General features: G+C 67.4%; 51 protein-coding genes and 1 pseudogene (2 of these 52 cut by a window edge). 33 read left to right on the forward strand and 19 right to left on the reverse strand.

From position 1 onward, the window contains the following. The 3 genes from E2F46_RS04585 to fusA form a co-directional block, all read right to left on the reverse strand. Positions 1–168, reverse strand: the start of a protein-coding gene (locus E2F46_RS04585; RefSeq protein WP_133320891.1) for an HU family DNA-binding protein. 231 nt of this gene lie to the left of the window's left edge; the window shows 168 of its 399 coding nt (coding positions 1–168); it begins with the start codon at positions 166–168; the stop codon falls past the left edge of the window. 146 nt (positions 169–314) lie between these two features. Beyond that, positions 315–731 (reverse strand): DUF2784 domain-containing protein, encoded by a 417-nt coding sequence (locus E2F46_RS04590; protein ID WP_133320892.1) that lies wholly within the window; start codon positions 729–731, stop codon positions 315–317. A 13-nt stretch (positions 732–744) separates the two neighbouring features. Continuing rightward, positions 745–2,808 (reverse strand): elongation factor G, encoded by a 2,064-nt coding sequence (gene fusA, locus E2F46_RS04595; protein WP_133320893.1) that lies wholly within the window; start codon positions 2,806–2,808, stop codon positions 745–747. A gap of 287 nt (positions 2,809–3,095) precedes the next feature. Between fusA and E2F46_RS04600 the strand changes: the two genes are divergently transcribed. The 4 genes from E2F46_RS04600 (at position 3,096) to E2F46_RS04615 (ending at position 6,915) form a co-directional block, all read left to right on the forward strand. Continuing rightward, positions 3,096–3,530: an OsmC family protein gene (locus E2F46_RS04600; protein ID WP_133320894.1), complete on the forward strand. Its 435-nt coding sequence runs from the start codon at positions 3,096–3,098 to the stop codon at positions 3,528–3,530. Next, positions 3,523–4,209 carry an alpha/beta fold hydrolase gene (locus tag E2F46_RS04605; protein WP_133320895.1) on the forward strand — a complete coding sequence of 229 codons (687 nt, stop codon included), beginning with the start codon at positions 3,523–3,525 and terminating at the stop codon, positions 4,207–4,209. The genes E2F46_RS04600 and E2F46_RS04605 overlap by 8 nt, the downstream gene beginning before the upstream one ends. A gap of 108 nt (positions 4,210–4,317) precedes the next feature. Then, a complete protein-coding gene (locus tag E2F46_RS04610; RefSeq protein WP_133320896.1) occupies positions 4,318–5,163 on the forward strand; it encodes a glycine zipper 2TM domain-containing protein in 846 nt (281 codons plus the stop codon). A 69-nt stretch (positions 5,164–5,232) separates the two neighbouring features. Beyond that, a complete protein-coding gene (locus E2F46_RS04615) occupies positions 5,233–6,915 on the forward strand; it encodes an amidohydrolase (protein WP_133320897.1) in 1,683 nt (560 codons plus the stop codon). 103 nt (positions 6,916–7,018) lie between these two features. Here the strand turns inward: E2F46_RS04615 and E2F46_RS04620 are convergent, their stop codons facing one another. Continuing rightward, positions 7,019–7,909, reverse strand: coding sequence for a PhzF family phenazine biosynthesis protein (locus E2F46_RS04620; protein WP_133320898.1), 891 nt, complete (start codon positions 7,907–7,909; stop codon positions 7,019–7,021). Positions 7,910–7,938: 29 nt separating this feature from the next. Continuing rightward, the gene (locus E2F46_RS04625; protein WP_133320899.1) at positions 7,939–8,835 is read right to left on the reverse strand and encodes a PhzF family phenazine biosynthesis protein; all 897 of its coding nucleotides are present in this window, start codon (positions 8,833–8,835) and stop codon (positions 7,939–7,941) included. Between the two features lie 111 nt (positions 8,836–8,946). On the opposite strand from E2F46_RS04625, the gene E2F46_RS04630 reads away from it, so the two are divergent. From E2F46_RS04630 to murD, 3 genes are read left to right on the forward strand one after another with little or no spacing between them, the layout of a single operon-like run. Next, the gene (locus E2F46_RS04630; RefSeq protein WP_133320900.1) at positions 8,947–11,547 is read left to right on the forward strand and encodes a bifunctional aspartate kinase/diaminopimelate decarboxylase; all 2,601 of its coding nucleotides are present in this window, start codon (positions 8,947–8,949) and stop codon (positions 11,545–11,547) included. Further along, positions 11,544–12,983 carry a UDP-N-acetyl-alpha-D-muramoyl-L-alanyl-L-glutamate epimerase gene (gene murL, locus E2F46_RS17650; protein ID WP_243720297.1) on the forward strand — a complete coding sequence of 480 codons (1,440 nt, stop codon included), beginning with the start codon at positions 11,544–11,546 and terminating at the stop codon, positions 12,981–12,983. The genes E2F46_RS04630 and murL overlap by 4 nt, the downstream gene beginning before the upstream one ends. Then, a complete protein-coding gene (murD, locus tag E2F46_RS04635; RefSeq protein WP_243720298.1) occupies positions 12,964–14,361 on the forward strand; it encodes a UDP-N-acetylmuramoyl-L-alanine--D-glutamate ligase in 1,398 nt (465 codons plus the stop codon). The genes murL and murD overlap by 20 nt, the downstream gene beginning before the upstream one ends. Positions 14,362–14,380: 19 nt before the next feature. Here the strand turns inward: murD and E2F46_RS04640 are convergent, their stop codons facing one another. After that, a complete protein-coding gene (locus tag E2F46_RS04640) occupies positions 14,381–15,376 on the reverse strand; it encodes a polyprenyl synthetase family protein (protein WP_133320902.1) in 996 nt (331 codons plus the stop codon). A gap of 173 nt (positions 15,377–15,549) precedes the next feature. Between E2F46_RS04640 and ssb the strand changes: the two genes are divergently transcribed. The 12 genes from ssb (at position 15,550) to E2F46_RS04700 (ending at position 29,822) form a co-directional block, all read left to right on the forward strand. Beyond that, positions 15,550–16,038, forward strand: a complete 489-nt coding sequence (ssb, locus tag E2F46_RS04645; protein WP_133320903.1) for a single-stranded DNA-binding protein — start codon at positions 15,550–15,552, stop codon at positions 16,036–16,038. 50 nt (positions 16,039–16,088) lie between these two features. Then, entirely contained in the window at positions 16,089–17,144 is a 1,056-nt protein-coding gene (gene rfbB, locus E2F46_RS04650) for a dTDP-glucose 4,6-dehydratase (protein ID WP_133320904.1), read from the forward strand. Beyond that, complete coding sequence (gene rfbA / locus E2F46_RS04655; RefSeq protein ID WP_133320905.1) at positions 17,141–18,028, forward strand: glucose-1-phosphate thymidylyltransferase RfbA; 888 nt, start codon at positions 17,141–17,143, stop codon at positions 18,026–18,028. The genes rfbB and rfbA overlap by 4 nt, the downstream gene beginning before the upstream one ends. Continuing rightward, positions 18,025–18,582, forward strand: coding sequence for a dTDP-4-dehydrorhamnose 3,5-epimerase (gene rfbC / locus E2F46_RS04660; protein WP_133320906.1), 558 nt, complete (start codon positions 18,025–18,027; stop codon positions 18,580–18,582). The genes rfbA and rfbC overlap by 4 nt, the downstream gene beginning before the upstream one ends. Further along, on the forward strand, positions 18,579–19,475 hold the full coding sequence (rfbD, locus tag E2F46_RS04665) for a dTDP-4-dehydrorhamnose reductase (RefSeq protein ID WP_133320907.1): 897 nt from the start codon (positions 18,579–18,581) through the stop codon (positions 19,473–19,475). The genes rfbC and rfbD overlap by 4 nt, the downstream gene beginning before the upstream one ends. 49 nt (positions 19,476–19,524) lie before the next feature. Beyond that, entirely contained in the window at positions 19,525–21,513 is a 1,989-nt protein-coding gene (locus E2F46_RS04670; protein ID WP_341777550.1) for an alpha/beta hydrolase family protein, read from the forward strand. Between the two features lie 105 nt (positions 21,514–21,618). Further along, complete coding sequence (locus tag E2F46_RS04675) at positions 21,619–23,217, forward strand: AbgT family transporter (protein ID WP_133320908.1); 1,599 nt, start codon at positions 21,619–21,621, stop codon at positions 23,215–23,217. Positions 23,218–23,288: 71 nt separating this feature from the next. After that, positions 23,289–25,355: a S9 family peptidase gene (locus tag E2F46_RS04680; RefSeq protein WP_133320909.1), complete on the forward strand. Its 2,067-nt coding sequence runs from the start codon at positions 23,289–23,291 to the stop codon at positions 25,353–25,355. A gap of 104 nt (positions 25,356–25,459) precedes the next feature. After that, a complete protein-coding gene (locus E2F46_RS04685; RefSeq protein ID WP_133320910.1) occupies positions 25,460–26,716 on the forward strand; it encodes a DUF819 family protein in 1,257 nt (418 codons plus the stop codon). Between the two features lie 159 nt (positions 26,717–26,875). After that, on the forward strand, positions 26,876–28,552 hold the full coding sequence (locus E2F46_RS04690) for a carbon starvation CstA family protein (protein WP_133320911.1): 1,677 nt from the start codon (positions 26,876–26,878) through the stop codon (positions 28,550–28,552). Beyond that, entirely contained in the window at positions 28,549–28,830 is a 282-nt protein-coding gene (locus E2F46_RS04695) for a cory-CC-star protein (protein WP_133320912.1), read from the forward strand. The genes E2F46_RS04690 and E2F46_RS04695 overlap by 4 nt, the downstream gene beginning before the upstream one ends. Continuing rightward, positions 28,821–29,822: an ArsA family ATPase gene (locus E2F46_RS04700; RefSeq protein WP_133320913.1), complete on the forward strand. Its 1,002-nt coding sequence runs from the start codon at positions 28,821–28,823 to the stop codon at positions 29,820–29,822. Before E2F46_RS04695 ends, E2F46_RS04700 begins: the two co-directional genes overlap by 10 nt. Here E2F46_RS04700 and corA read toward each other — a convergent pair. From corA to miaB, 10 genes and pseudogenes are all read right to left on the reverse strand, one after another. Continuing rightward, the gene (corA, locus tag E2F46_RS04705; RefSeq protein WP_425599799.1) at positions 29,817–30,836 is read right to left on the reverse strand and encodes a magnesium/cobalt transporter CorA; all 1,020 of its coding nucleotides are present in this window, start codon (positions 30,834–30,836) and stop codon (positions 29,817–29,819) included. The genes E2F46_RS04700 and corA overlap by 6 nt on opposite strands. Before the next feature lie 115 nt (positions 30,837–30,951). After that, complete coding sequence (locus E2F46_RS04710; RefSeq protein WP_133320915.1) at positions 30,952–32,982, reverse strand: glycoside hydrolase family 97 protein; 2,031 nt, start codon at positions 32,980–32,982, stop codon at positions 30,952–30,954. A 110-nt stretch (positions 32,983–33,092) separates the two neighbouring features. Then, on the reverse strand, positions 33,093–34,262 hold the full coding sequence (locus E2F46_RS04715) for a lipoprotein N-acyltransferase Lnb domain-containing protein (protein ID WP_133320916.1): 1,170 nt from the start codon (positions 34,260–34,262) through the stop codon (positions 33,093–33,095). A 172-nt stretch (positions 34,263–34,434) separates the two neighbouring features. Next, positions 34,435–35,310, reverse strand: a complete 876-nt coding sequence (locus E2F46_RS04720; protein WP_133320917.1) for a CorC family transporter — start codon at positions 35,308–35,310, stop codon at positions 34,435–34,437. A 79-nt stretch (positions 35,311–35,389) separates the two neighbouring features. Continuing rightward, positions 35,390–36,541 carry a DUF418 domain-containing protein gene (locus E2F46_RS04725; RefSeq protein WP_133320918.1) on the reverse strand — a complete coding sequence of 384 codons (1,152 nt, stop codon included), beginning with the start codon at positions 36,539–36,541 and terminating at the stop codon, positions 35,390–35,392. A gap of 78 nt (positions 36,542–36,619) precedes the next feature. Then, on the reverse strand, positions 36,620–37,102 hold the full coding sequence (gene ybeY, locus E2F46_RS04730; protein WP_133320919.1) for an rRNA maturation RNase YbeY: 483 nt from the start codon (positions 37,100–37,102) through the stop codon (positions 36,620–36,622). Further along, on the reverse strand, positions 37,099–37,977 hold the full coding sequence (locus E2F46_RS04735) for a hypothetical protein (RefSeq protein WP_133320920.1): 879 nt from the start codon (positions 37,975–37,977) through the stop codon (positions 37,099–37,101). Before E2F46_RS04735 ends, ybeY begins: the two co-directional genes overlap by 4 nt. A gap of 60 nt (positions 37,978–38,037) precedes the next feature. Beyond that, positions 38,038–39,021 carry a PhoH family protein gene (locus E2F46_RS04740; RefSeq protein ID WP_133320921.1) on the reverse strand — a complete coding sequence of 328 codons (984 nt, stop codon included), beginning with the start codon at positions 39,019–39,021 and terminating at the stop codon, positions 38,038–38,040. A 19-nt stretch (positions 39,022–39,040) separates the two neighbouring features. Then, positions 39,041–39,358 (reverse strand): hypothetical protein, encoded by a 318-nt coding sequence (locus E2F46_RS04745; RefSeq protein ID WP_133320922.1) that lies wholly within the window; start codon positions 39,356–39,358, stop codon positions 39,041–39,043. A gap of 84 nt (positions 39,359–39,442) precedes the next feature. After that, positions 39,443–40,780 (reverse strand): annotated as a pseudogene (gene miaB / locus E2F46_RS04750) (tRNA (N6-isopentenyl adenosine(37)-C2)-methylthiotransferase MiaB); the annotation flags it as partial. 322 nt (positions 40,781–41,102) lie between these two features. Between miaB and E2F46_RS04755 the strand changes: the two are divergent. The 6 genes from E2F46_RS04755 to E2F46_RS04780 all read left to right on the forward strand — a co-directional run bounded on the left by E2F46_RS04755 (position 41,103) and on the right by E2F46_RS04780 (position 46,264). Then, on the forward strand, positions 41,103–42,056 hold the full coding sequence (locus tag E2F46_RS04755; protein ID WP_425599800.1) for a lytic transglycosylase domain-containing protein: 954 nt from the start codon (positions 41,103–41,105) through the stop codon (positions 42,054–42,056). Between the two features lie 170 nt (positions 42,057–42,226). Then, positions 42,227–42,880, forward strand: coding sequence for a ubiquinol-cytochrome c reductase iron-sulfur subunit (gene petA, locus E2F46_RS04760; protein ID WP_133320925.1), 654 nt, complete (start codon positions 42,227–42,229; stop codon positions 42,878–42,880). 3 nt (positions 42,881–42,883) lie between these two features. Beyond that, positions 42,884–44,143 (forward strand): cytochrome b, encoded by a 1,260-nt coding sequence (locus E2F46_RS04765; RefSeq protein WP_133320926.1) that lies wholly within the window; start codon positions 42,884–42,886, stop codon positions 44,141–44,143. Beyond that, positions 44,136–44,906: a cytochrome c1 gene (locus tag E2F46_RS04770; protein ID WP_165967345.1), complete on the forward strand. Its 771-nt coding sequence runs from the start codon at positions 44,136–44,138 to the stop codon at positions 44,904–44,906. The genes E2F46_RS04765 and E2F46_RS04770 overlap by 8 nt, the downstream gene beginning before the upstream one ends. A gap of 148 nt (positions 44,907–45,054) precedes the next feature. Next, positions 45,055–45,690, forward strand: coding sequence for a glutathione S-transferase N-terminal domain-containing protein (locus E2F46_RS04775; RefSeq protein ID WP_133320927.1), 636 nt, complete (start codon positions 45,055–45,057; stop codon positions 45,688–45,690). A gap of 124 nt (positions 45,691–45,814) precedes the next feature. After that, entirely contained in the window at positions 45,815–46,264 is a 450-nt protein-coding gene (locus tag E2F46_RS04780) for a ClpXP protease specificity-enhancing factor (protein WP_133320928.1), read from the forward strand. Positions 46,265–46,337: 73 nt separating this feature from the next. Here E2F46_RS04780 and E2F46_RS04785 read toward each other — a convergent pair whose 3' ends face one another. Continuing rightward, positions 46,338–46,655: a DUF3301 domain-containing protein gene (locus tag E2F46_RS04785; RefSeq protein WP_133320970.1), complete on the reverse strand. Its 318-nt coding sequence runs from the start codon at positions 46,653–46,655 to the stop codon at positions 46,338–46,340. A 126-nt stretch (positions 46,656–46,781) separates the two neighbouring features. On the opposite strand from E2F46_RS04785, the gene E2F46_RS04790 reads away from it, so the two are divergent. After that, positions 46,782–47,582: an FHA domain-containing protein gene (locus tag E2F46_RS04790; protein ID WP_165967346.1), complete on the forward strand. Its 801-nt coding sequence runs from the start codon at positions 46,782–46,784 to the stop codon at positions 47,580–47,582. A 62-nt stretch (positions 47,583–47,644) separates the two neighbouring features. Here the strand turns inward: E2F46_RS04790 and nadC are convergent, their stop codons facing one another. Then, complete coding sequence (nadC, locus tag E2F46_RS04795) at positions 47,645–48,529, reverse strand: carboxylating nicotinate-nucleotide diphosphorylase (protein ID WP_133320930.1); 885 nt, start codon at positions 48,527–48,529, stop codon at positions 47,645–47,647. Next, positions 48,526–48,795 (reverse strand): Trm112 family protein, encoded by a 270-nt coding sequence (locus E2F46_RS04800; RefSeq protein WP_133320931.1) that lies wholly within the window; start codon positions 48,793–48,795, stop codon positions 48,526–48,528. The genes nadC and E2F46_RS04800 overlap by 4 nt, the downstream gene beginning before the upstream one ends. 57 nt (positions 48,796–48,852) lie before the next feature. Here E2F46_RS04800 and purE point away from each other — a divergent pair, with 57 nt between their 5' ends. The 7 genes from purE to ppnN all read left to right on the forward strand — a co-directional run. Next, positions 48,853–49,356: a 5-(carboxyamino)imidazole ribonucleotide mutase gene (gene purE / locus E2F46_RS04805; RefSeq protein WP_133320932.1), complete on the forward strand. Its 504-nt coding sequence runs from the start codon at positions 48,853–48,855 to the stop codon at positions 49,354–49,356. A gap of 10 nt (positions 49,357–49,366) precedes the next feature. Further along, the gene (locus E2F46_RS04810; protein ID WP_133320933.1) at positions 49,367–50,512 is read left to right on the forward strand and encodes a 5-(carboxyamino)imidazole ribonucleotide synthase; all 1,146 of its coding nucleotides are present in this window, start codon (positions 49,367–49,369) and stop codon (positions 50,510–50,512) included. Between the two features lie 101 nt (positions 50,513–50,613). Next, positions 50,614–50,934 carry a Grx4 family monothiol glutaredoxin gene (grxD, locus tag E2F46_RS04815; RefSeq protein ID WP_133320934.1) on the forward strand — a complete coding sequence of 107 codons (321 nt, stop codon included), beginning with the start codon at positions 50,614–50,616 and terminating at the stop codon, positions 50,932–50,934. Further along, positions 50,931–51,671 (forward strand): SDR family NAD(P)-dependent oxidoreductase, encoded by a 741-nt coding sequence (locus tag E2F46_RS04820; RefSeq protein ID WP_243720299.1) that lies wholly within the window; start codon positions 50,931–50,933, stop codon positions 51,669–51,671. The genes grxD and E2F46_RS04820 overlap by 4 nt, the downstream gene beginning before the upstream one ends. Beyond that, a complete protein-coding gene (locus E2F46_RS04825; protein WP_133320935.1) occupies positions 51,668–52,255 on the forward strand; it encodes a YhgN family NAAT transporter in 588 nt (195 codons plus the stop codon). Before E2F46_RS04820 ends, E2F46_RS04825 begins: the two co-directional genes overlap by 4 nt. A 257-nt stretch (positions 52,256–52,512) precedes the next feature. After that, positions 52,513–55,809 (forward strand): TonB-dependent receptor, encoded by a 3,297-nt coding sequence (locus E2F46_RS04830; protein WP_133320936.1) that lies wholly within the window; start codon positions 52,513–52,515, stop codon positions 55,807–55,809. Between the two features lie 118 nt (positions 55,810–55,927). Further along, positions 55,928–57,192: the 5' portion of a nucleotide 5'-monophosphate nucleosidase PpnN gene (ppnN, locus tag E2F46_RS04835; protein ID WP_133320937.1), read on the forward strand. It continues 130 nt past the right edge of the window; the window shows 1,265 of its 1,395 coding nt (coding positions 1–1,265); it begins with the start codon at positions 55,928–55,930; its stop codon lies beyond the right edge, outside the window.

Raw genomic sequence — 57,192 nt, forward strand, 5'->3', positions numbered from 1 at the left:
GCGCACGTCCTTCGCGGCAACGCCGGTGGCGTCGGCGATGTGGGCGACCAGGCCCGACTTGCTCAGGGCTTCCTTGATCGCCTTCGGGGCTGCAGGCTTGGCGGCCTTCGCCGGCTTCGCGGCCTTCTTCGGGGCGGCCTTCTTGGTTGTCGCCTTCTTCTTTGCCATGGGTTTCGTGTTCCCTCGTCTGTCTGTGGTCTATGAATTTTTATGGCCGTACATGCCGGCCAGCGGAATGTAGGGCATTCGCGGGCGTGCGCCAATAGCAAAATGCAAAAAACAGCGGTTTTCTTGCAGGGTGGCGAATGCTTCGATCAAGCGGGTCGGCGTCTTCGCAGCGGCGGCCAGCGCCACCAGCAAGCGGCGATCAGCAGGGCCAGCAGCGTGTAGGCGGCCACGAAGGTCCACCAAGGCGCGTCGAAGAAGATCAATCGCGACAGCCAGTGCTGGATGAAGGATGCGTCGTAAGTGGCTTGTCCTGCACGGTTTCGCAGCGCCTGTTCCCAGACGGTCAGCGGGCACAACCGGCCCAGCCAGGCCTGCAGCGCGATGAACACCATCAGCACCAGGTGCGATACGCGGAAGCCGAAACCGCGTACCCAACGCCAGCGCAGCGGGCCGCCGACCAGGATCGCCATCGTGCCGAGCACCACGAAGGCGACCACGCCGACGTGGAGGGCGAGGAGGGCATCCGCCAGCAGGCCAGCGGATGCGGGTGTGAGCAACCTCATGCGTCCCGAAGCCTCAGTCGTCGTCGTGCCGTGGCCTGTAGGCCTCCACCAGCGCCTGCTGCACCTGCGGCGGCACTGGCTCGTAGTGGCTGAAATCCATCGCGTAGCGGCCACGCCCGGCCGTGACGGACTTGAGTTCAGCGGCATAGCCTTCCAGTTCAGACAGCGGCACCTGCGCCTTGACCACGATCTCGCCGCCCCGCGCGGCATCCGTGCCGTTGATCCGCGCACGTTTGCCGGCCAGGCCGCCACTGATGTCGCCCATGTGCGCCTCGGGCGCATTCACCTCGAGGTCGACGATGGGTTCCAGCACCTGCGGCCTGGCCTTGGCGACGGCATCGAGGAACGCCTTCTTGCCCGCGGCAACGAACGCGACCTCCTTGCTGTCGACCGCGTGGTGCTTGCCGTCGTACACGACGACCCGTACATCCTGCATCGGGTAGCCCGCGATGGCACCCGCCTTGAGCACCTCGCGGACGCCTTTTTCCACCGCGGGCAGGTATTGCCCCGGGATCACGCCGCCCTTGACCTCGTCGACGAACTCGAAACCGCCGCCGCGCGGCAGGGGTTCGACGCGCAGGAACACTTCGCCGAACTGACCGGCGCCGCCGGTCTGCTTCTTGTGGCGATGGTGGCCCTCGGCCTTCGCGGCGATGGTCTCGCGATAGGCGATGCGTGGCGGGCGCGTCTGCACTTCCACGCCGAAGCGGTCCTTCAGCCGTTCCAGGTTCACCCGCAGGTGCAGGTCGGACAGGCCGCGGACCACGGTTTCGTTGGTCTCGTCCTCGTGCTCGACGTGGAAACAGGGGTCTTCCTCGGCCAGCTTGTGCAAGGCATTGGCCAGCTTCTGCTCCTGGCCCTTGCTGCCGGCCTGGATGGCCAGGCCGAACATGGGCTTCGGGAAATCGATCGGCGCCAGGTGGATGTGGTCCTCGTCGTGGCTGTCGTGCAGCACCGCATCGACGTGCAGCTCGTCCACCTTCGCCACTGCGGCGATGTCGCCGGGGACCGCGCGGTCGATCTCGACATGGTCCTTGCCGCGCAGCTTGAACAGGTGGCCGACCTTGAACGGCTTGCGGCCGTCGTCGATGAACAGCTGGGTGTCCTTCTTCACCGTGCCCTGGTACACGCGGAACACGCCCAGCTTGCCGACGAAGGGATCGTTGACGATGCGGAAGACGTCGGCCACCACGTGCGCATCCGGATCGGGCGCGGTGGCATAGGGCGTGGCATCGTCGCCGCCGCCTTTCACGAACGGCGGCGGGTTGGCTTCGCCGGGATGCGGGAACAGCTTCGCGGCGACGTCCAGCAATTCCTTCACGCCGGCACCGGTGCGCGCGGAGGTGAAGCAGACCGGCACTAGGTGGCCTTCGCGCAGGCACTGCTCGAAGGCGTCGTGCAGCTCACGGCCCGAAAGCCCTTCCTCGCCCAGGTCGAGGTAGTGGTCCATCACCGTCTCGTTGATCTCGACCACCTGGTCGAGGATGCGCTGGTGCCAGTCGGCCACTGCACCAAGGTCGCTTTCGCCTCCGGACTGGCCGAAGCAATCGACCACGTGCGTGCCGCCCTCGGCCGGCAGGTTGAGCGGCAGCACTTCAGCGCCGAAGGCCTCACGCAGCTCCTCCAGCACGCGTGCGGGTTCGGCGCCGTCGGCGTCGATGCGGTTGACCGCGATGGCGCGGCACAGGCCACGCTCTCTTGCACGTTCCATCAGCCGGCGGGTGCCGTATTCGACGCCTGCGCTGGCATCGACGACGATTACCGCGGTATCCACGACGCTCAGCGCGGAGAGTGCCGGGCCGCGGAAGTCCGGGTAGCCGGGCAGGTCGATGAGGTTCACATGGACGCACTGTCCTGGCGCCGCTGTATGGTCAATGCTGGCGATGGCGGCATCGATCGAGTGGCCGCGCTGCTTTTCGATGGGATCGAAGTCGGACACGGTGTTGCCGCGTTCGATGGTGCCCGCCGCCTGGAGTGCGCCGCCGGCATGCAGCAGGGCTTCGAACAGGGTGGTCTTGCCGGCGCCGGGGTGGCCTGCGAGGGCCAGGTTGCGGATCTGCGCTGTCGAATGGGGCATGGGGCCGTTCCTCCCGTGGTGCAGGATGGGCGCTCGCTGGAGCGCGGCCGCCGGGGCTGTCCGCGGGAGGAACGCTGCCGTCCGAGCATTCGCTCGAGGGGCGGCCGTGGCGGGAAGACACCTTAGCGCCTGGGGACTGTCAGCGCTATTGGCGTGGCCCATGCCAATGGCCTGACAGGCCCGGGCCGCGGCCGGGCGCGTTGCGTCGCAGCATGCCGGTGCGCCACGCACGAAAAAGTAACGGCATCGTCCTTAGGCTTTGCGTTCCCCCCGAACGGAGCACACGCATGGGCATCACCCGCAAGGCCAGCGCACACTGGGAAGGCGACCTGAAATCCGGCAAGGGCACACTGGCCACGCCGCAGAGCGGCCTGCTGGACGGCACGCGCTACGGTTTCAACAGCCGCTTCGGCGACGAGAAGGGCACCAATCCCGAGGAACTGATCGCCGCCGCGCACGCCGGCTGCTTCACCATGGCGCTCTCGGCCAAGCTCACCGAGGCCGGGCATCCGCCGGAAAGCATCGACAGCACCGCCGAAGTCGACCTGTCGATGGAAGGCGGCCCGACGATGAGCGCGATCCGCCTGAAGACGAAGGCCAGGGTGCCGGGCATCGATGACGCCGGTTTCCGCGCCATCGCCGACGACGCCAAGAAGAACTGCCCCGTATCCAAGGCGTTGAGCGCCGTGCCGATCACGCTGGAGGCGGAATTGATTGGCTGAGCCCATCAAGTCCGCACTGCTGGTACACGGCGGTGGCGGTGGCGGCTGGGAGTGGAACGTCTGGAAAGGGGTATTCGAAGCGGCGCGTATCCGCGTCGATGCCCCCGACCTCGTTGCGTCCGCGCAGGGCCTGGCAGGCACCTCGTTCAATGACTATGCGCGGCAGGTGCGCGCGTCGCTGGCGGCGTTGCCACGGCCGCGCGCCGTGGTCGGCGCCAGCCTAGGCGGCTTGCTGGCCATGGTGTGCGCCGATGCGGCCGACGCGCTGGTCCTGGTGAACCCGCTGCCACCTTCGCCATGGCATGCGCAGTTGCCGGGCCGCGAGTGGCCCGACGTGGTCCCGTGGCAACGCGATGCGCGCCTGACAGGCACCCGCCGCGCGCTGCCCGATGCCGACGAGGCGACTGCGCTGTTTGCGTTCCGGCACTGGCGCGACGAAAGCGGACTGGCGATGCGCGAGGCCCATGCCGGCATCGAGGTGGCGCGGCCTGCCCGTCCGGTGCTGTGCATCGCCTCGATGGTGGATGACGACGTGCCGCCCGCCCTGACCGCGGCGCTGGCGACCGAATGGGATGCCTCGTTGCTGCAGGCCACGGCGGTGAGCCATGTCGGGCCGCTGCTGGGCCGCAATGCCGCGCAATGCGCGATGCAGGTGGTCGCCTGGCTGTCGGCGCGATGAACGGGGCGCGGATGCGCCGACTGCAAGCGTTTTCGATTCAGCCCGCCGTTACCGCACCCTGCTAGCGTGACGATTGCGCCGCCTGTCCACGGCGCCGGGCGACTGACCATGACGCATTTCCGCTGCACCTTGCTCGCCGTCGCATTGTCGGCTTCGGCCGGCGCTGCCGCCGCACAGGAGTACGCGCGCCCGTACGGCGACGCGCCTTACGGCGACTATTCCCATCGTGAGTACCGCGGCGATGATGGTTTTCGCGATGCGCGCGACGCCGGAGGCTACGAGGCGCAAGGCACGCATTCCGACTGGGCGCGCGTGCTGCGGGTCGATCCGGTGTTCGGCCACGGCGGTCGCGACGTGTCGACGACGGGCCGACACAACTGCGTGACGCGGCAGGATGGTTACGTGGTCACCGATCCGTACCGAGACGATCGCCATGCACGCGACCCGTACCGCAACGATCCCTACGGTCGTGACCCCTATCGCGACGACGGCTATCGCGACGGCACGTATCGCGACGCATACGGTGACCGTGGATACGGGCGTGATCCGTATCGCGACGATCCCTACCGCGACAGCCGCCGCGACGACAGCGGCCGCATGGTCGCCACCGTGCTCGGCGGCATCGCCGGTGCGGTGCTGGGCAGCAAGGTCGGCAACGGCAGCGGGCAATACGTGGGCACGGCCGTGGGCACGATGGTCGGCGGCATGGCCGGGCGCGGCATCTACGATGCCAACCGCCGCCAGCGCGAGGTGCGCGAAGGCTACGTCACCACGTGCGATCCGGAGCCGTATGACCGGTACGGTGGCGATGCGTACGGCGGACGCCATGCCTCCGATCATGCGATCACCGAATACGACGTCACCTACGCGTATGGCGGTCGCGAGTACGTGACCCGCACCGACTACCACCCCGGCGACCGCATCCGCGTGCGCGTGGACGTGCGCGCCGAATGAGTGTCGTGCGCCACCGGCACACACTGTCCGCGGTGTAGCATCGGCCGCTCCTGACTGCCGAAGCAAGCCATGTCGCGCACCCTGCTGTTGTCCTGTTGCCTGTTCGCGTTGCTGCCGCTGCAGGCGGCCGAGCACACCCTGCTGCGTGCGGCGCGCATCCACACCTCCGAACCAGCGATGCCCGTTGCCGATGCAATGGTCTGGGACAGTGCGGGCCGCGTGGTCGCGGTGGGACCGGCCGACGAATTGTCGGCACGGTATCCCGAAGCGACCGCGATCGACGTCGGCGACGCCACCGTCGTTCCCGGCCTGATCGATGCGCATGCGCATATCGTCGGGCTGGGCCTGGCCTTGACGCAGGCCGACCTGTCCGGTGCCCGGAGCAAGGCGGAGATCGTCGAGCGGCTACGCGAGTACGACCGCACCTTGCCGGAAGGCGCCTGGATGTTGGGGCGCGGCTGGGACCAGAACCTCTGGCCGGAGCGCGAATTCCCCACCGCGGCCGACCTCGATGCCGCGTTCCCCGAACGCCCGGTGTGGCTGCGGCGCGTCGATGGCCATGCCGGCTGGGTCAATTCCGTCGCATTGCGTGCCGTTGCCGCGGATCCTGCAAGCGCGGCCCTGCTGGCGTCCGGGCAGCCGGACGGCGGCCTGATCGTGCGCGACGACGATGGCCGGCCGACCGGCGTGTTCATCGACGAGGCCGAGAGGTTGGTGGAAGCGGTGTTGCCACCGATGCGCGACAGCGATCGCGACGACGCATTGCGCCGCGCGCTGGAGGCGGCGGTGCGCGTCGGCCTGACCGGCATGCACGACATGGGCACCAGCCTGCGCGATTTCGAGCAACTGCGGCGTTTCGCCGACGACGACCGCTTGCCACTGCGCATCAGCGCCTATGCCGACGGCGAGGGCGCGGCGCTGGACTGGCTGTGCACGCATGGTGCCTGGCGCCACGACGGTGGCCGGCTGCAGATGCGCGGGGTGAAGCTGATGGTCGACGGTGCGCTGGGCAGCCGCGGCGCCGCGCTGGAAGAGGACTACAGCGACGCGCCCGGCAGCCGTGGCCTCGTGTTGCTGGAGCCGGAGCGGCTGGAGGCACTGGCGGCGCGCTCGCGCGACTGCGGCCTGCAGGTCGCCACCCACGCCATCGGCGATCGCGGCAATCGACTGGTACTGGATGCGTACGCGCAGGTGCTGGGCGACGACGTGCAAGCTGACCATCGCTGGCGCATCGAACATGCGCAGATCATGGCGCTCGGCGACATCCCGCGTTTCACCGACCTGCGCCTGGTGGCATCGATGCAGCCCACGCACGCCACTTCGGACATGCCATGGGCGGAGGATCGCGTGGGGCCGCTGCGCATCGCCGGTGCGTACGCCTGGCGCCGCTTCGTCGAAGCCGGGGTGCCGCTGGCGTTGGGCTCGGATTTCCCTGTGGAATCGCCGGACCCGAGGCTGGGCCTGCACGCAGCGGTGACGCGGCAGGACGTGCATGGCGCGCCCGAGGGTGGCTGGCTGCCGGACCAGGTGCTGTCGCCATCGGAAGCGCTGCAGGGATTCACCGCGGGTGCTGCCTGGGCCAACCACGACGAGACGCGCGTTGGCCGGCTGGTGCCTGGCCTGCATGCCGATTTCGTGGTGCTGGCGCGCGACCCGATGGCCGTCGAAGGTCGCGACCTGGCGGATATTCCGATCCTGTCGACCTGGGTCGATGGCCGTCCGGTGTACGAGGCCGCCGCACACGTCGACTGAGCGACACACGCACCCTCGCCCGCAAGCGGGGATACGTGCTCCCTCCTTGCTTGCGCGGCATTGCGCCCTTCACGGGTGAAGGGTTGGGGGTGGGGCGGAGGGGTCAGGTGCCGTCGGTCGAGGGCCAGTCGATGACGCCCTCGATCACGGTCTGCACGCGGCCGCCGGACCAGACGTCGCCGGCATCGTCGACGCGCAGCTCGATGATCGCGTCGTGGCCGACTTCGCGTCCCTGGCTGATGCGATAGAAACCGCCGTCGCCCGGCAGCGCATCCTGCGAGGCCAGCCAGGCCGCGAGCGTGGCATTGGCCGCACCCGAGGCCGCATCCTCGAACTGCGCCGGCGCACCCACCCAGGCGCGCACGGCGAGGTAGTAGACGGGATCGTCGCTGCGCGCGAACACGCACAGGCCCATGCTGTCGGTTTCCAGCGCGAGGCGGCCGATGGCGTCCCAGTTGGGCGATGCCGCGCGCAGCGTTGCTTCGTCGGCGACTTCCGCCAGCCACCAGCGCCGTCCGCCGTCCACCAGCGCCGGCGGCAGTGCGCCCCGCGGCAGGCCTTCGACGGCATCGCGGATTTGCGGATGCGACGCGGCGGCGATCTCGACCACGCGCGCCCTCGGCGTGCGCACCGCGATCGTGCGCGCGCTGCCTTCGCCCTCGACCCGCAGCGGCAGCTCGCCCGCGATGCCGGCCTGGACCAGCAGGCCGTCGCGCGGCTGCACCAGGCCCGCCTGCAATACGGCATGCGCCGTGCCCACGCTGGGATGGCCGGCGAAGGGCACTTCGCGGCGCGGGCTGAACATGCGGATGCCGTAGCTCGCCGTCGGCGACGGCGACGGGAACACGAAGGTGGTTTCCGGCAACCGCGTCCAGCGGGCGATGGCCTGCATGGTGGCGTCGTCGAGGCCGTCGGCATCAAGTACGACCGCGAGGGGATTGCCTGCGCCGGGACGGTCGGCGAAGACGTCGAGCTGCACGAAGCGGCGTTGCATGGATGGGCCTTGGGGGAGGGCGGTGCAGCTTACCAATCCGTCGACCGATCCACTCCCCACGCCACCTCGCCGCGGATCACCGCCTGCACCCGGCCGCCGATCCACACCTCGCCGTCACCATCGACCTGCACATGCACGCGGCCATCGCGGCCGAGTTCGCGGCCCTGGCTGGCGATGTAACCGCCATCGCGGCCGGGCAGCGCGCCCGCGGCATGCAATGCCGCTGCGATGCAGGCGTTGACGCTGCCGGTCACCGGGTCCTCGGGGATGTTGTCGGCGGGGCAGAACGCGCGCACGGCGAGCGCATGGTCGTCGTCGCGACTGCGGCCGAACACCGCGAGTCCGACGGCATCCGTTGCAGTCGTCAGCGCGGCGATCGCGGCCAAGTCCGGCGTCAACGCACGCACGGTGGCTGCATCGGCCAGTTCCACCAGCCACCAGGACGGGCCGTTGTTCCAGAGAGCAGCGGGCAAGGTGCCCCGAGCAAGACCGGCGGTGACGGCGTGCAGCAAGGCCAGATGCCGGGATTCGACATCGATACGCCGCGCCTTGGGTGCGCGGACGTGCAACACGCGACCATCTGGCGGTCCTTCCACCCGTACGGGCAGCAGTCCAGCCGCGCATTGCTGCACCAGGTGCCTGGCGTCGGCTGGCGCAAGCCCGAGGTCCAATGCGGCCCACGCCGCGCCCACGCTGGGGTGGCCGGCGAATGGCAGTTCGCTGCGGGGGGTGAAGATGCGGATGCGATAGTCGGCGCCGGGCTCCGGTGGCAGGAAGAAGATCGTTTCCGACAGGTTGGTCCAGGCGGCAAAGGCCTGCATGGCCGAGGCATCCAGGCCGTCGGCATCCACCACCACGCCCAGCGGATTGCCGGCGCCCGCACGGTCGGCGAAGACATCGAGTTGCAGGTAGCGGCGCAGGGACATGTGGGCGGCCTTCGACCGGGCGGGCCGATTGGAGGGGCGATTGGATAGAATCGCGGGATGCGCCCGCATGCTGGGGCGCGCCGCCCGTTATACCGGAACCCCTACACGCCCATGTCCTCCCTTCCGACCGGCACGCCCTGGGTCGTGCTCAAGTTCGGCGGCACTTCGGTGTCGCAACGCCACCGCTGGGACACCATCGGCCGGCTGGCGTCGAAACGGATCGAAGGCGGCGACACGCGCGTGCTGGTGGTGGTGTCCGCGCTATCGGGCGTGACCAATGAACTGACCGCGATCGCCGATGGCGCGGCGGATGCCGCGGTACGCGTGGATGCGCTGGTCGCACGTCACCGCGCCTTCGCCGCGGACCTCGGGCTCGATGCCGACGCGGTGCTCGGCACGCACCTGTCCACGCTGCAGGGCCTGCTGGCCGATCCACGCGCAGCCACGCGCCCGCTCGACTGGCAGGCCGATGTACTGGCGCATGGCGAACTGCTGTCGTCCTCGCTCGGTGCCGCCTACCTGCAGACGCAGGGCGTCGACATCGGTTGGTGCGATGCGCGCGACTGGCTGGATGCGATTGAATTGCCCAACCAGAGCGCATGGGGCCGGCGGCTGTCGGTGTCGTGCAAGCGCGAGGCCGACGATGCGTGGCGCACGCGTTTCGCCGCACAACCGACGCCGGTGCTGATTACCCAGGGCTTCATCGCCCGCCATGGCGATGGCGGCACCGCGATCCTCGGGCGCGGCGGTTCGGACACGTCGGCGGCGCTGTTCGGCGGCCTGCTGCGCGCCAGTGGCGTTGAAATCTGGACCGACGTGCCGGGCATGTTCAGCGCCAACCCGCGCGACGTGCCCGATGCGCGCCTGCTGACGCGGCTGGATTACGCCGAGGCGCAGGAAATCTCCACCACCGGCGCCAAGGTGCTGCATCCCCGCTCGCTGGGGCCGTGCCGCGTCTCGGGCGTGCCGATGGCGATCCTCGATACCGAGCGGCCGGACCTGCCCGGCACGCGCATCGATGGCGAGGCCTCCACCGTGCCCGGGGTCAAGGCGATCAGCCGCCGCAATGGCATCGTGCTGGTGTCGATGGAAACCGTGGGCATGTGGCAGTCGGTCGGTTTCATGGCCGACATCTTCGAGCGCTTCAAGCGCCACGGGCTGTCGGTGGACCTGATCGGTTCGGCCGAAACCAACGTCACCGTCTCGCTCGACCCCAGCGACAACCTGGTCAGTACCGACGTACTGGCGCGGCTGTCCGAAGACCTGTCGCAGATCTGCCGGGTGAAGGTGATCGCGCCCTGCGCGGCGATCACCCTGGTCGGCCGGGGCATGCGCTCGTTGCTGCACAAGCTGTCGGACGTGTGGGCGACGTTCGGCAAGGAGCGCGTGCACCTGATCTCGCAGTCCTCGAACGACCTCAACCTCACCTTCGTCATCGACGAGGCCGACGCCGATGGCTTGTTGCCGCAACTGCACGCCGAGCTGATCGCCAGCGGCGCGATGCCGGTGGACGATGGCGCGGTGTTCGGCCCCAGCTGGAAGGAGATCCAGTTCGGCAAGCCGGCGCGTGTGGTGAAGTGGTGGGAAGACGCCACCGAGCGACAGCGCCTGCTGGCGCTGGCCTCGCGCGGCACGCCACGCTACGTCTACCACCTGCAGACAGTGCGTGAGCGGGCGCGCGCGCTGAATGCGGTGGGGGCCATCGACCGCCGCTTCTTCGCGATCAAGGCCAATTCGCATCCGTGGATCCTGCGCACGCTGGAAGCCGAGGGGTTCGGGCTGGAGTGCGTGTCGATCGGCGAGATCGAACACGTGTTCGCCACGTTGCCGGGCCTGGACCCGTCGCGCGTGCTGTTCACGCCCAGCTTCGCGCCGCGGCGCGAGTACGACGGCGCGTTCGAGCGGGGTGTCAACGTCACGCTGGACAATGTCGAGGCCTTGCGCAACTGGCCGGAGACCTTCCGCGGGCGCGACCTGTGGCTGCGCATCGACCTGGGTCGCGGCGATGGCCACCACGCCAAGGTGGTGACCGGCGGCGCGGCGTCGAAATTCGGACTGCCGATTGCGGCGGTCGACGACTTCGTCGCGGCGGCGCGTACGGTCGGCGTGCGCATCACCGGCATCCACGCACACCTGGGCAGCGGCATCGGCCATCCGAAGCACTGGCGAGAGGTGTACGCGGAACTGGCCGGCGTGGCGGATGGCATCGGTACCGTGGACAGCATCGACATCGGCGGCGGATTGACCATCCCGTACAAGCCGGACGACCAGCCGTTCGATCTGGCGCTGTGGGCCGAAGGCCTGGCCGAGATCAAGGCGGCATGGCCGCGCTACAGGCTTGCCATCGAACCCGGCCGCTTCATGGTGGCCGAATGCGGCGTGCTGCTGACGCACGTGACCCAGGTGGTCGGCAAGCAGGGTGTGCGCCGCGTGGGCCTCGATGCCGGGATGAACGCGCTGATGCGGCCGGCGATGTACGACGCCTTCCACGCGGTGCGTAACCTGACGCGCTTCGATGACGCCGATGACGCCGCGTTCGACATCGTCGGTCCCATTTGCGAATCCAGCGACGTGCTCGGCATCGACCGGCTGCTGCCCGTCGGCACCGCCGAAGGCGACGTGGTGCTGGTGTCGGATGCAGGCGCTTACGGTTTTGTGATGGCCAATACTTACAACCTGCGTGACTTGCCGCAGGAGGATGTCCTGGAATGACGTCTCTGGTTTTCGAGCGCGACACGATCCGCGCCTTCCGTTTCGTGCGCTGTGGCTTCGATGCCGAAACCGGCATTGCCCGACTGGCCTATGCCTTCGATGACGGCCCGGAACTGGTGGAAACGGTCACCTTGCCCGGTGCGCCGTTCGCGCTCGATGCCGCGCGTGCCGCGGCGGCGGAACATGCGCTGCGCCTGCTGCATCTGCTGGCGGGCGTGAGCTACTACAAGGCGGCAGTGCCGCCGGAGATCCGCATCGAGTCGTACGATATCGATGCGGCGACCGCGGCGCTGCTGGACGACGTTTACTTGCATGGCCTGGGCGAGTTCGCCTACCGAAACGGCCTGGACCTTCGCGGCAGGATCAATTTCCCGGCGTTGGACGGACCCCCACCCCGACCCTCCCCCGCAAGCGGGGGAGGGGGCAAGGGCGGGAACGTCTCCACAGGTCTTCCTGCGGGCGGTGATGGGTGCAACGCGCCGGCGGTGTCCCTGCGCCAGCACGCACTGGTCGCCATCGGCGGCGGCAAGGATTCGCTGGTCAGCATCGAGGCACTGCGCGCGATCGGCGTCAACCAGACGGTGACCTGGATCGGGGGGTCGCAGCTGATCAAGGCCTGCGCCGAACGCACCGGACTGCCGACGCTCAACATCGGCCGCCAACTTGCGCCGGAACTGTTCGAGTACAACCGCCTCGGCGCGTGGAACGGCCATATCCCGGTGACCGCGGTGAACTCGGCGATCCTGGCCTTCGCCGCCATCGTCCTGGGCGTGGACCAGGTGGTGTTCTCGAACGAGCGCTCGGCCAGCTACGGCAGCCTGATCGAAGGCACGGGCGAGGTGAACCACCAGTGGTCGAAGGGCTGGGCGTTCGAGCGCGCGTTCGCCGCGTACCTGCGCAGCCACGTCGCCGACGACCTCCATTACTACTCGTTGCTGCGTCCGCTGAGCGAGTTGGCCGTGGCGCGGCAGTTCGCGAAGATCGACCGCTACGACGCGCATTTCTCCAGCTGCAACCGCAATTTCCACCTGCTGGGCGAGCGTCCGGTGAATCGCTGGTGCGGCGTCTGCCCGAAGTGCCATTTCGTGTTCCTGGCGCTGGCGCCGTTCATGCCCAAGCCGCGGCTGGTGGGCATCTTCGGCCGCAACCTGCTGGACGATGCCGGGCAGATCCCGGGCTACGACGCATTGCTGGAGTATCGCGACCACAAGCCCTTCGAATGCGTGGGCGAGGGCAAGGAGTCGCGTGCGGCGATGGCGGCGCTGGCGTCGCGCCCGGAATGGCGCGAGGACGCGATCGTCGCGCGCTTCGCCCGCGAGATCGCACCGCAGCTGGGCGACGGCGAGGTGGACGTGGCGGCGCTGCTGTCCATCGACGACGCGCACGGCATCCCCGCGCCGCTGTGGGAACGCCTGCGTGCGCGACTCGCCCAATAGCATCGCTGCGCTCGATGGCCAGCGCGTCGCGCTGTGGGGTTGGGGGCGCGAAGGTCGCGCCGCCTGGAAGGCAATCCGCTCACGCCGGCCGCAGTTGCCGCTGACGTTGTTCTGCCTGCCCGATGAGGCTGTTGGCGCGCGTGCCACTGGCGATGCATGGCTGGCGGTGGAAACAATGGTCGACGCCGACCGTCTGGCGGCGTTCGATGTGGTGGTGAAATCCCCGGGGGTCAGCCCGTATCGACCCGAGGCATTGGCAGCTTCGGACCGCGGCACGCGCTTCATCGGCGGCACCACGCTGTGGTTCGCCGAACGCCCCGATGCCCGCACGATCTGCGTGACCGGTACCAAGGGCAAGAGCACGACGTCGGCGCTGCTGGCGCACCTGCTGCGCGCGGGTGGGCATCGCACGGCACTGACCGGCAACATCGGCCAGCCGCTGCTGGAGCTGCTGGAAGGCAAGGCCGAGTACTGGGTGGTCGAACTGTCGAGCTACCAGACGCGCGATGTTGCGCTCAGTGGTGTGTGTCCCGGGATCGCCGTGGTCACCAACATCTTTCCCGAGCATCTCGACTGGCATGGGAGCGAAGCGCGTTACGTGAGCGACAAGCTGTCGCTGCTGACCGACGCCAAGCCGGGTATCGCCATCCTCAGTGCCAATGACGCGCGGTTGGCCGCGCTGGACCTGCCCGGTAGCTACGTGCGCTGGTTCGGCACTGACGCGGGCTGGCACCTGCGTGGCGACGTGGTGTGGCGCGGCGACGAGGCGGTGTTCGATACCGCCGGCGTGCCGCTGCCGGGCCGGCACAACCGCGGCAACCTGTGCGCGGTGCTGGCGACGATCGAAGCGCTGGGCCTGGATGCCACGGCGCTGGCGCCGCATGCGGCGACCTTCATGCCGCTGCCGCACCGGCTGCAGCCGGTGGGCGAACGCGACGGCGTGCTGTACGTCAATGATTCGATCAGCACCACCCCGCACGCCACCCTCGCCGCGCTGGAGGTATATCGCGGACGGCGCGTGGCCTTGCTGGTGGGCGGGCATGACCGTGGCATCGACTGGGCACCGTTCGTGGCGGCGATGCCGGCACAGGCGCCCAGGGCCATCGTGACCATGGGCCAGAACGGCCCACGGATCCATGATGCATTGCTGTCGCTGGCCGACGCGGGTGGATTCGTCCTGCGTGCTGCCTCGGACCTGGCTGATGCCGTCGCGCAAGCCAACGCGCTGCTTGAGGGCGATGGCGTGGTGCTGCTGTCGCCGGGCGCGCCCAGCTTCGGTGCCTATCGCGACTACACCGAGCGGGGGCGACACTTCGCGGCATTGGCCGGCTTCGACCCGGACAGGATCACCACGATTCCCGGGATCGGGATCGCCTGATTCCCGCGCCGGGCCGGCCTCAGTGGCCGCGCTCCACCGCATAGCGCGCAAGGCCGCGCAGTGCGGCCACCGCTTCGTTGTCAGGGAGATCGGCAAGCGCGGCTTCCGCGGCATGTGCGTATTCGCCTGCACGCGTGCGGCTGTATTCGAGGCTGCCGGCGCGTTCGATGGCTGCAAGCACTTCGGGCATCGCCGTGGCATCGCCCTGTTCGACGATGCCGCGCAGCCGGGCGCGGGTGGCGTCGTCGGCGTGGGCCATGGCATGGATCAGGGGCAGCGTCGCCTTGCCTTCGGCCAGGTCGTCGCCGAGGTGCTTGCCGAGCGCGTCGGCATCGGCGCTGTAGTCCAGCACGTCGTCGGCGATCTGGAACGCGTAACCCAGTTGCATGCCGTAGTCGTACAGCGCGCGCTGCGTGGCGGCGTCCGCGCCGGACGCCATCGCACCGAGTTGCGTACCCGCGGCGAACAGCACCGCGGTCTTGCGTTCGATCACGTCGAGGTAGGCCGCTTCGTCGGTATCCGGGTTGCGTACGTGCAGCAGCTGCAGCACCTCGCCCTCGGCGATGCGGTTGGTGGTATCGGCCAGCAGGCGCATCACGTCCATGCGGTCCAGCTCGACCATCAACTGGAAGCTGCGCGAGTACAGGAAGTCGCCGACCAGCACGCTGGGGGCGTTGCCCCACAGGGCGTTGGCGGTGCTGCGGCCGCGGCGCAGGTCGGATTCGTCCACCACGTCGTCGTGCAGCAGGGTCGAGGTGTGGATGAACTCGACGATGGCCGCCAGCTGGTGGTGGCCCGGCCCCACGTCGCCGGTTGCGCGTCCCGCCAGCGTCACCAGCATCGGCCTCAGGCGCTTTCCGCCGGCGGAGACGATGTGCTCGGCGATCTGGTTGACCAACGCCACGTCCGAGGCCAGCCGCCCGCGGATCAGCGCATCGACTGCGGCCATGTCGGCCGCGGCGAGTGCCTGGATGCGGGGCAGGTCGGGAGCGGGCGCGGCGATGGGCAGGGACATGAACGATCCGTTGACGGCAAACGCGTCGATTATACGAAGGCAGGGGCCTGAGGCCGCCGGATGTGGGAATCCGCCGACCCCCGGTCACGGCGTCGCCCGATGCCGTCGGTGCCCCGGTTATAATCCAATGCCTGTCGCCGGGTCCCCGGCGAAACCGCGAGGAATGCAGCGCAATGGCCCGTGGCATCAACAAGGCGATCCTGGTCGGAAACCTCGGCAACGATCCCGAAACCAAATACACCCAGGGCGGCATGGCCGTCACCAAGATCAGCCTGGCCACCACCTCGGTCCGCAAGGACCGCGACGGCAACAACCAGGAAAAGACCGAATGGCACCGGGTGACGTTCTTCGGCAAGCTGGGTGAAATCGCCGGCGAGTACCTGCGAAAGGGCTCGCAGGTCTACGTCGAGGGCCGCATCAGCTATTCCGAACACACGGGTGACGATGGCCAGAAGCGTTATTACACCGACATCATCGCCGACGAGATGCAGATGCTCGGCGGCCGTGGTGACGGTGGCGGTGGTGGCGGGTCGTACGATCGCGGTTCGCGCCCGCAGCGCCAGGAGTACGGCGGCAGCGGCGGCCAGCAGCCCCAGCGTCGCCCGGCGCAACAGCAGCCGGCGCCCGTCGATGATTTCGCGGATGACGACATCCCGTTCTGATCGCGCGTCGGATCATCGTTTATCCAAGTAACTCGAAACAGGAGCTTCCATTGCCTACTTGGCTAGTGACCGGCGGAGCCGGGTTCATCGGGGGCAATTTCGTCCTCGCCGCCGTCGACCGTGGCGTGCGCATCGTCAACCTCGATGCGCTCACCTATGCAGGAAACCTGGATACGCTTTCGTCACTGGAAGGCAACCCAAGCCACGTGTTCGTCCACGGCGATATCGGTGACGGCGCCCTGGTGTCCCGCCTGCTGGCGGAGCATCGTCCGGATGCGGTGGTGAACTTCGCGGCCGAGAGCCACGTGGACCGTTCCATCGACGGGCCTGCGGCGTTCGTGCAGACGAACGTGGTCGGCACTCTGGCCCTGCTCGAGGCCGTGCGCGACTACTGGAAGGCGCTTGAAGCGGATGCGCGCGATGCCTTTCGCTTCCTGCATGTATCCACGGACGAGGTGTACGGCTCGCTGGGCGAGACCGGACTGTTCACCGAGACCACGCCGTATGCGCCGAACTCGCCTTATTCGGCTTCGAAGGCCGCGTCCGACCACCTGGTCCGGGCCTTCCACCACACCTATGGCCTGCCGACGCTGACGACCAATTGCTCCAACAACTACGGCCCCTATCATTTCCCGGAGAAGCTCATCCCGCTTGTCATCGCCAAGGCGCTGGCCGGCGAGCCGCTGCCGGTCTATGGCGATGGCAAGCAGGTGCGCGACTGGTTGTTCGTCACCGACCATTGCGCCGCGATCCGCACCGTGCTGGAGAAGGGGCGGGTAGGTGAGACCTACAACGTCGGCGGCAACGCGGAGATGCAGAACATCGAGGTCGTGCACGCCATCTGCGCGTTGCTGGACCAGCGGCGTCCGCGCGACGATGGCCAGTCGCGCGCGACGCAGATCACCTACGTCGCCGATCGGCCGGGCCATGACCGTCGTTACGCGATCGATGCCTCGAAGCTGCGCGATGAGTTGGGCTGGGAGCCAGCCTACACGTTCGATCGTGGTATCGCGGAAACCGTGGATTGGTACCTGCAGAACCAGGATTGGGTGGCGCGCGTGCTCGACGGCAGCTATCGCCTTGAACGCATCGGTGGCGCGTCATGACGACACGCAAGGGCATCATCCTGGCGGGCGGCTCCGGCACGCGCCTGTATCCGATCACGCAGGCGATCAGCAAGCAGCTTCTGCCGGTGTATGACAAGCCCATGATCTATTACCCGCTGAGCGTGCTGATGCTCGCGGGCATCCGTGAGGTGCTGATCATCAACACGCCGCACGAGCAGGCACTGTTCAAGGCACTGCTGGGCGATGGCTCGCAGTGGGGCATGCGCATCGAGTATGCGGTGCAGCCCAGTCCGGACGGCCTTGCGCAAGCGTTCCTGATTGGTCGCGAGTTCCTGGCTGGCGCGCCAAGCTGCCTGGTGCTGGGCGACAACATTTTCCATGGCCCCGGCCTGACCGCCCTGCTCAATCGGGCAGACGAGCGTACTGACGGCGCAACCGTGTTCGGCTACTGGGTGCATGACCCCGAGCGTTATGGCGTTGCGGAATTCGATGCGGACGGACGTGTCGTGGGCCTTGAGGAGAAGCCGATCCAGCCGCGTTCGAACTATGCAGTGACCGGCCTGTATTTTTACGACGGTCGCGCCAGTGACTTCGCTGCCGGTCTGCAGCCGTCGCCACGCGGTGAGCTGGAAATCACCGATCTCAACAAGTGCTACCTCGACGAGGGTGTGCTCCATCTCGAGCAGCTCGGACGCGGCTACGCCTGGCTCGATACCGGCACGCACCAGTCGCTGCTGGAAGCATCCAACTACATCGAAACCATCGAGGCGCGACAGGGGCTGCGGGTGTGTTGCCCCGAGGAAATCGCCTGGAGCAACGGCTGGATCGACGAGGCGCAGCTGGAGGCGCTGGCCCGCCCCCTCTCCAAGAATGGCTATGGACAGTATCTCTTGACGCTAGCGGATCGTGGATACGTGCCATGAAGGTGATCGAGACAGGTCTACCGGGCTGCGTGGTCATCGAGCCCCGCGTGTTCGGTGACGATCGCGGGTTTTTCTACGAATCGTTCAACCGCGACAGGCTGGCCGAACACGGCCTGGCGCCAGCGTTCGTCCAAGGCAACGTGTCTTCCTCCGCGAAAGGCGTACTGCGTGGGCTCCACTACCAGTGGCCCAATCCGCAGGGGAAGTATGTCTCCGTGCTGGAAGGCGAGGTCTGGGACGTGGCGGTAGACATCCGCCGCGGCTCGCCGCACTTCGGCAAGTGGACCGCCGTGCTCTTGAGTGCGGAGAACAAGCGCCACTTCTGGATCCCGGAGGGCTTCGCGCACGGTTTCGTGGTGCTGAGCGAGCGTGCGCTGTTCACCTACTTGTGTACCGCGACATACGATCCTTCGGCCGATGCCAACATCCGCTGGGATGATGCCGGCCTCGCGATCGACTGGCCGGTTGCCAGCCCGCTGCTGTCCGGCAAGGATGAAAAAGCACCGTTCCTGGCGGACGTTCCCCCCGACCGCCTGCCAGTGTTCGCCGAATGAAGCTGCTGTTGCTCGGGGCCAACGGGCAGGTGGGCCATGAACTCCGGCGAGCGCTTGCGCCGCTTGGCGATGTGGTCTGCACGACGCGATCTGGCGTGCTGGCCGATGGCATGCCATGCGAGATGGCCGACTTCGACCAGCCGGCGTCGTTGCCATCGTTGGTCGAGCGTATCGCGCCCGACGTGGTGGTCAACGCCGCGGCCTATACCGCGGTGGACAAGGCCGAGTCCGATGCCGAGGCCGCGATGCGTGCCAATGCCGACGCGCCTGGGGCGATCGCGCAGGCATGCACACGGCGGGGCGCGCTGTTGGTGCACTTCTCGACCGACTACGTGTTCGATGGCACCGCTTCGCGTCCCTACACGGAAGACGATCCCACTTCACCGCTCGGCGTCTACGGCCAGACCAAGCTGGCAGGTGAGCAGGCCGTCCAGGCCAGCGGTTGCCGGCACATGATCTTCCGCACGGCATGGGTCTATGCCGACCACGGACGCAACTTCCTGCTGACCATGCTGCGGCTTGCGAAGGAGCGCGACGAGCTACGCGTGGTGGCGGACCAGGTGGGCACGCCAACGCCAGCCCCGCTGATCGCAGACGTGACCGCAGCGACGTTGGCGCGCGGCGGCGATCAATCCGGGTTATGGCATCTGACCGCGTCCGGTTCCACGACCTGGCATGGATTCTCGGAGGCGATCATGGACTCGGCGCTGCGCACGGGGCTGCTCGCCAAAGTGCCAAGGATCATCCCAATCGCGACGGCTGAATATCCCACTCCTGCGCGGAGGCCTGCCTACTCATGCCTGCAGACCACTCGTCTGGAGCGCGACTTCGACCTGCACATGCCGGATTGGCGCGCAGGCCTCGATGCGGTGATGGCCAACTTGCGATCCTGAGGGACATGCATTAGAACCGTCGGCTGCGCCGAGGACAGGGGGGGTCGCGATGAGGCAGGTGCGTTTGGGTCTCTGGATGTGTTGGCCGCTGCTGGCGATACTCGTTGTGCCACCTGTATTTGCGGAGGTGGACATCGATGCGTACGTACGAAAGGAGCAATTCAGGGACCTGAAGCTGTCGCCGGATGGCAGGCACCTGGCCGCGACCGTGCAGCTGGAGGATCGCACGGGTGTTGCGGTTCTACGTTTGTCCGACATGTCGGTCGCCTCGAGCTTCTCGCTTGGACGCAATACCGACATCGCCAGGTTCGAGTGGGCGAACAACGATCGCATCCTCCTGGAAGTGGCCGACAAGTACGGAATGCTCGCCAGGCCCCAACGCACGGGTGAGATTGTTTCCGTCAGTGTCTCTGGTCGCAGCTCCGAGATGCTGGTGGGGCAGCGCGTTCAGAGTGCAGGGCCAGGTACACGCATACAGCCCCGGCGCCCGGAAAACGTCTGGGCGTTCCTGATGGACTCGCTGCCAACCGATGAGTGGCACGTGATCGTCACCGTCGGCGGATTTTCCGAAGACGCGTACACGCGTGCGGAACGGATGGATGTGCGGTCCGGGCGGCGCACGACGCTCGCGACAGTGCCCGTCCGGCGCGCAGAATTCATCGCAGACCATGCTGGCAATGTCAGGTTCGCCAACGGCGCTGGTGGCGACAATGTCAGCAAACTCTACTACCGTGCGGCGGGCTCGTCGGAGTGGTCGCTGATCAACGACGAAGCCGAGACGGGGCGGAATGAGCGTCCCCTGGGCTTCTCGGCAGATGGCCTGTCGGCCTATTTCCATACGAGCTTTCCGCGCGGGACGGACGGGGTTGTTGCATTCGACGTCTCCTCCGGTGAGCGCAAGATGCTGGTCAGGGATGATGCAGTTGATCCATATGAGGTGATCTACGCCAGTTCCGGCGCCCGGGAGCCCGTGGGTGTCCTTTTCATGGACGGACGGCCACGCAAACAGTTCTTTGACGCACGGCACCCGGAAGCATTGCTGCACCAGGCTTTGGACAGCGCGTTCGAAGGTGAACTGGTTCGGATCACGTCACGCAGCGAAGATGGCCGAAAGGCATTGCTGTTGGTGACATCCGACAGGAATAGTGGCGACTTCTTTCTTTTCGATACAGTCAGCCGGTCGGCGGAGCGTGTCGTCAGCAGGCGCGAGTGGCTGGATCCAGTACGGATGGCCCACGCTTCGCCTGTCTCGTTCAAGGCTCGTGATGGCCTTGACGTGCATGGCTACCTCACGACTCCCGTGGGCAGCAGTGGCAGTGGGATGCCGCTCGTCGTGCTGCCTCATGGCGGACCATTCGGTGTGCAGGATACCTGGGAATTCGATCAGGAAACGCAGTTGCTTGCAGCCGCTGGCTACGCAGTTCTCAGGATCAATTTTCGTGGATCTTCCGGTTACGGGATGGCTTTCCAGCGTGCGGGTGCACGCCAGTGGGGCTTGGCGATGCAGGACGATGTTACCGATGCGACTCGTTGGGCGATTGACCAGCGCATCGCGGATCCGTCACGGATCTGCATCTATGGCGCAAGCTATGGCGCCTATGCATCGCTGATGGGCGTCGCAAAGGAGCCCGATCTCTATCAGTGTGCTGCTGGCTACGTCGGCGTTTACGATCTGGCCACCCGGCGACGCGCGTTGACATCGGATGCCTACTCGCTCCGCACGTTCTCGGATGAATGGATGGGTACGGACGCGGCGGCGTTGCGGTTGGTATCCCCCAACCACTTGGCGGAGCAGATCAAGGTCCCGGTGTTTCTTTCTGCGGGTGAGGAGGACTTGATCGCACCGCCGCAGCACACGCGCATGATGGAGGCGGCGCTCAAGCGGGCAGGAGTGCCGGTGGAAAGCATGTATGCGAGAACCGAAGGACATGGTTTTTATGCGCCACGCAACCTGCGGGAGTACTACGGCAAGCTGCTGGCATTCCTCGATGTCCATATCGGGGCGGCTGCGACGGCCACGGGTGCGCGCAATGATTGATGCCAGGGATCTCGTGCCCGGAGTACGTTCACGCTGGCTTCCGGCCTCGAAAGGTCGCGTTTCGGGACGCTGTTAGACTCCCGGCATTCCCGAGGCCGATAACCAATGACCGAACGTGAAACCGCCCGGCCAGACAAGGAGCAATCCAGCGCCATCACCCGGCTGCTGAATACGGTCGAATGGCTGGGCAACCTGCTGCCGCATCCGGTCACGCTGTTCGCGCTGCTGGCGCTGTTGATCCTGCTGTTGTCGGGATTGCTGGGCGCCATGGGCGTCAGCGTGCCAGACCCGAGGCCGGAGGGCACGGCGGGGCGCGCGGAGGACGGCATCATCCGCGTGATCAGCCTGCTCGACGCGGAGGGCCTGCGCCGCATCGTCACCAGCCTGGTCACCAATTTCACCAGCTTCGTGCCGCTGGGCACGGTACTGGTGGCGATGCTGGGCGTGGGCATCGCCGAGCGTTCCGGGCTGCTGGCCGCCGCAATCAAGACCATGGTGCTCGGGGCGCCGAAGAACCTGGTCACCGTGGTGATCGTATTCGCGGCCGTGCTGTCGAACACCGCATCGGAGATGGGTTACGTGGTGGTGATCCCGCTGGCCGCGGCGATCTTCCATGCCTTGGGCCGGCATCCGCTCGCGGGCCTTGCCGCGGCGTTCGCCGGCGTGTCCGGTGGCTACAGCGCCAACCTGCTGATCGGCACCGTCGATCCACTGCTGGCCGGCATCACCCAGGAGGCCGCGCGCCTGATCGACCCGGCCTATGAGGTGCATGCCGCGGTCAACTGGTACTTCATGATCGTCAGCACGTTCGCGGTGACGGCGATGGGCTGGTTCGTCACCGCACGCATCGTCGAACCCAAGCTCGGCCCCTACGATCCGGCGCAGCTTGATCCCTCCGCCGAACCGATCAGCATGGAGCCGGTGTCGCCGGTCGAGAAGCGCGCGTTGCGCTGGTCGGGCGTGGCCGCGCTGGCGATGGGCGCGTTGATTGCCGCGCTGGTGGTGCCGGATGGCGGGTGGTTGCGCCTGCCCGGCATGGACGACACGCTGGCCAGCCTGCATCCGTTCCTGACCGGCATCGTGGTGCTGGTGGCGGTGTTCTTCGCGGTGCCCGGCATCGTTTACGGCGCGATCACCGGTGTCTTCCGCAGCGACCGCGACGTGATCAACGCGATGGCCAAGTCGATGGCCACGCTGAGCCTGTACATCGTGCTGGTGTTCTTCGCCGCGCAGTTCGTGGCGTTCTTCAACTGGACGCAGCTGGGGCAGGTGATCGCGGTGCTGGGCTCGACCACGCTGCAGGCGATCGGGCTGACCGGGCCCATCGTGTTCCTGTTCTTCATCGCGATCTGCGGCCTGATCAACCTGTCGCTTGGCTCGGCGTCCGCGCAGTGGGCGGTGACCGCGCCGATCTTCGTGCCGATGCTGATGCTGGTCGGCTACAGCCCCGAGGTAATCCAGTCCGCCTACCGCATCGGTGATTCGGTCACCAACCTGATCACGCCGATGATGAGCTACTTCGGCCTGATCATGGCCTTCGCCGCGCGCTACCAGCGCAACCTTGGCGTGGGCACGCTGATCGCGATGATGCTGCCGTACACCGTGGTGTTCTTCATCGGCTGGGTCTCGCTGTTCTTCCTCTGGGTGTTCGTGCTGGGCATGCCGGTGGGTCCGGGCGCGCCGACCTACTACGGCACGCCCTGACTGCTGCGGGCATGCGCCGGGGGTTGACGCATTCGGCTACCATCGCCGGATCGAATCGCCCTGGAGTGCCCATGTCCCTGCGTACCGCGCTGTTGCCCTTGTGCCTGGCGGCCCTGCTGCCGCTGCAGGCCACCGAAGCCCGCGGCCTGACCGTGAACGACCTGGTGGCGCTGGATCGCGTCTCGTCGCCGGTACTGTCGCCCGATGGCCGCATCGTCGTGTTTGCGCAGCGCAGCATGGACCTGGAGACGGGCGCGGCGTCCACCGCGCTCTACGCACGCAACCTGCTGACGCGCGACATGGCGCCGCCGTGGCGCATCACGCCGGACGGATGGAACGTGAATTCGCCGTCGTTCTCGCCGGATGGCGCCACCGTCTACTTCCTCAGTGCCAAGGACGGCTCGCAGCAGCTGTACGCGATGCCCGTTGCGGGTGGCACGCCGGTGCAGCTGACGGCGTTCCCGCTTGGCGTCGGCAGTTATCGCGTGTCGCCGGATGGCGCACGCGTGGCGTTCAGCGCGGACACCTTTGCCGATTGCGGCGCAGACTTCGCCTGCACCCAGCAGCGCCTGGATGCGCGCAAGCAGGAGAAGGCGACCGGCGTGGTGTACGACCAGCTCTTCGTGCGCCATTGGGACACGTGGAAGGATGGCCGTCGCAGCCGCCTGTTCCTGGCGGACCTGCCTGCGGCCGGTGGCGCCTCCGTCGCTTCGGCGGCGCTGTTGAGCGGCGCGCTCGATGGCGACATCCCGTCCAAGCCGTTCGGCGATGCGGGCGACTATGCCTGGTCGCCCGATGGCACCAGCCTGGTCGCCAGCGTGCGCATCGCCGGCAACAGCGAGCCGTGGTCGACCAACTTCGACCTGTACCGCATCCCGGCCAATGGCGGCGCGCCGGTCAACCTGACCGAGGCCAACCCGGCCACCGATACCGGCCCGGTGTTCAGCCAGGATGGCGCCACGCTCTACTACCGCGCCATGAAGCGGCCCGGTTTCGAGGCCGACCGCTACGCGATCATGGCGATGGACGTTGCCACGGGCGCCACGCGCGAGATCGCGCCGGACTGGGACCGCTCGCCCAGCAGCATCAAGCCGTCCGATGACGGTGCGTCGCTGTACGTGGCGGCGCAGAGCGTCGGCGCGTATCCGCTGTTCCGCATCGACGTCGCGACCGGCGAGGCCACCGAACTGGTCGGCGACGGCACGGTGTCGTCGTTCGTGCTGGCCGGCGACACGCTGGCGCTGACCCGCAACACCTTGCAAAGCGGCGATACGCTGTATGTCGCCGATGCCGCCGGGCAGCACCTGCGGCAGATCACGCCCACTGCCGCCGAGCGCCTGCCGGACGTGGATTTCGGCGCGTTCGAGCAGTTCTCGTTCAAGGGCGCGGACAATGCCACCGTGTACGGCTACGTCGTCAAGCCGTCCGGTTTCGAGGAGGGCCGCACGTATCCGGTGGCGTTCCTGATCCACGGCGGCCCGCAGGGCAGCTTCGGCAACGGCTGGAGCTATCGCTGGAACCCGCAGACGTATGCGGGGCAGGGCTATGCGGTGGTGATGATCGATTTCCACGGCTCGACCGGCTATGGCCAGGCCTTCACCGATGCGATCACCGGCGACTGGGGCGGCAAGCCGCTGGTCGACCTGCAGAAGGGCTGGGACGCGGCGCTGGCGAAGTACGCCTTTCTCGATGGCGACAAGGCCTGCGCGCTGGGCGCCAGCTACGGCGGTTACATGGTCAACTGGATCGCCGGGCAGTGGAATGCGCCATGGAAGTGCCTGGTCAACCACAACGGCGTGTTCGATACCCGCTCGATGGGACTGGTGACCGAGGAGCTGTGGTTCACCGAGTGGGAGTTCGGCGGCACGGTGGCGGCCAACCCGCAGGGCTACGAGCGCTTCAATCCCGCGCGCCACATCGACAAGTGGAGCGTGCCGATGCTGGTGGTGGCCGGCCAGAACGACTTCCGGGTGCCGGTGGACCAGAGCCTGTCGACCTTTACCGCGCTGCAGCGCGCCGGCATCGAATCGCAGCTGCTGTACTTCCCCGACGAGAACCACTGGGTGCTGAAGCCGCACAACAGCATCCTCTGGCACGACACGGTCAATGCCTGGCTGAAGAAGCACATCGGCCAGTGAATCCTTACGCTTAGAAAGAAGCGTTCCAGTGCGCGGCGCCCCGTGACGGGGCGTCGCGCGCATGCGAGCCTTGCCGAGTCGACGTGCCGGGAGCACACCGCGAGATGGCGATCGAATCCACCGAACCCACCACTGCACTGATCACCAACGACATCGTGGTGTTCGGCCTGATCGCCGCCACGCTGGCGCTGGTGTTCTGGCTGGCCAGCGGGCCGACGCCGTTCTGGCGGAAGTTCTTCGCCTGGGTGCCGGCGCTGCTGCTGTGCTACTTCATCCCGGCGTTCTACAACACCAGCGGGTTGATCGATGGCGAGGGCAGCGGGCTCTACTACCTCGCCAGCCGGGTACTGCTGCCCGCTGCGCTGGTGCTGCTGACGCTGTCGATCGACCTCAAGGGCATCCTCAAGCTGGGGCCCCGACTGCTGTTCGTCTACGTGATGGCGACGGTGGGCATCGTGCTGGGGGCCATCGTCTCGTTCCAGGTGATGGAGTGGGTGATGCCGTCGGCAGTGGCGGGCGACACCTGGAAGGGCATGGCCGCGCTGGCCGGCAGCTGGATCGGCGGCGGCGCCAACATGGTGGCGATGCGCGAAGTCTACGAGGTGGATGCCACGCTGTTCGGGCAGTTCGCGGTGGTCGACGTGGCGATCGCCAGCATGGTGCTGGCGACCTGGCTGTTCCTGGCCAACCGCGCCGCGCAGATCGATGCCGCCAGCGGTGCGGATACCTCGGCCATCGACGAGATGCGCACGCGCATCTCGGCGTACCAGGCGGCGAATGCGCGCATCCCCACGCTGACCGACCTGATGGTGATCGTGGGCGTTGGCTTCGGCCTGGTGGGACTGGCGCATGCCATCGCCGGTCCGCTGGCGGCATGGTTTGGTGCCAACGTGGCCGCGGCGCCGCAGTTCAGCCTCGACTCCAGCTTCGTCTGGGTGGTGCTGCTGGCGACGGCGGCCGGCCTGGGGCTGAGCTTCACCGGCGTGCGCAGGCTGGAAGATGCCGGCGCCTCGAAGATCGGCACGGTCTGCCTGTACTTCCTGATCGCCTGCATCGGCATGCAGATGGACTTCACCAAACTGTTCGACCGCCTCGAACTGATCCTGATCGGCGTGATCTGGATGCTGGTGCACCTTGGCGTGCTGTGGTTCGCCGCGAAGCTGGTGAAGGCGCCGCTGTTCTACATGGCGGTAGGTTCGCAAGGCAACGTGGGCGCCGCCGCCTCCGCGCCGGTGGTCGCTGCGGCCTTCCACCCGTCATTGGCGCCGGTGGGCGTGTTGCTGGGCACGGTGGGCTATGCCACCGGCACCGTAGTGGCGTATGCCACCGGCCAGATTCTGCGGGTGATGGCGGGCACCTGAGCCGAGGCCACGACGCGATCCGGCGCAGCCGGCCGCGCGGCGGCGTTCGACTTTGGTCGAATCCCGGGGCGTGAAGCGGCCGATTGCCCTTCCATTCGCGGTGGCGACGTTCCATCCTCACGGTCGGTCCGGGACGGGCCATTGCCGGGAGGGCAGCACGTGAATGCGATCGTCTTGATGGTGGTGGGGCTGGGCGTGATGTCGCTCGGTTACCTGTTCTATTCGAAGTTCATCGCCGAGAAGATCTACCGGCTCGATCCCGACTTCGTCACCCCCGCGCACGAGCTGCGCGATGGCGTCGACTACGTGCCGACCAACCGTTTCGTGCTCTGGGGCCACCACTTCACGTCCGTGGCCGGCGCCGCACCCATCGTCGGCCCCGCCATCGCGGTGATCTGGGGCTGGGGCCCGGCCTTCGTCTGGGTGGTGCTGGGCACGGTGTTCTTCGCCGGCGTGCACGATTTCGGCGCGCTGTGGGCCAGTGTGCGCAACAAGGGCAAGTCGATCGGCATGCTCAGCGGCAGCTTCATCGGCCGTCGCGGGCGCAACCTGTTCCTGGTGGTGATCTTCCTGCTGCTGCTGATGGTCAACGCGGCGTTCGCGGTGGTGATCGCCAACCTGCTGGTCAGCACGCCCACCTCGGTGATCCCGACCTGGGGCGCGATCGCCGTCGCGCTGGTGATCGGCCAGCTCATCTACCGCTACAAGGTCAGCCTGCTGTGGCCATCGATTGGCGGCGTGCTGGTGCTGTATGGCCTGATCCTGGTCGGCAACCAGTATCCGGTGGTGTTGCCGGAGACCATCCTCGGCCTCAACGCGCGCTCGTTCTGGATCGTGTTGCTGTTCGGCTACGCTGGCGTGGCATCGTTGCTGCCGGTGTGGGTACTGCTGCAGCCGCGCGACTACATCAACGGCCTGCAGCTGTTCGTCGGGCTGGGCATCCTGTACACGGCGGTGCTGCTGTCGTCGCCGACCATCGTCGCGCCCGCGCTCAACGATGCGGTGCCGGCGGGTACGCCCAGCCTGGTGCCGTTGCTGTTCGTGACCATCGCTTGTGGCGCGATCTCCGGGTTCCACGGCCTGGTGTCGTCCGGCACCACGTCGAAGCAACTCGACAAGGAAACCGACGCGCGTTTCGTCGGTTACTTCGGCGCGGTGGGCGAGGGCATGCTGTCGCTGGCCGCGATCATCTGCTGCACGGCGGGTTTCGCGACCCTGGTCGACTGGCAGGCGGTGTACAGCAGCTTCGGATCCGGCGGCGTGGCGGCCTTCGTCAACGGTGGCGACACCCTGCTGGTCAACGGCCTCGGCATTCCCGAGCAGCTGGGCGCGACCATGCTGGCCACCATGGCCATCCTGTTCGCGGCCACCACCATGGATACCGGCCTGCGCCTGCAACGCTTCGTGGTGCAGGAAGCCGGCGAGATCGCCGGGCTGAAGATCGGCACGCTGGCGGGTACGGTCATTGCGCTGGTGGTGTGCATGGCGCTGGCGTTCGGCGCAGGCGCGGATGGCAGCGGCGGCATGGTGATCTGGCCCCTGTTCGGCACCACCAACCAGCTGCTCGCTGCGCTGACGCTGTCGATCATCTCGGTGATCCTGATCAAGAAGGGCCGCAACCCGTGGTTCACCCTGGTGCCGCTGTGCTTCCTGCTGGTGATGTCGCTGTACGCACTGGTGGTGCAGCTCAAGCAGTTCTACGAGGCCGGCAATTGGCTGCTGCTGGGCATGGACGTGGTGATCCTGGTGGCGGCGCTGTGGGTGACGTTCGAGGCGTTCATCGCAATGAAGAAGGGTCGCGACCCCACGCATGCCGACGCCGATGCGCGACCATGAGTGGCGCCGGCAACGGTACGCCTGAAAGCTGGCATGCAAAGCTGTCGGCGGGATTGCGCGAGTTCTACATCGCGCCCTACCGCCGCAGCTTCGCCCGCGCGCAGCGCGATGAGGAAGACCTGTTCATGATGCTGGTGTTCTCCGAGTCGCTGGGCGTGCCGAACCCGGCGACGTACTACACGCTGGAACTGATGCCGGCGATGTACGAACGCTTCCATGCCTGGCACCGGCGCATGGGCATGGAGCGCTCGCCGCTGGACCACGTGGGATGCTGCTGACGCTTGCCTCGTCGCGGCGGGTGCTGTTCTTCGGCGGCAAGGGCGGCGTGGGCAAGACCACGGTGGCGGCCGCCACTGCGCTGGCGCAGGCGGACGCGGGCGGGCGCGTGCTGCTGGTGTCCACCGACCCGGCGCACAATCTCGGCCATCTCTGGGGGCGGACGATCGGTCCGCAGGCGCAGCGCGTGGCGCCGGGGCTGGATGCGGTGGAGATCGATCCGGATGCCACGGTGGAAGCGCACCTGGCGCAGGTGGGCGATGCGCTGCGGCGGCTGATGCCGGAACACCTGTCCGGCGAAGTGGACAAGCATCTTGCCTTGTCGCGTGACGCCCCCGGCATGCACGAGGCGGCGCTGCTGGAACGCATCGCCGAAACCGTCGAGCGCGGCCTGCGCGACTACGACTTGCTGGTGTTCGACACCGCGCCGTCCGGCCATACCGCGCGGCTGATGGCCTTGCCGGAAATGATGTCGGCCTGGACCGAGGGCCTGCTGCAGCGGCAACAGCGCGCCGAGCGCTTCGGCGACCTGGTGCGCAATCTCGGCAGCGACGAAGGCATCGGCGGGCGGGCACTGGGGGGTGAACGCGCCGATACGCCGGCCGACCGCGACCAGCGCATCCGCGAACTGCTGCATCGCCGCCGCCATCGTTTCGCGCATCTGCGCGAAACGATCGTCGATGCCACCACCACCGCCTTCGTCATCGTGCTGGCGGCCGAACGCCTGCCGGTGCTGGAGACCATCGAGCTGCATGCGCAGCTGCAGCGCGCGGGTGTCGCGGTTGGCGGATTGTTGGTGAACAAGCGCTCGCCCGCCGATGCCGGCACGTTCCTGGCGGCACGCCGCAGGCAGGAAGCCGCGCATCTGGAGACGCTGCGCATGGCGCTGCCGGGGCTGGCGATGGAACAGCTGCCGCTGCAGCCGGACGATGTGCTCGGCGCGGCCGCGTTGCGCGGGATCGCCCGGCAGCTGCTGCCGGCCGAAACGTCATAGCCAGCGGATCTTCTTCAGGTACGCATACAACGCGCCGACCACGATTGCGACCAGGCCGATCAGCACCAGGTAGCTGTACTTGCCGTGCAGTTCGGGCATCGCATCGAAATTCATGCCGTACCAGCTGGCGATCAGCGTGGGTGCCGCCAGCAGCGCGGCCCAGCCGGCCAGGCGCTTGACCACCTCGCCTTGCGCCAGCGTCACCAGCGACTGGTTCACGGTGAGGGCGGTGCCGAGCATGTCGCGCATCGCGTCGAAGGTTTCGTTGATGCGCACGGAATGGTCCAGCACGTCGCGCAGGTACAGGCGGATGTCTTCCGGCACCAATGCGCTGTTGCTGCGCACCAGCTGCGCCAGCACGTCCTGCATCGGCGTGACCGCCACGCGCATGTAGATCAGGTCGCGCTTGAGGTCGTACAGGCGGGTGACGATGCCGCGGTCGAAGGTGTCGCTGACGATGTCCTGTTCCAGCGTGGACAGGGTCTGCTTGAGGTCGTCGACGATCGGCAGGTAGTTGTCGACGATGGTGTCGAGCACCGCGTAGAGGCCGCTGGCCGGTCCATGCGCCAGCAGTTCGGGCTCGCGCTCCAGCCGCGCTCGCGCAGGCGCATACGACAGCGAAGCGCCGTGCCGTACCGTGACCAGGTAGCGACGCCCGAGGAAGATGTGGGTTTCGCCATAGGCGATGCGCTCGTCCACCACCTGCGCGGTGTTGGCGACGATGAACAGCGAATCGCCATAGGCCTCCACCTTGGATCTCTGATGCGCCTTGCGCGCATCCTCGATGGCCAGGTCGTGCAGGCCGAATTCTTCCTGGATCGTGTCGAGCACGGCGGCGTCGGGTTCGTATAGGCCGATCCAGACGAAGCTGCCGTCGTCGACCGACAGCGCGTCGCTGATCGCCTCGATGGCGATGTCGCGGCGCTGTCCGTCGGGTGCATACACCGCGCAGTTGATCACGCAGGGTGGGTTGACGGGTGCGGTTGCCGGGATGTCTTGCGTCATGTCGCGCATCCTGCGCCAGATGCCTCTGCGGCGACAAGGGTCACGTTATCGGATCACACCCCAGGCGTCAGGGTCCTCCGCGGTGCAGGATCGAAAGTTCCGCGCCGATGCACGTGCCTGATCATCATTGCGCGACAAAGCGGATGGCCTGTCCACCACCGGAGGCCAGCGCCAGCGTCAGTGCATCGGCGGCGGTGACTTCGCGCTGTTCGATCACGATGGCGGTCTGGTCGGCCTGCCAGCCCGCGCCGGGGCCGTCGCGGTAGACCTGCGCAGTGTAGGTACGCCCGGCGTCGAGGAAATCCAGCGGCACGCGCAGTTGGCGGGCTTCGGCGTCGGTCACTGCGCCGAGGTACCAGTCCTCGGAATGGCGATCCTTGCGCGCGAAGGTCACGTACTCGCCGATCGCGCCGTTCAGCACGCGACTGTCTTCCCAGTCGACCGGCACGTCCTTGATGAACTGGAAGGCTTCCGGCTTCGCTTCATACTCTTCCGGCAGGTCGATGGCCATCTGCAGCGGGCTGTACAGCACCACGTACAGCGCGAGCTGCTTGGCCAGCGTGGTCGCGACGCGGTCGCCGTGGCGGCTCCGCATCGAGAACAGTCCCGGGGTGAAGTCGAACGGGCCGTCCAGCATGCGCGTGAACACCAGCGCGGCTTCGTGGCCGGGCGGATTGGGCGGCTGGCCCCAGGCGTTGTACTCCATGCCGCGCGCGCCTTCGCGGGTCACCCAGTTGGGGTAGGTGCGGCGCAGGCCGCTGTCCTTGATCGGCTCGTGCGGGTTGATCGAGATGCGGCGCTTCGCGGCCTCGGTGACGACGCGGATGTGGTGGTTCGCCATCGCCTGGCCCTCGTGCCATGCGTAGCGGATCGCGCCGTCGCTTTCGCGCACCTTGGCTTGGCCACCATCGGCCACGTAGCCGGTCTTGATTGCGGTGACGCCCAGGCGTTCGTAGAGATCCAGCGCGTCGGCCAGCTGGTCCTCGTAGTGCGCGGCGTGGCCGGAGGTTTCGTGGTGGCCGATGAGGATGACGCCCCTGTCGCGTGCATGCGCGGTGACGCGTTCGATGTCGAAGTCGGGATAGGCCTCGGTGAAGCTGAACTCCTCGCCGTTGGCGAACCAGTCGCCATCCCAGCCGAGGTTCCAGCCTTCGACCAGCACGCCACCGAAGCCGTGTTCGGCCGCGAAGTCGAGGTAGCGGATGGCTTCTTCGGTGGTCGCGCCGTGTTTCTCTCCGGAGCCCCAGGTCCTGGTATCGAGGTGCATCTCCCACCAGATGCCGAGGTACTTCATCGGCTTCACCCACGACACGTCGCCCAGCGCGTTGGGCGGGGCGAGGTTGAGCACCAGGTCCGACGTGGCCAGCCCGGCGGCCTCGTCCGACAACAGCACCACGCGCCACGGCGTGGCGAACGGCGCGGCGCGCGACACCTTGGCGACCTGCGTGCCCGGGAACAGCTGCGCGCGCAAGCGCCGGTCTTCCACGCGCACCAGGTTCATCGCCGAATAGTCCAGCAGCGCGGCCTCGTGGAAGGCGATGTGCAGGCCGTCGGCGCGGCGCAGCGTCATCGGCGTCTGCGCGAAGCCCACTTCGGCCAGCGGCGTGCGCTGGTAGACGTACTCCTTGCGGTTCCACTCCTGTGCGGGAATCCACCAGGCGGTGGCGTCCTCGGCCAGGGTGAATTCGGTCAGTTCCTCGGCGATGTGGAGCCGCTGCAGGGCAGCCTGCGCCGGAAAGTCGTAGCGGAAACCCAGGCCATCGTCGAACACGCGGAACACCACGTCGAAACGGCGCCGGTCGCCGTTGGTTTCGACGAAGCCCACGCGCAGCTCGTTGTGGTGGTCGCGCACGAAGCGGCGCTCGCCCCAGGGCTGTTCCCAGGTGTCGTCGTAGTAGCGCGTGGACTGCGATGCGATGCGCAGGTTGCGGTCCAGCTTGGCGACGTCGGTGAACAGGAAGCCCAGTTGCGACGAGGCGATGACCGGCTTGCCGTCGCGGGCGACCGAATAGCGTGCGCGGCCATCATGGTCGGTGGCGACCTCGACGGTGATGCGGCCATCGGGTGATGCGACGCGGGCCACGGTGGCGTCCTGCGCGAGCAGGGCCGCCGGGGAGGCGCAAAGCGCCAGGAACAGGACGAGGCGCTGCAGCATCGGGAGATGCCTCCGGGTCGGGGGTCTGTCCGGATTCTGTCATGCAGTCACGCGCACGCACGGCTGCATACGTATGTACTGCGGGCGCAACAACGCGCGTTGCGCGGCGATCAGCGACGAATGGGTGTCGCGTGCCGGGTGAGGGTGGCGGCGAGGGCGACGTGGATCGGCAGCAGCAGCGAGATCCAGTGCAAGTTGCGTTGCGGCAATACCGGCAGCCAGTTGAAGAACAGCGCCAGCACCGCGCACAGCGCCACCAGCCATGCGGTCCAGAAGAACAGCGGGCCGGCGCGGCCACCGCGGGCGATGCGCCAGCCGCCCGGCAGCAGCAGCAGGCAAAGCGGCGGGAACAGCAGCAGGTTGTAGTTGGCCCACGCGAAGCGGTGTTCGGTGCCCAGCCACAGGAACAGCATCAACAGGCCCAGCGTGCCGCTCAGTCCCCAGAACGGAACCGCTGCCGCGGCAATGCGCGTCCGGTGTCGCGCCGCCAGCAGCTGCGCGGCGATGGCGACGGCCAGTCCGGCCAGCAGCCACGGCCACCATTCGCGCGGGCGCTCCGGCGGTTCGGCAGGCAGCCGGTGGGGCAACACTTCGACCGTCTCGCGGACCAGCGGCCGCCCGTCCGCACGCGTCGCGGTGGACAGCGCATCGGCCAGGCGCATCGGCACGAAGGCATCGCGCCACAGCGAGTTGGGACGATCGGCACTCGGGCCCAGGCCGATGTCGAAACCCAGCCACATCCATGGAGCCGGCGAAGCCAGCCGCACCGCATCGCCGCGATAGGTGTTGCCGCGCGAACGTCCGGCGAGCAGGTTGCGCAGGCGGCCGTCGAGGGCGCGGTCGAGCGCATCGCGCACGCGCGTGGAGCAGTTGTCCAGGAAGTAGTCGTAGCGATAGCGGGCGTTCTCCGGCTTCGCGTTTTCGGCGAGTGCGGCGGCCAGGGCGAGCGCTTCCCGGTCGTCGAGGTCCAGCCACTGGATCGACACGCCCCGGCCCACCTCCCGATAGTAGGCCAGGTCGTCTTCCAGCGGCAGCGCCACCAGCATGTAGTGCATGTCGCCGCGGATGAAGTTGCCGACGAAGCCCGGTTCGTCCAGGTCGAAGAAACCGAAGTTGTACGACACCGGCCCGCCCAGCGCGGGATCGTCGACCACGATGGCGTTGTGGCCGAAGCGTTCGAAGAAGATCTCGCCCGGTTGCATCGTGGCCACGCCGATGCGCGGTGTGGCGTGCACGGCCAGGCTGGCGAGCAGCAGCGCCACGAGCAAGGCGGCTTGCATCGACAGGCCGCCTCTCCCGTTCACGGGGGTGGAGGGAGGCTTGCTTGCGCGGCCCTGCCGCGCAGGTGACCCGATCGACGGGCGTCCTGTGCCGGGCTGGACGGGTTGTGGGGGTGCGAGGCACCGGACAGCCCCCCATCCCGGCCTTCCCCCGCCCGCGGGGGAAGGGGCACTAGTTGCTGTCATGGTCCGCATGCACGCTGACGTGCAGCGCGTGCAGCCGCCGCGCGTCCGCGCGGGTGACGCGGATGCCGAAGCGCCCGAGGGTCAGCTCCTCGCCGGCTTCGGGCAGGTGGCCGATGGCCGCAGTGACCAGGCCGCCGATGGTGTCGTACTCGTCGTCGTCGAAATCGGCGCCGAAGCGCTCGTTGAAATCGGCGATCGGGGTCAGCGCGTCCACGATGAACTGGCCGTCGGCCTGCGCTGCGATCAGCGCGTCGGGGTCCTCGGCGTCGTCGTGCTCGTCGTCGATCTCGCCGACGATCTCCTCCAGCACGTCCTCGATCGTCACCAGCCCGGCGACGCCACCGTACTCGTCGATCACGATCGCCATGTGGTTGCGCGACTGGCGGAACTCGCGCAGCAACAGGTTGAGCTTCTTCGACTCCGGGATCAGCACGGCCGGGCGGATCAGCTCGTGGATCGTGACCGGCCCGTTGTCTGCGACCACGCCGCGCAGCAGGTCCTTGGCCAGCAGGATGCCAAGGATCTCGTCCTTGTCCTCGCCGTGCACCGGGAAGCGCGAGTGGCCGGACTCGACCACCTGTTTCATCAGGTCGATGAACTTCGCCTCGGCGGGCAACGCCACCATCTGCGCGCGCGGCACCATCACGTCGCCCACGGTCATGTCGGACACGGCCAGCGCGCCCTCCATCATCCGCAGGGTGTCTGCCTCGATCAGGCCGTCGGAATGGGTATCACGCAGCAGTTCGACCAGATCGTCGCGGGTGCTGGGCTCGCCGGAGATCGCCGAACTCAGGCGTTCCAGCCAACTGCGCCGCTTCTCCGGGGTTTCGGGGGCGCTGGGACTACTATCGTCCTCTGACATTTCTGTAACTTGTTGATTCTTCGTCGTCCACGTGGACGGCGCAGTCAGTCTAGCGTGCCTGCGTGGAGGTTGTGCATCTTCAGCCCGCGCCGGGGGCGGCCAGCCGCCGGTAGCCGGCGTGCCACAGCCACTCCAGCGGCCCGCGCCGGAAGCGTCGCAGCCACAGGTGCGCGAACACCATCACCATGCCCGCGACTGCGAGGAAAACCGCCACGGTCGCCGGGACCCGGCTGTCGGCCGTCAACCTTGCCGCCAGGCCGAAGCCCCAGCCGTAGCAGAGGATCGAGGCGAGGATGTTCTGCAGCACGTAGCCGCTCAGCGCCATCCGCCCGACGTCCGCGAGCCGACGGCCGATGGCACCGATGCGCTGCCGGTGGACATGGAACCCGGCTACCAGCGCCAGCAGGCCGAAGGCCACCAGTGGCGCCAGGCCGTAACGCGCGAACATCCACCCGGCGTCGCCGCCACCGAGGCCGATCGCGAAGTCCAGCGGCAGCGCCACGCCCAACCCCAACAGCATCATGCGCCGGCGCAGCACGGCGCCGCGTGCCTCCAGCACCCCGCGCGCATGCAACCGCGCGCCGGCCAGGAACAGCGCCACCGACAGGAAGAAGATGAAGGCCGGTTCCAGCCGGAACAGCACCACGTGCTCGATGCGCAGCTGCACCAGTTGCCACCATGTGCCGTCGGCATACGGATTGAACCCCAGCACCGGTGGCTCGGCGCGCTGGTCGCCCGCGGCCAGCATGGCCAGGGTCAGCATGGTCAGCAACGCGACGTGGATCGCAGCTGCGGTCCACATCCACGCACGCTGGCTGCGTTCGCTGGTGGCCAGCACGTAGGCGACGACAGCGCCAGTGACCGCATAGCCCATCAGTACGTCGAACTCGACCACCAGCAGGTAGTGCAGCAGGCCATCGAGAAACAGCAGCGACGCGCGCCACAGGTAGGGGCCGGGCCAGCGGCGGCCAGCGCGTAGCGCGGACTCCCGCTGGATCGCCAGGCCGATGCCGAACATGATCGTCAACAGGCCGAGGAACTTGCCTTGCGAGGCTTGTTGCAACACCTTCTCTGCGACGCCCATCGCACCATCGGCGCCGAAGCTGCTCTCGATGTAGCCGATCAGGCCCTCGGGATGGGTGAAGATCCAGATGTTGGTCGCGAGCGTGCCGAGGATCGCGATGCCGCGCAGCACGTCCAGCGACAGGATGCGTGTCGTCGTAGTCCCCATGTCGGCGATTCTGTCATGGCGACGGGATGCCGCCGACTGGCGGAGGTACACATGACCATCGTCATGCGACGCCGCACGTCACTCGTCGCGGTAGGGGTCTTCGACGCCCAGAGCGGCCAGGATCTCGCGTTCGAGCTGCTCCATGCACTCGGCCTCCCGCGTGTCCTCATGGTCCCAGCCCAGCAGGTGCAGCACGCCGTGCACGGTCAAGTGCGCGTAGTGCGCGTTCAGGGTCTTCTTCTGCTCGCGCGCCTCCCGTGCCACCACCGGTGCGCACAGCACCAGGTCCCCCAGAAGCGGGAATTTGACGCCCTTCGGCAGGCCTTCTGGCAACTCGGCCGGAAAGCTGAGCACGTTGGTGGCGTAGTCCCTGCTCCGGTAGTGGCGATTGAGCGCACGGCCTTCCTTCGCGCCGACGATGCGGATGGCGAGGTCGGCCTCGCGGATGCGGCCCTCGAGCGCTGCAGCGGCCCACTTGCGGAAGCTGTTGGCGGCCGGCAGGCCCTTGCGCGGGATCGCATAGCCCACGGCGACGTCGAGGCGGATCGGGCCGCGGGTCATCGGCTGCTCCAGTCGCCAGGCTGGTATTCAATCGTGACCACTTCGACGTCTTCCCCGAGTGCGGCGAGCGAACCATCCTCTTTACCGGTGCAGTTGCCATCGCGTGCCGCCACCAGGCCGGAGACCAGCGACCGCTGGGTGGCCTTCCGGCTGGCGTCGTCTTCCCGTCCTTCCGGTGGAACGAACACATCGATGGTGGCGCATCCGCCGACATTGAGCGCCGAGATCGCTGGCACCAGCGTGCGCATGGCATGGTCGGTCAGTGTCGAGAAGGCATCCTCGTCGATTCTTTCCTCGGCGGCCGAAACGCGTCCCTTGAAAAAGTGCAGGTGGCGGTAGAACAGGTATCCACGCGAACGCATCGGCAGTCCGCTGGGAAGGTGCACGTAGGCCAGCTTCATCCGCTGGCCATGAATGCGTTCATCCAGGATCAGCATCTGCAGATCGGCAGGCAGCGGGTCGGCGGGATCGACGCGTACTCCCGGATCGGTCGATCCGGTGCCATCGGCATCGGAAGGATCGATGGTGAAGGCAGCATCCTCGGTGATGCGCATGTCGCTGTAATAGCCGCGCTCCTCGCCCACCTTGAACGTCGCGCGGAAATCCCGCATGCCCTTGTCCAGTGCGTGTTGGGCAGGCATCCGGCCGGCGGCATAGACGAAAATGTCGAACCGCGTCTCGGGGTGGTCCGCGCGCGCATAGCGCATGGACACCCCGTTGAACCGATTGCGCGCGTCGTAACTCGTGCCCTCAAGCACGTAATCGGCCACTGCCTTCGGGATGACGACGTGCGTCCGGGTGATGAATGGAACGGGAGCCTCGTCACCTGCCCATGCAGGCGCAAGCATGGACAGGAGTGCCAGCACGCCGGCCAAGTGGTGTCCCCGCATCGTCACGCCTCCAGCCTTCGAGATCGCCATGGCCTGTTGTCGATACTACGCCGGTCCCGTCTGCGCATCATTGGCATCGCGCCGGTCGTAGGCGCTGACGATACGCGCCACCAGCGGATGGCGCACCACGTCCTTCGCCTCGAAGAAGGTGAAGCTGACGCCTTCCACGTCGCGCAGCACTTCGATCGCGTCCTTCAGGCCGGATTTCACGTGCTTGGGCAGGTCGATCTGGGTCATGTCGCCGGTGACCACGGCGGTGCTGCCGAAGCCGAGGCGGGTCAGGAACATCTTCATCTGTTCGATGGTGGTGTTCTGCGCTTCGTCGAGGATCACGAACGCATCGTTGAGCGTGCGCCCGCGCATGTAGGCCAGCGGCGCGATCTCGATCACGTTCTTCTCCAGCAGCTTGACCACCTTCTCCACGCCCAGCATCTCGTACAGCGCGTCGTACAGCGGGCGCAGGTAGGGATCGACCTTCTGGGTCAGGTCGCCGGGCAGGAAGCCGAGCTTCTCGCCCGCTTCGACGGCAGGACGCACCAGGATCAATCGCTGCACGCGCGATTCGTTGAGCGCATCGACCGCCATCGCCACGGCGAGGAAGGTCTTGCCGGTGCCGGCCGGACCGATGCCGAAGTTGATGTCGTGCGTGGTGATGGCGTGCAGGTACTTCTGCTGGTTGGCGCCACGGCCGCGGATGTTGCCGCGCTTGACGCGGACCGAAACCTCCTGCGGCGCGTACTCGTCCTCGACGCGCCCGACATTGGATTCGCTCAGGCGCAGGTTGATGGCGTGGCTGTCGAAGGTTTCGGTGGCCGCTTCGTCGTAGAGCGCACGCAGCAGTTTCTCGGCCCGTGCCAGCATCCTGCCGTCCCGGCCGGACACGCGGAACACGTTGCCGCGGTTGGAGATCTCCACGCCCAGGCGCAGTTCGATCTGGCGCAGGTGCCCGTCGAACGGACCGGCGAGGTTGGCCAGGCGCTCTGTGTCGGCGGGTTCGAGGATGAAGTCGCGTTGCGGGAGGGCAGTCATGGGACGGGTCGGTTCGTACTCAGTGCCGCGTCTCGGATTCCGCGGAATCCTCGATCGGCCATTGGTGGAAGACATAGACCTCGCCATCGGCGAGGGCCTGGTCGAAGTGATCTGGATCGGGTGCGTCGTCGCGTTCCACCCGTTCCGGCTCATCCTCGACCGCGATGGCCTGCCAATCCTGCGCCCGCACATAGGCCGCGGCATGTTGCACCGGATCGTCGGCCATCGACGGCGTGACGTAGCAGACCACGAACGCGCCGCCGGCCACGTCGAAGTCCGGGCTGTCGGGGAGCGGACGGGCTTCGAGGGTGAAGACCCAGAGCGTGGTTGGCGACATGTCGGTCCGCGGCGGCGGGGGATGGTGGAGCGGGGCGGCCAGCCTAGCGCGCTGCGTGGCGCGAGACAAAGCGTGCCTGAGGCGTCATGCGCCGTCCACGCCTGCCACGCGTCCGCGCAGGGAATTGCTCATCGCCTCGGTGATGACAACATCGACGAACTGCCCGACCAGCCGTGGCGGCGCGGGGAAATTCACCGAGCGCATGTTCTCGGTCTTGCCGGTCAGTTCGTTCGGATCCTTGCGCGACGGGCCTTCCACCAGCACGCACTGCACGCTGCCCACCATCGCCTGCGAGATCTTCGCCGCATTGGCGTTGATGGTCGCTTGCAGGCGCGACAGGCGCGCGTGCTTCACTTCGTCCGACACGTCGTCGGGCAGGTCGGCGGCGGGCGTGCCCGGGCGGCGCGAGTAGATGAAGCTGAAGCTCTGGTCGAAGCCGACGTCTTCGATCAGCTGCATCGTCTTCTCGAAATCGGCATCGGTCTCGCCGGGAAAGCCGACGATGAAATCCGAACTGATCGAAATGCCGGGCCGCACCGCGCGCAGCTTGCGGATCTTCTGCTTGAATTCCAGCGCGGTGTAGCCGCGCTTCATCGCCGACAGGATGCGGTCGCTGCCCGACTGCACGGGCAGGTGCAGGTAGTTGGCCAGCTGCGGCACGTCGCGATACGCATCCACCAGTGAATCGCTGAATTCCAGCGGGTGCGAGGTGGTGAAGCGGATGCGGTCGATGCCGTCGATCTCGGCCAGGGTACGGATCAGCAGGCCGAGGTCTGCCAGTTCTTCCGTGCCCTCCATCGCGCCACGGTACGCATTGACGTTCTGGCCCAGCAGGTTGACCTCGCGCACACCCTGGCCGGCCAGTTGCACCACCTCGACCAGTACGTCCTCGAACGGGCGGCTGATCTCGGTGCCGCGGGTGTAGGGCACCACGCAGAAGCTGCAGTACTTGCTGCAGCCTTCCATGATCGAGACGAACGCGCTCGGGCCCTCGGCGCGCGGCTCGGGCAGGCGGTCGAACTTCTCGATCTCGGGGAAGCTGATGTCGACCTGCGGTTTCTTCTCGGCGCGGCGGGCGCGGAGCAATTCCGGCAGGCGATGCAGGGTCTGCGGCCCGAACACCAGGTCGACATAGGGCGCGCGCCTGACGATCGCCTCGCCTTCCTGCGAGGCCACGCAGCCGCCAACGCCGATGATCACGTCGCGGCCGTCCTGCTTCAGCGCCTTCCAGCGGCCGAGCTGGCTGAACACCTTTTCCTGCGCCTTCTCGCGGATCGAGCAGGTGTTGACCAGCACCACGTCGGCTTCCTCGACGTTGGAAGTCAGCTCCAGCCCGTCGCTGGCGGCCAGTACGTCGGCCATCTTGGCCGAGTCGTACTCGTTCATCTGGCAGCCGTGGGTCTGGATGAACAGCTTGCCCCGAGGCGGCAGGGCCGTGGCGGGCGAAGGGGCGCTGGGCGTGGCGGCGGCGGACGGGGTGTCCGCGAGGATCGGCAGGCGGGTCATGGCGTCTCCGGGGGCGCGGCGGTGAGTCCGGGCCGGATGGCTGGGGGCGGCAGTGTAAGCCCTTCGGGGGGAGCGGCGCCGGGTGCCATGGTGGCGCCGGGGCCGCCGGGATTGCGGTCCGGCCGGTCGGGGCCGATCATGCCGCGCTGTCCGGGTTTAGACACGGTTCTCCGTTTCACAATCAAGGACTTGGCATCGTGCCAGGAACGGAGGCATAGTCCGCATGCAAGGGGGAAGGATGCAACGCAGGGGTGTCGCCATCGTGATCGTCTGTTTGTTGGCCGCGGCTTCACCCGCGTTCGCCGGCACGATCTATCGTTGCGACGGCGCCGACGGCATCCCCAGCTATGTCAGCAAGCGCGTCCCCGGCGCAACCTGCGTCGTGGTCAGCAGCTACCGACCCGCCGCTGCGACCGCCAGGCCCGCCCCGGCCGCCACTGGCAGCGCCACGCCCGCGACCCGGGTGGCGGGCGCGTCGACCGGAGGCGGCGGTGGCGGCGCGGCCCCTGCCACGTTCATGGGCGGCACCGCGGCCGCTACGCCTGTCGCGGCCGTTTCCTCCAGTGCCACGCCCACGGCGCGCCCGGCGTCCACGCCTGCGGGCAGCCGCCGATTGCAGCAGGGACAGGTCTATTCCTACATCAAGGATGGCGTGCGCCACTACACCAGCGCCCGTCCGCGCGGCGGCGAAGGCGTCAGCGCGGTGCGCACCATCAACTACAGCTTCTTCGAAACCTGCTACGCCTGCGGCGCCGCGCCCGGCGTGAACTTCGGCAACGTCCGTCTCAACACGACCGCCTATTCGGCCGAGGTCAGCGCCGCCGCCCGCAAGTTCGGCGTGGAAGAAGCGGTGGTGCGCGCGATCATGCACGCCGAATCGGCGTTCAATCCGAATGCGCTGTCGCGCGCCGGCGCGCAGGGGCTGATGCAGCTGATGCCGGCCACCGCCCGGCGTTTCGGCGTGACCAATGCCTTCGACCCCGTGCAGAACATCCATGGCGGCGTCGAATACCTCGCCTGGCTGCTGAAGCGCTTCAACGGCGACCTGACACTCGCCGCGGCCGGTTACAACGCCGGCGAGGGTGCGGTGGACCGCCATCGCGGGGTTCCGCCATACAACGAGACCCAGCGCTACGTGCAGCGCGTGGCCGTGCTGGCGGAGCGCTATCGCGGCCAGGTGGCTGCCAACTGACTGATTCGCTTGCGGAACGGCTGGCGGTACTGGCGCTGGCGCGCAGGTAGGCGTTGTCGGCTGATTCAGCGTTCCGTTACACTTTGCCGTCTTTATGCGACCGCAGCCGGTAACGGCGGCGGGACGCGGCAGCCACGCCTGACAGCTACCGAACGTTCGCGGAGTTCCGGATGTCCAATGATGCGGTGATCGATCCTGCCGAGGGGGCAGGCCCCGACAATTCCGGGAGGCGCCGGTTCCTGACCGCCACCACGGCCGTGGTCGGTGCCGTTGGTGCCGGGTTCGCGGCGGTGCCGTTCATCAAGTCCTGGAACCCCAGTGCCCGCGCCCAGCTGGCCGGCGCGCCGGTGACGGCCGATATCAGTGGCCTGCAGGAAGGCCAGCGCCTGGTCCTGGAATGGCGCGGCCAGCCGATCTGGATCGTGCGTCGCTCGCCGGCGATCCTCGAGGCGCTGCCCACGCTGGACGACCAGCTGCGCGACCCGATGTCGGAAAACCCGGAGCAGCAGCCCGACTACATCCGCGAAGCCAGCCCGCAGCTGCGCTCGCTGAAGCCGGAGATCTCGGTGCTGGTGGGCCTGTGCACGCACCTGGGCTGCGCGCCGGAGATGGTGGCCGAGATCCGCCCCGAGCCGTTCGACGCCAACTGGAAGGGCGGTTACTTCTGCCCTTGCCACAAGTCGAAGTTCGACATGGCGGGCCGCGTCTACCAGGGCGTGCCGGCACCGACCAACCTGGTCGTGCCGCCGTACTACTTCGAGGACGACAACACCATCGTCGTCGGCGTCGATCCCTCCGCAACCGACGCCACGGGGGCCGCGTAAGCCATGTCGAACGTGATCGTGCGTACCGCAAACAACGTGTGGGACTGGTTCAACGAGCGCGCGCCGGGCTTCATGCCCGTGTATCGCAAGCACATGAGCGAGTACTACGCGCCGAAGAACTTCAACATCTGGTACATCTTCGGCGTGCTGTCGCTGGTGGTGCTGGTCAACCAGATCGTGACCGGCATCTTCCTGACCATGCACTACAAGCCCAGCGCGGAGGAAGCCTTCGCGTCGGTCGAGTACATCATGCGCGACGTGGAGTGGGGCTGGCTGATCCGCTACATGCACAGCACCGGCGCCTCGCTGTTCTTCATCGTCGTGTACATCCACATGTTCCGCGGCCTGATGTACGGCAGCTACCAGAAGCCGCGCGAGCTGGTGTGGATCCTGGGCATGCTGATCTACCTGGTGCTGATGGCCGAGGCCTTCCTGGGCTACGTGCTGCCGTGGGGCCAGATGTCGTTCTGGGGCGCGAAGGTGATCATCTCGCTGTTCGGCGCGGTGCCCGTCATCGGCAACGGCCTGACCGAATGGATCATGGGCGACTACCTGCCCAGCGACGCCACCCTCAACCGCTTCTTCGCGCTGCACGTGATCGCGCTGCCGCTGGTGCTGCTGCTGCTGGTGGTGCTGCACATCTTCGCGCTGCATGAAGTGGGTTCGAACAACCCCGATGGCGTCGAGATCAAGAAGGGCCCCAAGGGCAACCGCTGGTCGAAGACCGCGCCCGCCGACGGCATCCCCTTCCACCCGTACTACACGGTGAAGGACACGTTCTACGTGGTCGCGTTCTTCGTGCTGGCGGCGTTCGTGATCTTCTTCGCGCCCGATTTCGGCGGCTGGTTCCTCGAACACGACAACTTCGTCGAGGCCAACCGGCTGGTCACGCCCGAGCACATCAAGCCGGTCTGGTACTACACGCCTTACTACGCGATGTTGCGCGTGGTGCCCGACAAGCTGGGCGGCGTGCTGGTGATGTTCGGTGCCATCGCGATCCTGTTCCTGGTGCCGTGGCTCGACCGCGCGCGCGTGCGGTCCTACCGCTACCGCGGCCTGCTGTCGAAGCTGCTGCTCGCGGCGTTCGCGGTCAGCTTCATCTGGCTGGGCAAGATCGGCGCCGGGCCGGGCACGGACCCGGTCGAGACCATCGTCGGCCGCTTCCTGACCGCCTTCTACTTCCTGTTCTTCCTGACGATGCCGATCTGGACCAGGATCGACAAGACCAAGCCGGTGCCGGATCGGGTGACGACGCATGACTAAGACTTCCAAAGCCCCGTCCGTGATGAAGCGCGTGGCTGCGTTTGCCGGCGGCTTGCTCTTGTCCGCGACGGCGCTCGCCGCGGATCCAGCGGTGCCGCTGCAACAGTCAGGCACCGACCTGACCGACCGCGCGTCGTTGCAGCGTGGCGCGCAGCTGTTCATGAACTACTGCTCCGGCTGCCACTCCCTCAAGTACCTGCGCTATTCGCGCATGGCGGAGGACCTGGGCCTGACCGAGGACGAGGTGATGGCCAACCTCAACCTCACCGGCGCGCAGTTCGGTTCGCACATCGTGTCCGCGATGCCGGCCGAAGGCTCGGCCAGCTGGTTCGGCCAGGTCCCGCCGGACCTCTCGTTGACGGTGCGCAGCAAGCTGGGCGGCCCGGACTGGGTCTACACCTACCTGAAGTCGTTCTACCTCGACGAAAGCCGGCCGCTGGGCTGGAACAACACCATGTTCCCCAACGCCTCGATGCCCAATGTGTTCTGGGAGCAGCAGGGGCTGCAGCGCGCGGTGTATGGCGAGGTGGACGAGGTGACCGGCGAGCCGGTCGTGGAGCGTCTCGAGATCGCCACGCCGGGCACGCAGTCCGCGGCGGAGTTCGACCAGACCATCCGCGACATCACCGCTTTCCTGCAATACGCGAGCGAACCGATCGCCGCCAAGCGCCAGGCGATGGGCGTGTGGGTGATCCTGTTCCTCGTGTTCCTCGCGTTCCTCGCGTGGATGTTGAAGAACGAGTACTGGAGGGACGTGCACTAAGCGCACGCAGGGTGCCGCGCGCGCACGGGTTTTCTTTCCCGTCGTTTGCGCGCACGGCATCGTGTTGCGCCGGTACCGGGGCGACCGCCTGCGAGGGGCAGTCGGCGCCAATGCGGCTGGCGGATCCGGCCGCGGGAGATCGCCCGTGATGGCAGCGAGTCCACGTATGCGCAATGCAATGACGTTGTTTTCCTCCGTCGATGACGTGTTGTGCCACCGCGTACGGCTGGTGCTGGCGGCGAAGGGCGTGACCTACGACCTGATCGCCGTCGATCCGCAGAACCCGCCGGAAGACCTGGTCGACCTGAATCCCTACCACTCGGTGCCCACCCTGGTCGAACGCGACCTGGTGCTGTACGCCGCCAGCGTGGTCAGTGAATACCTCGACGAACGCTATCCGCATCCGCCGTTGATGCCGGTCGATCCGCTGTCGCGTGCACGCCTGCGCCTGGCCATGTTGCGCATCGAACACGACTGGGTGCCGCAGGTGCAGGCCATCCAGTTCGGCAACAAGCAGCAGGCCGATGCCGGCCGCAAGCGCCTGAAGGAACTGCTGACCGCCTCGGTGCCGCTGTTCAAGGCCAGCAAGTTCTTCCTCAATCCGGAAATGAGCCTCGCCGATTGCGCGATGGCGCCGATCATCTGGCGCCTGGATGCGCTGGAGATCCCGCTGCCAAAGGACGGCAAGGCGATCGAGGACTACGGCAACCGGATCTTCCGCAATCCCGGGTTCGTGCGCAGCCTCACGCCGCAGGAAAAGCACCTGCGCAACCTGCCGGAGTAACCCCTGCCGCGATGGCGGCGGTCGAGTTTGTCGCTGCCTCCCGGCGCTCGCCATCGATTCGCGCCCGTCGGGCCCCGCCTCCGTTGCGCGACGGAAACGCCCGGTTTCGGCATACTGATGGCGTATGCCCGATACGCCGCCCAGCATGACCAGCCACCGCCCGTACCTGTTGCGGGCCTTGTACGAGTGGATCGCCGACAATGGCATGACCCCGCACATCCTCGTCGATGCGCAGCAGCCCGGCGTGCGCGTGCCGCCGCACACGGTCAAGGAAGGGCGGGTGGTGCTGAATATCGCCGAGCGCGCGGTGGCGAAGCTTGAACTCGACAACGAAAGCGTGCGCTTCACCGCGCGCTTCGGTGGCGTGAGCCACCCGGTGATGGTGCCGATCGCGGCGGTGATGGCGATCTATGCGCGAGAGACGGGGCAAGGCATGGCGCTGCCGGAAGACACGATGGCCGATCCGCCGGAGGACGATCCGACGCCGCCGGATGACACGCCGCCGGATTCCAAGACCGATGACGAGGCGCCTGCACCTGCCAAGCGCCCGCCGTTCCTGCGCGTGGTGAAGTAGGCCATGCGTAGGGGAACAAACCGGTCGAAGTCTCGCACCGCGGATGCAGCCGCCGATGCTGCGTGCAACCGTGCTACAGCGACGCCTCGCGCGCGCGCGGTCCGCTGAAGGCCACCAGCTTGTCGCCGAACAGCACCAGGCGGCCAACGTGTCGCTCGACGCCGTCGTCGGAATACTCGAACCGGAAGCTGCGCTCCACGCCGAGCCAGCCGCTGTCGTGTCGACGCAGCCTCAGGCCGCTGGCATGCACGCTCTGGTCCAGCCAGATCACGCCTGCGTTGCGGCAGGCATCGCGGCCGAGGGCGGTGGCGCGCTCGGCCGCGTCGCGCGACGCGCTCCACCACGCGAAGATCACGGCACCGGCAATCATGAGCAGGGTCAGGCTGTACATCGGGGGTCGGACCAGGTGGGTGGCGGGAGCCGGCATGGCGCATGGCCGACGACAGTGTAAGCGCGCATGTGGCGACCAATCACGATCTTGTCGCCGCCTTCACCGCCCTGTCTGCAACGTGCGCCGATGAAACTCGTCTTCCCCGGTGGTGAACATCCCCAGGTCATGCTCGGCCCCGGCGTCAGCCGCGTGGGCTCGGGGCCGGACGCCAACATCGTGCTGGCGTCGCCGGGCGTGAAGCCGCGCCACTGCGAACTCCACGTCACTGCGCGCGGGGTGATGATGCAGGTCCCGGATGGCACCGATGTCCGGGTCAATGATCGCAACGTCAGCGGGATGATCGCGCTGCGTCCGGGCGACCGGGTGGCCTTCGAGGGCGTGCAGGCGCGGCTGGCGTCGCATGATGCCGCCGCGCCGCTGCCAGACGCCGCCAATGCACCGCTGCCCGCGCCGGCCAACGACGACCTCGCGGCCACCATGGTGAGGCCCGTGCTGCCGCGCTACGTGCTGCGCGGGGTGTCCGCGGCCGGATTCGGGCGCACCTTCCCGTTGGTGGGTCCAACGCTGCTGGGACGCGCACCGGACTGTGGCGTCGTGCTCGACCACCCCGGCCTGTCGCGCCACCACGCCCGGCTGACGCCCACCGAGGAAGGGCTGCTGGTGGAAGACCTGGGATCGACCAACGGCTGCCTGCTCAACGATGTTGCGATCGATCGCGCCTGGGCGCGGCACGGCGACGAGATCGGCGTCGATACGCTGCGCTTCCGCGTGGTGATGCCGGGTGCGGCCGAGCCGGTTCGTGCAAACGGGCATGCGGCCCGTGCTGCGAGGGCGAACGCGACGCGCACGGGCGTGCTGGCGTGGGTGCTGGTCGTGGCGGCTGCGGCCGCCTTGGCGGCGCTATGGCTGTTCGCGACCCGCGCCTGAGCCTTTCGCCGCTGCAGTCGGCCTAGCCTGCGCCAGAACCTCGGTCGCGGCCGAGCCGGCGTTCATGGCGCCGGCAAGGGAGCGAGTTTCAACGACAGGTCGATGGCGCGCACATGCTTGGTCAGCGCGCCGATGGAGATGCAATCCACGCCGTCTTCGGCGATGGCACGCACGGTGTCCAGGTCGACGCCACCGGACACTTCCAGCGGGATCCTCGCGTGGTATGGCGCGGCATGCGCAATCCGCACCGCCTCGCGTCGGGTGGCGGCATCGAAATCATCCACCAGGATGCGGTCGCACCCGGTCTCCAGCGCCTCGCGCAGCTGGTCCAGAGTTTCCACTTCCACGATCAGCGGCAAGGACGGATGCATGCGACGCGCGGCAAGGATGGCCTGCGCCACCGAGCCGAAACCGCGAATGTGGTTTTCCTTCAGCATCACCGCGTCGTAAAGCGCCATGCGATGGTTGCGTCCGCCACCGACGCGCACGGCGTATTTCTGTGCCTGGCGCAGCCCGGGCAGGGTCTTGCGCGTGTCGAGGATGGCGGTGCCGGTGCCGCGCACGGCATCCACGTAGGCGGCGGTGGCCGTAGCGGTGCCGCCCAGCGTCTGCATGAAGTTCAGCGAGGCGCGTTCCGCGGACACCAGCGCACGAGCATGACCGGACAGCGTGGCGAGCACGGTGCCGGCGGCGACGCGATCGCCTTCCCGCACGTGCCAGTCGATGGCGACATCGGCGTCCAGCGCGCGGTGGCAGGCATCGAACCATGGCCGGCCGCACACCACCGCATCCTCCTTGCACAGCAGGCGCGCGCCATCCCGGCCGTCCGGCAGCAGCGCGGCGGTGGCGTCGCCGGGGCCGATGTCTTCGGCAAGCGCGCGGGCCACGTCGTCGGCCACCGCCTTCCAGGGCGGGTCGAAGGGTGCGTCGGCGCCGGGTGCGTTCATGCCTTGGGGAAGTCGCCGACCTGTGCAGTGGCGATGCCTTCCTCGACCAGCAGCACCGGGATGCCGTCGTCGATGCGATAGACGGTCTTGCGGTCCTGGGTGACCAGGGCTTCGGACAGGGCGTCGGGCTGCGGGCTGTCGTCGACGCGACGCACCGCGCCGCTGGCGATGCCGCGGTTCAATGCCTCCAGCCCGACCTTGTCGAGCAGGGCGAGCGGCTGCCGGCTGGACGGGCAGACGAGGATGTCGAGCAGTTTGCGATCCATGGCGACGTCATTGGCGGATGTGTCGGTAGAATACGTCTTTAGGCCCGGAACCGACCAATGCCTGCACCTTCTGACACCCCGCTGGTGGGGATCGTGATGGGATCGCGATCCGATTGGGACACGATGCAGCACGCCGCGGTCAAGCTCGATGCGTTGGGCGTGCCGCACGAGGTGCGCGTGGTATCGGCGCATCGTACGCCGGACGTGCTGTTCGATTACGCCGCAGGCGCGGAGGCGCGCGGGCTGCGCGCGATCATCGCCGGCGCCGGCGGTGCCGCGCATCTGCCGGGCATGCTGGCCGCGAAGACACCGGTGCCGGTGCTGGGGGTACCGGTGCAGAGCAAGGCGTTGAACGGACTGGACTCGCTGCTCTCCATCGTGCAGATGCCGGGCGGCGTGCCGGTGGCCACGTTCGCCATTGGCCAGGCGGGCGCCATCAATGCTGCATTGTTCGCGGCCGCGATGCTGGCCAACGAGCAGCCGCAGATCGGCGCGGCGCTCGCGGCCTTCCGCCAGCGCCAGACCGACGACGTCGCCGGCAACGACGATCCGCGGCAGTGAGCGCAAGGCGATGACGACCGTCGGAATCCTGGGGGGCGGCCAGCTCGCGCGCATGCTGGCGCTGGCCGGCGCGCCGCTGGGGTTGCGCTTCCTGGTGATGGACACCGTGGCCGATGCCTGTGCGGGCCAGTTCGCGCCGCTGCTGGTGGGTGACTATCGCGACGAATCGGCGTTGGCCGAGTTCGCGTCGAAAGTGGACGTGGTGACCTTCGATTTCGAGAACGTGCCGGCCACGTCCGCGGAGTGGTTGGCCGCGCGCGTGCCGGTGTTTCCCAATCCAAGCGCGCTGGCCGTGGCGCAGGACCGGCTGGCGGAGAAGACCCTGTTCCGCGAACTCGGCATCCCGGTGCCGGAGTTCATGGACGTGCCCGATCGCCTCGCGCTGGATGCCGCCATCGCCGCCATCGGCACGCCCTGCATCCTCAAGACGCGGCGGCTGGGCTACGACGGCAAGGGCCAGTTCCGGCTGAAGTCCAGCGCCGACGCCGATGCCGCGTGGCAGGCACTTGGGGCGCAGGCGGCGACCGTGGGCCTGATCCTCGAAGCGTTCGTGCCATTCGAGCGCGAGCTGAGCGTGGTGGCGGTGCGCGGGCGCGGTGGCGAGTTCCGCGCGTGGCCGTTGACCGAGAACTGGCATGTCGATGGCGTGCTCTCGGCCAGCCTGGCGCCCGCGCAGGTCGATGCCGCCTTGCACCACACCGCCATCGCCCATGCGCGCGCGTTGGCCGAACGGCTGGACTACGTGGGCGTGTTCGCGCTGGAACTGTTCTGCCGCGACGGGGTGCTGTCGGCCAACGAGCTCGCGCCACGCGTGCACAACTCCGGGCACTGGACGATCGAAGGCGCCGAGACGTCGCAGTTCCACAACCACTTGCGCGCCGTGCTGGGGTTGCCGCTGGGCGACACCGGCATGCGCGGCCATGCCTGCATGCTGAACTGGATCGGCGCGATGCCAGACGCCGGGCCGGTGCTGCGCGAGGCCGGCGGACACTGGCACGACTACGGCAAGCAGCCCCGCGACGGGCGCAAGGTGGGGCATGCCACGCTGCGCAGCGATTCTGGGGCGGGCCTGATGGCTGTGCTTGCACGAGCGGGCGAGGGCTTGGGAAGGCAGGCCCAGGTTGCGCCGGTGCTGGATGCCCTGCGAGGGCGTTGATTCTCGCCAGGCGCAGGGGGGCGCGCCTCGAAGCCTTACAATGTCCCCTTCGCAAACCCCGGGCCCGTCACTGGCAGCCGGCCGCGCCGAAGGAGTTCCCCATGTCCGTGCTCGATCGCATCCGCGATGAAGTCGAGACGCATCCCGTCGTGCTGTTCATGAAGGGCACGCCGCAATTCCCGATGTGCGGTTTTTCCAGCCGCACGGTGGAAGCATTGACGGCCGCGGGCGCCACGTCGTTTCGTGCCATCAACGTGCTGCAGGAACCGGAGATCCGCGCCAACCTGCCGCGTTTCTCCAATTGGCCGACCTTCCCGCAGTTGTTCATCCATGGCGAGCTGATCGGTGGCTGCGACATCACGCTGGAACTGCATGATTCCGGCGAACTGGCGCGGATGGTGTCGGAAGTGCAGCAGGCGTGAGCGCGGCGGCGGTCGAAGGCGCGCGCGTGCTCGATGGCCGCGTGGTGCTGGTGGCGGGCGCAGCGGGCGGGCTGGGGCGCGAAGCGGCGCTGGCGTGCGCCCGTGCGGGTGCCCGCGTGGTATTGCTCGGCCGCAAGGTGCCCAAGCTCAATCACGTGCATGACGCGATCGCGGCCGAGGGCGGCGAGGCGGCTTTGTATCCGCTGGACCTGGAAGGCGCGACGCCTGACGACTACCTCCAACTCGCCCAGCGCCTCGCCGACGCCTACGGCCGACTCGATGGCCTGCTGCATTGCGCAGCCCAGTTCCCGGGATTGACGCCGCTGGAACACACCGATCCCGCGATGTTCGCGCGCGGCCTCCATGTCAATCTCACCGCGCGCTGGTGGTTGACCCAGGCATGCCTGCCCCTGCTCAAGCGTGCGGACGATGGCGCAGTCGTATTCGCCATCGATGCGCCCGCGCGCACCGGTGGCGCCTACTGGGGCGCGTATGGCGTGGTGCAGCCAGCACTGGAATCGCTGGTGGCGATGCTGCACGCCGAAACCGCGTCGTCTTCGTTGCGCATCAGCGGCCTGCAGCCTGGGCCGATGCGCACGCCGCTGCGCGCGCGCGCCTACGCCGATGAGCGCGCGGCCGCCGCGCGCGATGCACGCGACTACGCACAGGCCTGCGTCACCTTGCTGTCCACGGATGGCATGCGCCACCGCGGCACGATGTGGGCACCAGCGCCGTGACCATCCTCTCGGCGGCACTGCTGCTGTTCCTGATCCTCGACCCGCTGGGCAACATCCCCGTGTTCCTCAGCATGCTGCGTCGGCTGGAGCCGAAACGGCAGCGCATCGTGCTGGCGCGCGAACTGCTGATCGCGCTGGTGGTGCTGATGGCCTTCCTGTGGGCCGGCAAGTACGCGCTGGAGGTCATGCACCTGCGACAGGAGTCGGTGTCGATCGCCGGCGGCATCATCCTGTTCCTGATCGGCATCCGGATGATCTTCCCGCCGCCGGAAGGGCTGATGGGCGAGATCCCCGATGGCGAGCCCTTCATCGTGCCGATGGCGATCCCGATGGTGGCCGGCCCGTCGGCGATGGCCGCGGTGATGCTGATGGGCAGCAACGAGCCCGACCGCCTAGGCGAGTGGAGCCTGGCCCTGCTGGCCGCGTGGGCAGCCACAGCCGCCATCCTGTTCACCGCTCCGTGGCTGTACCGGCTGCTTGGACTGCGGGCGCTGACCGCGGTCGAACGGCTGATGGGCATGCTGCTGGTCGCCATCTCGGTGCAGATGCTCCTTGATGGCGTCTCAAGCTACCTTGCGAATTAACTTTCGCCTGGATGCTGCACGGCACAACAAGCACTTAGCCGCACTAGCTAGACCGGCCGTTAAATCCTGCGGGATCAAGGGGTTCCATGCACATGACGTTGTCTTTTTGCTGTCATGTTCGGTCGGTATCGTGTTAACCTGTTGTTAACCCCATGTGATCCGTTTCTCCAATTTCCACGGAGAAGGCGCGGATCTCTTTGTTTACGTCCAGCAGTGTCTTTCCTGCCATCGCTTTCCTTGCATCGAGGCCTACCAACATGACTCACCACAATCGCGTTCGGCTGTCCAAGCTGTCGCTCGGTCTGATCGTCGCGCTTGCCGCGGCCCCCGCGTTCGCGCAGAGCACCTCCGCCGGTCTGGGTGGTGTGGTCACCGACAACAGCGGGCAGCCGGTCGCCGGTGCCGAAGTCGTCATCCGCCACGTGGAATCGGGCACGGTCAGCCGCGCCACCACCGATGCCAGCGGCCGCTACAACGCGCGAGGCCTGCGCGTCGGCGGTCCGTACGAAGTCGTGATCACGAAGCCGGGCGAGGGCACCGCCACCGAAAGCGACGTGTTCCTGAACCTCAACCAGATCAACACGGTCAACAGCACGCTGGCCGGGGACGTGACGTCCCTCGATGCGGTGACGGTCGTTGGCGTGGCGGGTGGCCTGGACGTGTTCAGCGCGAACAAGATGGGCACCGGCAGCAACGTCGATCGCGCCACCATCGAAGCGCTGCCCTCCATCGGCGGCAACATCCAGGACTACATCCGCCTCGATCCGCGCATCTCGCAGACCAGCAAGGGGCGTGGCGAAATCTCGGCCGGTGGCCAGAACACGCGCTTCAACTCGATCCGTGTCGACGGCGTGTCGGCCTCGGACACCTTCGGCCTGGAAGCGAACAATTCGCCGACCATGCGCCAGCCGGTTTCGATCGACGCCATCCAGGAAGTCAACATCGCGCTGGCCGACTACGACACCACCATCACCGGCGCCACCGGCGCGGTGGTCAATGCGGTCACCCGTTCGGGCACCAACAGCTTCTCCGGCAGCGTGTATTACTCGTACCGCGACAAGGACTGGGTGCGCAAGGACGATGGCGATGTCTACGGCTCGGCGCGTGGCCCCTTCACCGGCTTCATCGATGAAGAAACCTACGGCATGACCTTCGGCGGCCCGCTGATCCAGGACCGCCTGTTCTTCTTCGCGAACTACGAGAAGTTCACGCGTAGCGCGCCGGGGACCACGGTCAGCTCTGCCGCCGCCGCGATCACCAACCCGCAGATGGACCAGGTGATCCAGATCGCGCGCGACGTCTGGGGCATGGACATCGGCGGCTACGAGGCGCCGGACAACCTCAAGTCGGACCTCGAGGAGTATGCGGTCAAGATCGACTGGAACATCACCGACAACCACCGCGCCTCCGTGCGCTACAGCAAGGTCGAACAGGCCGACGTGTTCCTGTACGGCTTCAGCGGCACCGGCCGCTCGCTCAGCTCCAACTGGAGCGTGACCGACAAGACCGTCGAGTCGATCACCGCGCAGCTGTACAGCGACTGGACCAACAACTTCTCCACCGAGTTCAAGGTGTCCCACCGCGACTACTCGGCGGTGCGTAATCCGTTCTCGCGCCTGCCGGCGATCGGCGTGGCCTTCGGCACGCCCAACTCGACCACCGGCGCACCGTCTTCGCCGTTCCTGAACTTCGGCACCGACTCCTTCAGCCACTACAACGTGCTGGAGACCGAGACCCTCAATGCGTTCGGCGCGGCCACGTATTACGCCGGCGACCACGAGATCAAGTTCGGTTTCGACTACGAAGACAACGAGATCTACAACCTGTTCGGCCAGAACATCTTCGGCAGCTACACCTTCGCGTCCACGGCCGATTTCGCCGCGGGCCGCTACTGGCAGTACTCCTCGTTCGCACCGCAGCCGGGCGCGCCGCTGGACAGCATCGCCGCCGTCTACAGCCAGGACAACCTGGGCCTGTTCGTGCAGGATCGCTGGGCCGTCAACTACAACCTGACGTTGATGGCCGGCCTGCGCGTCGATCGCATCGGCTTGGGCGACACTCCGATGGAGAACGTACTGGTCGACCGCGTGTACGGTCTCGACAACACGCAGACGCTCGACGGTGCCAAGCTGTGGCAGCCGCGCTTCGGCTTCAACTACACCTTCGACAGCGATCGTCCCACGCAGGTGCGTGGTGGCCTCGGCCTGTTCCAGGGCGCAGCCGCCAACGTGTGGGTGGGCAATTCGTTCGCCAACACGGGCCGCAACCTGGTGGCCTACAGCACGCCGGCCTTCGGCAACCTGACAGAGGCGCAGCGCGCGGCGATCCGCGCCCAGTTCCCGTTCTCGCCCAACCCCGACAGCCAGCCGCAGCCGGTTGCCAACCAGCAGATGGCCGTCAACCTGATGGAAGAGGGCTTCAAGCAGCCGTCGGTGTGGAAGGCGAACCTGGCGTTCGAGCATGAACTGCCGTGGCATGGCCTGGTGGCTTCGGTCGAAGCGCTGTACACCCGCGTCAACGATGGCCTGCATTACGAGCGCCTCGACCTGGGCGCGCCGACGGGCTTCGGTCCGGATGGGCGCTCGCTGTACTGGGCAAATCGTGCGACGGGTGCCGGCGTGCGTGCCAACCAGAACGCCGAGATTGCTGCGCTGCGCGCCGCCAACCAGATGCCTGCCGGGTACGAGAACGTCACCGGCTGGGCGCCTGACGGCGTGATCCTGCTGAAGAACACCGACAAGGGCAGTTCGCAGCAGTTGACGGTCAGCCTGACCAAGCCGCTGGTCGAGAACTGGTCGTGGCTGCTGGGCTACACCTACACCCGTGCCACCGAAGTCAGCCCGCTGACCAGCTCGCGTGCCATTTCCAACTGGAACGGCCGCATGGTCTTCGACCCGAACGAGGAGGTCGCCGCGCGTTCCAATTACGAGTTGCGCGACCGCTTCACCGGTTCGCTGACCTGGCAGAAGGCGTTCTTCGGCGACTACAAGACCACGGCATCTGTGTTCTATGAAGGCCGCACCGGCAAGCCGTACAGCTGGGGCTTCAGCAACGACGCCAACGGCGATGGCTACGTCAACGACCTGTTCTACGTGCCGTCCGGCCCGGGCGACGTGATGTTCGTCGGCGGCGCCGCGATGGAAGCTGCGTTCTTCGATTGGCTGAACCGCAACCCGGACCTGCAGCGCTATGCCGGCAACGTCGTGCCGCGCAACGGTTCGCGTTCCGAGTGGGTCAACACCTTCGACGTCCGCTTCAGCCAGGAACTGCCGGGCTTCTTCAGCGGCCACAAGTCCGAGATCTGGCTGGACATCATGAACATCGGCAACCTGATCAACAAGGATTGGGGGCAGGTGTACGAAGTCGGCTTCCCGCTGCGTCGCAACGTCGCCCAGTTCCGCGGCGTCGATCCGGCGACCGGTCGCTACATCTACAACTTCGTGGAAGGCGGTTCGGGCAACACGGTCGGCAACGTGGACCTGTACGACAACCAGGACCAGACCAAGGGCATTTCCCGCTGGCAGCTGCAGGTGGGCTTCCGCTACAAGTTCTGATCCCGGGACACACGCTTTGAAAACGGACGGCCGGGGCAACCCGGCCGTTTCGTTTTGGCCCGGTTTCCGTTTCCCGGCGCCAGTGCGCTACATTCACGCCCCGAACGAGAGAACACGCATGAGCGAACAGAAGAACAACAAGGCGGCGAGGGCGCTGCCGGTGGTGAATGCCCGCATCTATCCGAAGGGCGGACTGGACGTGCTGTCGCGCGACGAAGTGGCGCGGCTCAAGGACGCCTCCAGTGGCGGCATGCACGACCTGCTGCGCCGTTGCGCGCTGGCGGTGCTGACCAGCGGCAGCGCGTCGGACGATCCGCGCGCCGCCCAGGAGCTGTACCCCGACTTCGATATCCAGGTGCTGCAGCAGGACCGCGGCGTGCGCATCGACCTGCACAACGCGCCGGCGATGGCGTTCGTGGATGGTGAGATCATCCGCGGCATCGCCGAACTGCTGTTCGCGGTCGTGCGCGACCTGGCGTACACCGCCATCGAGCTGGGGCCCGAGTACGCCGCCGACCTGGAGTCGTCGGCTGGCCTGACCAATGCCGTCTTCGGCCTGCTGCGCAACGCCCGCTTGCTGCAGCCGGCGGACCCGAACCTCGTGGTCTGCTGGGGCGGCCATTCGATCGGCCGCGACGAGTACCAGTACACCAAGAACGTCGGCTACGAACTCGGCCTGCGTGGCCTGGACATCTGTACCGGCTGCGGCCCGGGTGCGATGAAGGGGCCGATGAAGGGCGCCACCATCGCCCACGCCAAGCAGCGCAAGCGCCGGATGCGCTACATCGGCATCACCGAGCCGGGGATCATCGCGGCCGAATCGCCGAACCCGATCGTCAACCACCTGGTGATCATGCCGGACATCGAGAAGCGCCTCGAAGCCTTCGTGCGCCTCGGCCACGGCATCATCGTGTTCCCCGGCGGCGTCGGTACCGCCGAGGAAATCCTCTACCTGCTGGGCATCCTGCTGCGCGAGGAGAACGCGGACCGGCCGTTCCCCTTCATCCTCACCGGGCCCACGGCCTCGGCGCCGTACTTCGAGCAGATCGACCAGTTCATCCGGCTGACCTTGGGCGAAGCCGCTGCGTCACGCTACGAGATCATCATCGCCGATCCCGAGCGGGTGGCGAAGCAGATGATCGCCGGCATCCGCAAGGTGCGCGAACACCGCATCGCGCAGAAGGATTCGTTCTTCTTCAACTGGGGCATGCACATTCCTTTCGACATGCAGCAGCCGTTCGTGCCCACGCACGATGCGATGGCTTCCCTGGACCTGCACCACGGCCGCAAGCCGCAGGACCTTGCCGCCGACCTGCGTCGCGCCTTCTCCGGCATCGTCGCAGGCAACGTCAAGGAGGACGGGATGCGCCGCGTGGAGGAACA

The organism is Luteimonas aestuarii (genome assembly GCF_004357985.1).
Lineage (GTDB): Bacteria > Pseudomonadota > Gammaproteobacteria > Xanthomonadales > Xanthomonadaceae > Luteimonas > Luteimonas aestuarii.

Bases quoted from the DNA above. Each gene is read 5' to 3' on its own strand.
- E2F46_RS04710 (WP_133320915.1), bottom strand. From the start codon at position 32,982: ATGCTGCAGCGCCTCGTCCTGTTCCTGGCGCTTTGCGCCTCCCCGGCG.
- E2F46_RS04755 (WP_425599800.1), top strand. From the start codon at position 41,103: ATGCAACGCAGGGGTGTCGCCATCGTGATCGTCTGTTTGTTGGCCGCG.
- E2F46_RS04590 (WP_133320892.1), bottom strand. From the start codon at position 731: ATGAGGTTGCTCACACCCGCATCCGCTGGCCTGCTGGCGGATGCCCTC.
- nadC (WP_133320930.1), bottom strand. From the start codon at position 48,529: ATGAACGCACCCGGCGCCGACGCACCCTTCGACCCGCCCTGGAAGGCG.
- E2F46_RS04830 (WP_133320936.1), top strand. From the start codon at position 52,513: ATGACTCACCACAATCGCGTTCGGCTGTCCAAGCTGTCGCTCGGTCTG.
- purE (WP_133320932.1), top strand. From the start codon at position 48,853: ATGCCTGCACCTTCTGACACCCCGCTGGTGGGGATCGTGATGGGATCG.
- rfbA (WP_133320905.1), top strand. From the start codon at position 17,141: ATGACGACACGCAAGGGCATCATCCTGGCGGGCGGCTCCGGCACGCGC.
- E2F46_RS04720 (WP_133320917.1), bottom strand. From the start codon at position 35,310: ATGTCAGAGGACGATAGTAGTCCCAGCGCCCCCGAAACCCCGGAGAAG.
- E2F46_RS04625 (WP_133320899.1), bottom strand. From the start codon at position 8,835: ATGTCCCTGCGCCGCTACCTGCAACTCGATGTCTTCGCCGACCGTGCG.
- E2F46_RS04670 (WP_341777550.1), top strand. From the start codon at position 19,525: ATGAGGCAGGTGCGTTTGGGTCTCTGGATGTGTTGGCCGCTGCTGGCG.
- petA (WP_133320925.1), top strand. From the start codon at position 42,227: ATGTCCAATGATGCGGTGATCGATCCTGCCGAGGGGGCAGGCCCCGAC.
- E2F46_RS04770 (WP_165967345.1), top strand. From the start codon at position 44,136: ATGACTAAGACTTCCAAAGCCCCGTCCGTGATGAAGCGCGTGGCTGCG.
- E2F46_RS04600 (WP_133320894.1), top strand. From the start codon at position 3,096: ATGGGCATCACCCGCAAGGCCAGCGCACACTGGGAAGGCGACCTGAAA.
- E2F46_RS04780 (WP_133320928.1), top strand. From the start codon at position 45,815: ATGCCCGATACGCCGCCCAGCATGACCAGCCACCGCCCGTACCTGTTG.
- E2F46_RS04745 (WP_133320922.1), bottom strand. From the start codon at position 39,358: ATGTCGCCAACCACGCTCTGGGTCTTCACCCTCGAAGCCCGTCCGCTC.
- E2F46_RS04620 (WP_133320898.1), bottom strand. From the start codon at position 7,909: ATGCAACGCCGCTTCGTGCAGCTCGACGTCTTCGCCGACCGTCCCGGC.
- E2F46_RS04615 (WP_133320897.1), top strand. From the start codon at position 5,233: ATGTCGCGCACCCTGCTGTTGTCCTGTTGCCTGTTCGCGTTGCTGCCG.
- rfbC (WP_133320906.1), top strand. From the start codon at position 18,025: ATGAAGGTGATCGAGACAGGTCTACCGGGCTGCGTGGTCATCGAGCCC.
- E2F46_RS04695 (WP_133320912.1), top strand. From the start codon at position 28,549: ATGAGTGGCGCCGGCAACGGTACGCCTGAAAGCTGGCATGCAAAGCTG.
- ybeY (WP_133320919.1), bottom strand. From the start codon at position 37,102: ATGACCCGCGGCCCGATCCGCCTCGACGTCGCCGTGGGCTATGCGATC.
- E2F46_RS04640 (WP_133320902.1), bottom strand. From the start codon at position 15,376: ATGTCCCTGCCCATCGCCGCGCCCGCTCCCGACCTGCCCCGCATCCAG.
- E2F46_RS04785 (WP_133320970.1), bottom strand. From the start codon at position 46,655: ATGTACAGCCTGACCCTGCTCATGATTGCCGGTGCCGTGATCTTCGCG.
- E2F46_RS04725 (WP_133320918.1), bottom strand. From the start codon at position 36,541: ATGGGGACTACGACGACACGCATCCTGTCGCTGGACGTGCTGCGCGGC.
- E2F46_RS04765 (WP_133320926.1), top strand. From the start codon at position 42,884: ATGTCGAACGTGATCGTGCGTACCGCAAACAACGTGTGGGACTGGTTC.
- E2F46_RS04685 (WP_133320910.1), top strand. From the start codon at position 25,460: ATGGCGATCGAATCCACCGAACCCACCACTGCACTGATCACCAACGAC.
- E2F46_RS04675 (WP_133320908.1), top strand. From the start codon at position 21,619: ATGACCGAACGTGAAACCGCCCGGCCAGACAAGGAGCAATCCAGCGCC.
- E2F46_RS04680 (WP_133320909.1), top strand. From the start codon at position 23,289: ATGTCCCTGCGTACCGCGCTGTTGCCCTTGTGCCTGGCGGCCCTGCTG.
- E2F46_RS04740 (WP_133320921.1), bottom strand. From the start codon at position 39,021: ATGACTGCCCTCCCGCAACGCGACTTCATCCTCGAACCCGCCGACACA.
- E2F46_RS04790 (WP_165967346.1), top strand. From the start codon at position 46,782: ATGAAACTCGTCTTCCCCGGTGGTGAACATCCCCAGGTCATGCTCGGC.
- E2F46_RS04800 (WP_133320931.1), bottom strand. From the start codon at position 48,795: ATGGATCGCAAACTGCTCGACATCCTCGTCTGCCCGTCCAGCCGGCAG.
- E2F46_RS04775 (WP_133320927.1), top strand. From the start codon at position 45,055: ATGGCAGCGAGTCCACGTATGCGCAATGCAATGACGTTGTTTTCCTCC.
- rfbD (WP_133320907.1), top strand. From the start codon at position 18,579: ATGAAGCTGCTGTTGCTCGGGGCCAACGGGCAGGTGGGCCATGAACTC.
- E2F46_RS04810 (WP_133320933.1), top strand. From the start codon at position 49,367: ATGACGACCGTCGGAATCCTGGGGGGCGGCCAGCTCGCGCGCATGCTG.
- ssb (WP_133320903.1), top strand. From the start codon at position 15,550: ATGGCCCGTGGCATCAACAAGGCGATCCTGGTCGGAAACCTCGGCAAC.
- grxD (WP_133320934.1), top strand. From the start codon at position 50,614: ATGTCCGTGCTCGATCGCATCCGCGATGAAGTCGAGACGCATCCCGTC.
- E2F46_RS04630 (WP_133320900.1), top strand. From the start codon at position 8,947: ATGTCCTCCCTTCCGACCGGCACGCCCTGGGTCGTGCTCAAGTTCGGC.
- fusA (WP_133320893.1), bottom strand. From the start codon at position 2,808: ATGCCCCATTCGACAGCGCAGATCCGCAACCTGGCCCTCGCAGGCCAC.
- E2F46_RS04715 (WP_133320916.1), bottom strand. From the start codon at position 34,262: ATGCAAGCCGCCTTGCTCGTGGCGCTGCTGCTCGCCAGCCTGGCCGTG.
- E2F46_RS04610 (WP_133320896.1), top strand. From the start codon at position 4,318: ATGACGCATTTCCGCTGCACCTTGCTCGCCGTCGCATTGTCGGCTTCG.
- E2F46_RS04700 (WP_133320913.1), top strand. From the start codon at position 28,821: ATGCTGCTGACGCTTGCCTCGTCGCGGCGGGTGCTGTTCTTCGGCGGC.
- murL (WP_243720297.1), top strand. From the start codon at position 11,544: ATGACGTCTCTGGTTTTCGAGCGCGACACGATCCGCGCCTTCCGTTTC.
- corA (WP_425599799.1), bottom strand. From the start codon at position 30,836: ATGCGCGACATGACGCAAGACATCCCGGCAACCGCACCCGTCAACCCA.